The sequence below is a fragment of the Rhodococcus olei genome, assembly GCF_039540555.1.
GTDB lineage: Bacteria > Actinomycetota > Actinomycetes > Mycobacteriales > Mycobacteriaceae > Rhodococcus_G > Rhodococcus_G olei.
Genome location: NZ_BAABFB010000010.1, coordinates 1 through 55,840, shown reverse-complemented (window position 1 = coordinate 55,840; position 55,840 = coordinate 1). Strand labels below are relative to the sequence as shown.

Below are 55,840 nucleotides of genomic sequence, written 5' to 3'. Positions count from 1 at the left end.
GGGGGCGCAGCCGGCCGTGTCAGCGGCGACGAGCCACGAGATGGACGTCGGGGAACCGGTGCTGGGCGTCGGTGCGGCTGACCGTCCGCCACATCTCGTCGAAGCCGGCGTCCGAGAGCGCTGCGGAGAGACGGTCGGGGTGCCAGCGCCATGCCGGTGCCACGAGGTGATCGAACTCGGCGATCTCGCCCACGGTGTCGGTGGTCTGGCCGGCCACCGCGACGAACGTGCCCGGGTCCATCCGCGAGGCCCAGCCGGCGAGCACGTCCGGGACCTCCGACGGCGGTACGTGGATCAGGCTGTACCTCGCCAGGACCGCCGCAACCCGCCGGCCGCCTAGATCCGTGGCGTCGAGTCGGGCGTCGTCCTGGACGAAACGCAACTCGGGGTGGTGGCGCTTGGCGATCGCCAGCATTTCCCGGCTGGGATCGACGCCGATCACGTCCAATCCCTGTCCCGCGAGATCCGCGGTGACCTGTCCGAGCCCGCACCCCACGTCCAGCACGACGCCCTCGACCGGACTCTCGCGGACGAGGTCGGCGAAGGCAGCGACGACATAGCGCTCGAGTGAGGTCAGGTACGGAGTCGGAAATGTCTCGAAATACAGGCCTGCGAGAGCGTCATACCCGGGTTGAGTCACCACCGGAGTATTCCAACGCGGGGACTCCCGTGGCGCGTCCGGTCCTACCGGGCGAGTGGCGTGTTCGTGCCTGAGTTGGGCCGAGTACACCAGCGCATTGACCCACTACTGGCGTGAGGCGAAGAGTGACCGCCTGATCAGCAGCGCCCGAGAGATCGAGGACCCGACCGAGCGCCTCGCCTTTGTCGACATCGCTCTGCAACCACCCCACGCGTCGGCCATCCGCGTGTGGGCAGCGCACGACGAGGCCGTTCAGGCGATCCAGATCGAAGCGGACGAGGAACGTCGCGCATTAACCGCCGACGCCTTCTTCGCGGCCGGGTCCGCGACGGTGGGAATGTACCTGCTCGTGGGTTAGGAGAGCGGCACCCATCGATCGCCCGAGACGTTGGCCCGGGCCCTCCAGGCATTTGCCGACCGGGGCCTGTCCGAGTGTGCGGGCTCCGAAGCCCGATCACGTCTCCAGCAGCGGGTTGCCCCCACCGGCCAGGTACTCCTGCGCGGCCTCGGAGAAGGCCCGGATCCGGTTCGTGGTGCCGGCGGTTCGCCAGATCAACCGCCATTCGAAGGGAAGGCCGTCCCGGATGGGCACGTAGACCACGTCCGGTCGCGAGTCGTACCGGCCGGCGTGGGTGGGCACCGGGAACACACCCTGGCCCGCACCGACGAGGGCCAGCATCTCCTGCACCGTGCCGAAGTCGGGGCCACGCTCGATCGCCGTGCCGCCCGCCGTCGTCCGCGGTAGTGCGGCCTCGTCCACCTCCTCCGGGAAGCCCCGGGGGCGCAACACCTTTGCCCGAGCAAGGTCGTCGAGGGTGACCGATTCGCGACGCGCGAGCGGATGCCGAGCGGAGACCGCCAGGACGGACGGCTCGCGCAACAGCACCGGGCTCTGGTCCAGCTCACGGACGTTCGCGATGTCGGCTGCGGCGACGAGGATGTCGACCTCGTCCGCCGCCAGCAGCCCGACGCCGTCGCTGTAGCGGCTCTCCCGGATCTGCACGCGGCATCCGGGGTGGCGCGCGTGGAAGACGTTCGCGATATCGAGCACGAGCTGGCCGATCGCGGTGCCGACGAAGCCCACCCGCAGCACGCCGTCGAGCCCTCGACCGGCCGCGATCGCCCGGGCGATTCCGTCGCGGATCTGCTGATCCGCCGGCCGCAGATCCTGCTCGAGCTGTCGGCCGATCGGGGTCAGGACCACCCGTCGGCTGGTCCGCTCGAACAGCGAGGTTCCGATGCGGCGCTCGAGCGCCTTGACGGTCTGACTGACCCGCGCGGTGGACACGTGCAAGCGCTCGGCGGTGCGGCCGAAATGCAGCTCCTCGGCCAGCGTCAGGAAGATCTCGATGTCACGCCGCTCCATGCAGAGCCTCCGTTCGTCCACCCACAGGTTAACGATCCTTGCGTGAACAGCCGTTGTTCGCACCGCGGCCCCGGCCGATTGTGGAGGAGACACACCATTCGAGCTACAGGGAGAACGACATGACCGAGCCCGGCCCGACCTCATCGACACTCGTCCTCGGCGGCACCGGAAAGACGGGTCGCCGCGTCGCACAACGACTGACCGCGCTGGACCTGCCCGTGCGCATCGGGACTCGTGCGGGTGGGGTCCCGTTCGATTGGGAGGACCCGCAGACCTGGGGGCCCGCGCTCGAGGGCATGAAAGCCGTCTACGTCTCCTACTACCCCGACCTCGCAGCACCCGGCGCGGCCGAGGCGATCGCCTCCTTCGCCCAACTGGCGGTGGACCGGGGCGCGCGGCGCCTGGTGCTGCTCTCCGGCCGAGGCGAGATCGAGGCCCACGCGTGTGAGAAGGCGCTGACGGACTCGGGTGCCGATGCGACGATTCTGCGCTCGAGTTGGTTCAGCCAGAACTTCAGCGAGAGCTACCTTCTGGGCCCGGTCCGTGGCGGCCGGGTGTTCCTGCCGGCCGGCGACGTACCCGAACCGTTCGTCGACGCCGACGACATCGCCGACGTCGCGGTCGCGGCACTCACCCAGCGGGGACACGTCGGCAAGGTCTACGAAGTGACCGGTCCCCGGGCGCTCACCTTCGCCGAGGCCGTCGCCGCCATCGGCGCCGCCGCGGGCCGCGAGGTCGACTACATCGAGGTGCCCGCCGCGGACTACGCGGCCGCACTCGCCGCCGATCAGGTTCCGGACGACGTGATCGAGCTGCTGACGTACCTGTTCACCACCGTCCTCGACGGGCGCAACGCGACGCCGGGGGACGGCATCCGCAGTGCGCTGGGCCGACCTCCGGTCGACTTCACCGACTTCGCGGCCCGCACCGCCGCGACCGGCATCTGGAACGTGGGGTGACCGACATGAACGTCAAACTTCTCCAGGCGATGTCGCTGTTCGGCGCGTGTCTGACCAGCGGGCTCGTGGCCGGACTGTTCGCGGGCTTCGCCTACGCGGTCATGCCGGGTCTCGGCCGGTCCGACGACCACACCTTCGTCGAGGCGATGCAGAAGATCAACGTGGCGATCCTCAACGGCTGGTTCATGTTCTGCTTCGTCGGTGGGTTGCTGCTCACCGTGGCCGCACTGCTGCTGCACCTGCGATCGGGGAACGGTGTGCTGCCCTGGATCGTCGCCGCACTGGTGCTGTATCTGGCGATGTTCGTGATCACCGGCGCCGTCAACGTGCCCCTCAACGACGAGCTCGCCCGGGCCGGCGACCATGTCGCAGATCCCGCCGTCGTGCGTGCGCATTTCGAATCCCGGTGGGTCACCTGGAACATCGTGCGCGCGCTCGTCACCACTGTGGCATTCGCCGCCCTCGCCTACGCGCTCGTGCTGCACGGACGCGCAACCGCGACGCCGACACCCCCGTCCGGCGGCGAGCACTCCGCCGGCGCCCACGTCGTGCAGGACGCTGTGGCGCAGTCGGACTGGGGTCGGGTCCGGTCCCAGGACCCGAGCTGGGGCACCCCTCGCCAGCAGGCGTGAGCTCGCACAACGAATCTCGACAGCAGGGTCGCGCCGGCTGTCGAGATTCGTTGCACTCCGTGGTCTGGGCGCCGAGCGGCGTCCTCACCTGCCGCGCTCCGGCGTGCAGAAGGTCCCTTCGGAGGGCCGGGCTGACGGATCCGGAGTCAGGTCGGCACAGGCGGTGACCTGATTTGGTGGTGTGGTGAGGTCCGCGAGCTGTGGACAAACGTTGGTGATCGCAGAGTGGGCAAGGTATTCGAAGGCAGCAGCCTTCGATCGATCGGCGTCCTGGGCCTGCACTGATTCCCACAGATCGCGGGTCCCGCGTTCGGCGATCGATGCACAGGTCTGTCGACCGAACCCGGCGGCGTGACCACGAAGGTGACGTAGGGGAGTGCCGGAGTAGAGGGTGCCGTCCAGCGTGGGCAGACCGCAGACCTCCCGGGTGAAGGCGGCGTCGCCGCCGGGCGGCACCGCGTCGTTCACGACCGGGGACCACTCGGCCCGCTTCTGGTCCGCCAACTCCTGATTCGAAGGGAACGACTGATCGGGGTGGTGGCCGCGTTGGTCGGTGAAGACCGTCTGCCAGTATGCGACGTAGTCGTCGACCGTCATGTTCGCCAGATCCGCATCGACACAGCGTGCGGACCGATCTCGGGGCGCATCGACCGGCGGGTCGGCGAAGTGGCGCTGATCCGTGGCCGGGATGGCGGCGGACACGTCCTCGAGGCCGTTGCCGCAACCGCACGCGGCCGTGAACAGGGCCGAGGTGGCGACGGCGGCCGCGAACAGCGCCGGGACCGCACGAAACGTCATCGAGCACCTCCACGTCCGGACTCCGATTGTTGCTTCTGCAGACCGTGTCGGTGCTGCCTGCGACTTTCGACCCGAGTCGGGCCGGGTTCTCCGATCGCACTGTGTGCCAACACTGCCGATCCGGATTCGGGTCCGTCGCGGACGTGATGGCCGCTGATCGGCGCCAGGACGGTCAGGCCGCGCGGCGATCGGCTACCGGTCGGCGGCCATGCCGTCGAGGAACACCGAGATGCAGTCCTCCGAGAGGTCGCCGAGCGTGTAGGGATCCTCGGGCTGGTGCCAGTACACGGTGAGCCACACGGCATCTCGGATGAAGCGGTGGAACACCTTGGACGGGACATCACGTCGGAGGACGCCGGCATCCTTGCCGGCTTCGATCGCTTCGAGCCAGACCTGCTGCACCGAGTCCGCAAGGCTGCGCGCCCTTTCGTAGTCGCGCAGGTCACGCAGGTTCGCGAACTCGCTCTGGTAGATCTTCGTGGCGTTGGGACGGGCGGCGCCGGTGGTGAGTGAGACGTCGACGATCGCCTTCAGTCGTGCACGTGGCTCGAGCAGTTCGAGGTTCATCGCGCGATAGTTCGCCAGCAGATCCGACAGGTACGCGGTGACCAGCTCGTTGACGATCGCGTCCTTGGACCGGAAGTGGTGATACAACGCACCGGCGTTGATCCCGATCTCATCGCCGATTTCGCGCATCGACGTGCCGTCGATGCCGCGGGCCGCGAACAGGCGCGCCGCGGCGGCGAGGATAGCGGATCTCCGGCTGTCGGACCTCCGCTCGACATCGGCCGATTGAACCTTCATTTCACGAACCGTATCCGCCTGCTCCGTGGCGGTCAAGGTCGAACTGCATTCCCTGATCGGTCTTGATTATTCATTCGTGTTGAACGATCATTACATCGCGTCGCGTCGGTGCTCTTCGCCGACACGGTCCGCCGACGTATCCGTAAGGTTGCTGTGACGAATCCGTTTCGTGTGCCCGCTCGTGAAATCGACTTCGGTCGGCTGTATCACGTGGGCACTGTCGTCGGCGCAGTCTGTCCGAACGCCTCCCCGGTGCCGGGCGCGCCCCGGGGTGCAGGTTGCGAACTCGGGGGCTCGACGCAATCCGGAAACGGGACCCAGCGATTGAGTGAACGTTCAATACGTGCGTCGACGACTGGTATCGACTTCGCGCGCGTGACCTATTACGAAATTGGAGTGGTGCGGTGAGATTGGAAGGCAAGGTGGCTTTGGTGACCGGCGGTGCCCAGAGTCAGGGGCGAAACCACGCGGTCAGGATGGCGGCCGAGGGCGCCGATGTCATCGTCGTGGACATCTGTCGCCAGCTGGACGTCGTCCCCTATCCGATGGGCACGGACGAGGGTCTGGCCGAGACCGCTCGTCTGGTGGAGGCGCAAGGCCGTCGAGTCCACGCTGCCCGCGTGGACGTGCGGGACCGACACGAGCTCGATCGGGTGGTCGCCGAAGGCGTCGACAGACTGGGAGGACTGGACATCGTCGCCGCCAACGCGTCGGTGTGCACCGTCCAGCCTCACGAGGAAGTCACCGACGAAGTCTGGCAAACCACGATCGACGTCAACCTGACGGGCGTCTGGCATACGTGCGCCGTGGCCATCCCCCATCTGGATGCAGCAGGCGGTGGGAGCATTGTGGTCACCGGATCGACCGGGAGCACCATCGGGCTCCCCTTCTATCTCCCTTACGTGGCATCCAAGCACGCACTCACCGGGTTGTGCCGGTCGTTGGCGCTCGAGCTCGCGAATCGCAACATTCGTGTGAACATGATCAACCCGACCGGCGTCGACACGCCGCAAGGGCATTCGCGTGTGCTGCCCGGTCTTCTCGAGACCCGTCCCGATCTCGCCCCGATATTCCTCAACTCGTTGCCGGTCGAGCGCATCGACGTCTCCGACGTGACCAGCGCGCTGCTGTACCTGGCGTCGGACGACGCCCGGTACGTCACCGGCATCGCCCTGCCGGTGGACGCCGGTTCCACCATCCGCTGATTCCGGCTGCGGGACTGCGTTTTCCGACGGCACGGAGATTCGGATGACGAGGCGGGCCTGCCGAACATGGACGAGGTGTTCGGGCGCGGCGTGTCGCTCGGCATGACCGTCGAGGAACTCGCGCAGGTGGTCGCGAGCACTTGCACGTTCGCGACCTCGAAGGTGGAGCGAACCACCGCACGATCGTGCGGCGCCGGCCTCGAATGCGAACGCCGCCGACGGCGTTGTCAACCAACGTAATTGCCTGGGAAGGGGAATGACCGTGACCACACTTCCGGTGCGCCGGCTCGGAGACCGGTACGTCTCGGCGATCGGCTTCGGGGCCATGACCCTGACCCAGGTCGCGGGCTTCGACCGCGCGCGGGGGCGTCGGGCCGTGCATGCGGCCCTCGATGCGGGAGTGCGACTGTTCGACACCGCTGATGTGTACGGGCCGGCGGGGGGAGGAGACGGCGTCAACGAACTCGCGCTGATCGATGCGCTGCGGACCTGGTCGGGCTCCCTCGACGACATCGTCGTCGGAACCAAGGGTGGGCATCTGCGCTTCCCCGAAACCGACACCTGGTGGATCGACGGGAGCCGGGAACAGCTGCGGAGGGCCTGCCTCGCATCAATCCGGCGTCTCGGACTCGATCCGTTGCCGTTGTACCAACACCATCGGCCCGATCCCCAACGGCCATACGAGGAATCGATGCTCGCGCTCCGTGAACTCCACGACGAAGGCCTCGTTCGGCGGGTGGGGATATCGAACGTCGACGTGGCGCAGATCGATCTGGCCCAGACGATCCTGGGTGACGCGTTGGTGTCCGTGCAGAACGAGTACTCGCCGTCGGCACGGTCGGCGGATGCCGAGATCGGCGCGTGCGAGGCGCGCGGTCTCACTTTCCTGTCGTGGGGACCGTTCGGCGGGATGCGGCAGGCAAAGTCCCTCGGTGGGGAGTCGTCGGCGTTCGCAACCGTCGCGAAGCAGCGAGGCGTGAGCATTCACCGGGTTGCCCTGGCATGGCAGCTCCACAGGTCCCCGGCGATCATTCCGATCCCGGGTGCTTCCCGGCCCGAGTCGGTCCTCGACTCGGCGGCTGCCGCGTCGCTGCACCTGAGCGCAGAAGAGATCGCGACCCTCGACGGGGCGGCGCCGGCCGACCCGAACGAGGGAGGGCTTCGCTGAACTGACCTCGATTGCGTCCCTATGACGGATCACTCGTTCCGCTGTCTTGACACGGCGTCAGTCACGGCGTTTGACTTGCACGCAAGCTCGTGTTGACTGGCCGGATTGTGTTCTGGGAGGTTGACGTATGCGCGGCACAGGGTTGGCGGGTCCGGGGCATCGACGCGGAGCAACACGCCACCGCAGGACGATCTCGGTACTGGCAGTGGTCGGTGTGTGCCTCCTCGTCCCGGCGGCCACGCAGACGGCCGGCGCCGAACCAGCGGCAGACACCGGGTTCGCGATTCCCTTCGCCGGGGCGCCCGGCTACGAGCACCTGGCACCCACGCAGGTCACCGGACCGGGTCAGCTCAACGCGCCACTCGGTCAGCAAGCGGCGGACGAGATTGCCGGCCAGATCGGCCTCACCAGGGACGACGCACTGTCCGACCATCAGTATCGCGACCTCGTCACCGGCGGCGGAGTCGGCGGCAGCCGCGAAGCCGCCGAGGTGATCGATGCGTGCGCGCGGATCCTCACCAATACGAACGGCCGTCCCCTCTATTCCAACGTCGACGGCCGGCTCACCCCGTCGGTTCTGGCCAGCTACGGGCTCTACGTGAACACCAGCGGGCTGTTGGAGAGTCCGGCCAACGCGGACGCGCCGACGAGGCAGGTGAACTCGCTGATCGCGCCCGGTGGTTTCGTGGGCACCTGGTTGAGGGACAACGGTGCGACGCGTTCCCTGATCGCCCTCTACCGTTCGGCGTACACGGCGCAAGCGGTCTATGGCTTCGCAGCGCAACAGATTTCGGGCGCCGCTCAACTGGTGACCAACACCAAGGGGGGTGTGAGTTCGGAGGTGGGCATGTCGATGGCGCCGCCGCTCTGGACAGTGAACTTCGCGCTGCTCTACATATTGAAGCCGTCGCTCGCGGCCGCGATGCCTGCCCACTGGGCGCCCATCCCTGCGGCGGTTGCCGCCGCCGTGAAGTCGAGCCCCACCGGCCAGGTTCCGTTCAGCGACTACGCGCCCTACTTCCGGTGATTCGATTCACCAACCCTTGACCGCAGTCCCGTCCCACCGTGGATCGGCCAACAGCTCCGGTGCCGGACCGACGAAGGCGCGCGCGGCGTCGGGGTCGCCGGTGAGGGTGAAGCGCAGCCACGCGATGAGGTATCCGCGGAATCCGCCTCCGTCGGTGGGCCAGTTGTGCCCCACCCCCAGCAGTCGGCCGCGGGCCGCGGGCCCCGGGCTCACCGCGTGATAGGCGGCCTGCGGTACGGCCGTCGAGACCGGATCCTCGGCCCCGGTCAGGTAGAAGACCGGACCGGTCAGTCGAGTCACGTCGATGACGTCGACGGGCCGAGAGGCCCACCAGGGATCGGGCAGGTCGAGCACCGCGGTGGAGGTGATGAGTCCGTCGGAGTTGGTGCTGGCGTTGATCGATCCCCCGGCGCCCTGTGAATGTCCGACGGCGGCGACGTGAGCGACGTCGACGCGGTCGTGGAAGACGCTCTCCGGGTTGTCGTTCTGCGCCAGGATGTAGCGCGCCGCCGCCAGGATCTCGGTCCCGTCGCCGGTGACGCTGCTGTCGGCGACCACGACCACGAAGCCCCAGGAGGCCAGGTGGCGCAGCAACTCCTCGTACTGCTCGTACGTCGCGTAGCTTCCGTTGCCGAAGGTGACCACCGGATGGCGGTCGGGGCCGGTGGCGATGTCGGCGGGGTGGAACACCTGGTATCCGGGCACCGCAACCGATGTGACGGGGTGGATGCCGGTGGCCGCGTAGCGCTCGCTGACGGACTGCCGTTCCAGGGCGGCGGGAGCAGCCGGCGCCGCGGGACCTGCGTCGGGAGCCGATGCGAGGGCTGGAACCGAGAATCCGGACGCCATCGGCATCGCGATGATCGCCGCGAGGAGCAGTGTCCGGGTGCGTCGGGTGGTGGGCGCAAGAGGTCGTCGCAACGTCACGAACGCACCCTATCCAGTGTCGGGGCTCCTCCGAGGCCCGCTACACCCGGAGGGCCCGGAACATCCACGACGCAGAACGTCGGTGGCCGACCAGCGACCCTGCCGACCCGATCCTTGCCGACCGGCAACGCCGCTGAACGGGACTTCCGCACCGCGTCATGAGGTTCGGCGGTGGCGGCTCGGCGTGGGCGGTGCACGTCGACTGATTCGGGGGTGACAACCAGGACGGCGCCAGATCCGAGTCAACGGGTCTGGCGCCTCCCTGGCGACCGGGTCCTCGAGCGATCCGGATCGGTCTTCGCTGCTGCGGTGACGATGCTCAGGGACGAAGGATCTGCGGGAAGTCGGGAACTCGGACGGTGGTCACCGGGTACCTCGGGTCACGACCGTGGACACCACGGTCGTGAACGATCCACCGATGTTCACGGTGAGGGCGCGTCGGGCGTTGTCGACCTGATGGTCTCCCGCTCGGCCGGTGACCTGTCGAGCGGAGTCCAGCACCATCCGGACACCGGTGGCACCGACCGGGTGCCCGTGCGACATCAACCCGCCGCTGGGGTTCACCGGCAGCCGCCCGCCGCGTTCGATGGAGCCGTCCATCACCACCTCGCCGCCCTTGCCCGGCTCTGCCAGTCCGATGTGCTCGAGCGTGACCAGTCCGTTGATGGTGAAGCAGTCGTGGATCTCGGCGACGTCCAGGTCGTCCACCCCCGCAATCCCCGCGCGACGGTAGGCGTCCTCGACGGCTCCGCGGAGGTGTGGGAAGAGGTGGTCCCGGTCGGCGCTCTGGGCGAGCTTGTCCGCGAGCAGCAGGGTCGCGGTGCGGTGGCCGAACCCGGCAATGGTCGCCTCCTGGTCGAGGTCGGCTCCCGTCCGCCGCGCCCACGCTTGCGCAAACTTCGGCCCCGCCAGTAGGACGGCGGCACCGCCGTCGGTGATCCGTCCGCAGTCGGTCTTGCGGAGCATCCCCTCCACGATGGGGTTCACCTCGTCGTTCTCGTCGAAGGATCCGGCCGGGAATTCCCAGTCCCTGGTCTGCGCAAGACCATTGCGGGATCCGTTGTCGAACGCGATCTCGGCGAAACGTCCGAGATGCGCGTGATCGAGGCCGTAGCGCCGGTCGTACTCCTGCGCGATGTCGGCGAAGAGCGCGGGCCACGGATACTTCACATCCAGTGCCTCCCGCCCCGCCCACGCCGCGGTGCCCAGGTACTCCGCGGCCGTCTGGGCGGACACATTGCGCATCAACTCGACCCCGACCACCAGCGCCACGTCGTATCGGCCGGACTCGATGTCGGCACATGCGGCGAGCACCGCCGTGCTGCCGGAGGCGCACGCCGCCTCGTGCCGGGTGCTGGGTACGCCGTCGAGCCCCGGCACGGCTGCAACCACCATGCCCCCGAGCTGAGCCTGGCCCGCGAAGAGCTCCCCGGCGAGGTTGCTCACGTGAACGACACCGACCTCGTGGTCGTCGACCCGCGCGTCGGCGAGGGCGGCAGGCACGGTCTCGGCAATCATGTCGACCAGGCCGAGCCCCTCCTTCGACCAGTTCCGCGCGAAGTCCGTCTGGGCTCCGCCGAGCACGTGGACGGGGTTCGTCATCTGTTCCTCCTTGTAGTCGTCGGGTTCGGGAAAGGCGACGGGCCCCGCCGCGCGACGCGCGAATGTGGTGGGCGCCGGCCGGTTCCCGGCAAGGCCGGTGGTCCGCGGCGTGAAGCGGTTCGCGAACGGCCTCGCGCAGGAGACCTTCGAACCGCCCCTCGGCGAGCACCGTAAGCCGAGGGGCGGTGTGCCTATGCGCGCGCCTCGGCCAGCTGATCGGCGCGCACCCAGGTGGCATGGAAGCCGGAGGGCACCCGACGCGGCAGCAGCACCCGGGCGATCGGTCCGGCCGCGACATCCTCGGCATCGAAGATGTTGATCTCGCCCCGATCCTCGGCCTCGTCGTTGACGAAGCACACCAGGTAGCCGTCGGTCTCGCCCGTCGATCCGTCGCGCGGTGCGAAGGGTGCCTCCGAACCCCAACGCCCCGAACCGAACTTGTGCTCTTCCTTCGTGCCGGTCTGCGAGTCGAATCGCACGAGCCCGTCGAAGAGCAGCGTCGGCTCGTTCGCGAGGCTCATGCTGTACGAGTACCGGTGCGAGCGACCCATGACGCGCGAATCCACGCTCGGGAACTCGATGTTGGCGTTGTCGAGTTCGGTCTCGATGGTGGCGCCGGTGCGGAGGTTGAAGCGATACCGGTAGAGCTGCGCATCGAGCCGCATGTACGCGAGCATGTTCGACAGGGGCGACGCGAAAGTCGTCTGGTGCTGGGGGTTCTTCACCCGGCACACGTCCATGACGATTTCGTCGCCGGCCTCCCACGAATTGACGACGTGGTAGATGTAGCAGGGCTTGACCTCGAACCACCGCACGTCGCTGCCGCTTCCGTGGCGGGGAATGACCGCGAAACGAGCCGGGAGTTCCTGATCGTAGAAGATCCGGTACTTGCCGGCCCGGCGCGCGTCGTGGTCCTGCACCAGCGGCAGATCCATCAGGATCGAGTAGTTGGCGGTGATCGCGATGTCGTGCGGAAGTCGCGGGCCCGGCAGATCGATCTGCGTCAGATGTGTCTGACGGCCGTCGGCGCCGATGATGCCGTAGCGCAGGAAGTCCTGGTCCGGCCCGTAGTCGAACCAGATCAGTTCGCCGGTGGCCTCGTCGACCTTCGGATGGGCCATCATGTCACCGGCGAAGGTACCCAGGAAGTCCTGCGCACCGAGCGTATCCAGGGACAACGGGTCCACGCCGTAGGGCGTTCCACAGAGGTACCAGGTCGCCAGAACCTGGCCTCGGTGGTAGATGACGTCGGTGTTCGCGGAATCCTTGATCCCGAGGCCGTGTCCGTTGCCCCACGGATTGTCCTTCGGGTTCTCCATGAGACCGGTCCACAGGGCGCGGCCCGCCTCGGACTCCTCGTGAAACGCCCTGGTCAGGACGTACCGATTGCGGTAGCGCACCTTCCCGTTCTCGAAGTGTGCGGCATGGATCATGCCGTCGCCGTCGAACATGTGGTAGCGGCCCGGAGCCTCGAACTGCCGGTTCGGGCCGTTGCGGAGGTACACACCGTTGAGGTCCTTGGGGATCTCGCCGATGACTGTGAGATCGTCCAGGGTGAGTTCGTCGCGGACGGGTGCGAACACCCCGAGGGTGTACGGATTCTCGTCGGCGCTGTCGACCGGGCGTGCGACGGCGATCGGGTCGCCGTTCGCGCCGGGCTGGGTGGTGGTCATGGCTACTCCGCTTCGGTGGTGTCGAGGTTGAGTTGAGTGGATGAATGCTGGTGCGGTGCCTGGGGGTAGAGCACCATCTGGGTGCAGCGGAAGAGTGCGATCGGACTTCCGGCGCCGTCGTGGACGGTGGCGTCCCACACCTGGGTGCGTCGCCCGCCGTGGACGAGTGTCGCGGCCACCGTCACCGATCCCGACCGCGCCGTGCCGAGATAGTTGGTCTTGAGCTCGAGGGTGGTGAATCCGGACGCCGTGGTGGGCAGCGCCAGCCGTGCGCCGACGCCGCACACCGTGTCGGCCAATGCCACGACGGTGGCCGCGTGCAGGTATCCGTTCGGCGCCAACAGTTCCTCGCGAACGGTCAGTTCACCGGTGACCGCCGCCGCCGACGCCTCGAGGATGCGCATTCCGACCAGGCCCGGAAGCCGTCCCGCGAGCATCGCGGTCATCTCCTCGGCCATGGACCCGCCGGACCCGGTCGGCGTCGCACGCGGCGTGCCCACCGGCACGCCGTCGACCTCTGGTGATCCCATGGTCAGCCGACCTTCGCGACCGCGCCACGGATGTCTCGCCGCTGCAGCTTTCCGACCGGGTTGCGGGGGAGCTGGTCGACCGTGACGAGCCGCTCCGGCAGCTTGAACGAGGCGACGTCCTTGGCGCGCAGGAACTCGACCAGATCCTCGAGCACGACTCCGTCCCCGGCCTTGGGAACGACCACCGCACAGCACTTCTCACCCAGGACGTCGTCGTGGTATCCGACGATGGCCACGTCGGCGACGGCGGGGTGGTCGATGAGGATCCCCTCGATCTCGGCCGGAGCGATGTTCATGCCGCCCCGGATGATGATCTCCTTGCTCCGATCGACGAACCTGAGGTACTCGCCGTTGTCGCCGCACAGTTCGAAGATGTCTCCGCTGCAGAGGTATCCGTCTTCGTCGAACGGGCTCGTCGCCGCGGTGCCCTCGAGGTAGCCGGCGAAGATCGTCGGTCCTTTCAGCCGGAGCTCGCCGCGCCCGCCGACCGCTGTGACCTGCTCGCCGGTCGCGAGATCCACCAGGCGCGCCGAGGTGCGCTCGGCCACGCCGGTGGCCCACGACCGGCCCGGTGCGCCGTAGTTCGGCAGGTACTCGGCACGGGTCATCGGGTCCGGGGTGTCCGACGGGGCGCCGAGCAGGCACACCCCCTCGTTCGACCCGAAGAAGTTGAGCACCTCGACACCGAGCGAGTACTGCCAGTCACGCACGACGCCGGGGGGCAGCGGGGCGCCGCCCGAGCCCACCCGGCGGAGCGCGGACAGATCGTGCGCGGCCCGAATGTCCTCGCGCTGCAACAGCATGGTGAGGATCGCGGGCGGCATGCTGGTGTGGGTGACCTGATGGCGCTGGAGCTGATCGAGATAGACGGCCAGGTCCAGTGGGTGATGGTGGACCAGGTGGCCGCCGCCGAGCAGCCACGGCAGCAGCGATGTCGCGAACCCGGCCATGTTGACCATCGGGAACGGGTTGAGCATGACGGACGTCTCGTCCGTTTCCAGACCGTCCTGAACCGCCTGCCCGACCGCGATCCAGTCACCGTGGCAGCGGGGCACGCCCTTGGGTGCGGCCTCGGTGCCGCTGGTCCAGCAGATCGTGATGCAGTCGTTCACCGACCGGGGCAGGGCCGCGTAGGCGCGACGCGCGGCATCGAGCGCTTCGCCGGTGGCCGGGGCCGCGTCCAGTGGCAGGCCCCCGCGCGACGCGGGCGGGCCGAACGTGAACACGGTGCGCAGCGAGGGCAGCGCTCCGATCAGGCCGAGTGCCTCCTCTGACGGCGCGCGGTCGCCGAGGCTGTTGACGGTGACGACCGCGACGGCCGAGGCGGATTCGACGATCCGGGTCAGTTCGTGTCGTCGATACGAGGCCGGCATCGGGGACGCGATCGCCCCGAGGCGCCACAGCGCGAAGTAGGTCGCGGTCAGGGCGACGGAGTTGGGCATGAGCACCGCGACGACATCGCCGGGACCGATTCCCGATGCGTGCAGCTTGGCGGCGAGGTCGTCGACCCGTGCGTCGAGCTCCCGCCACGTCAGTGCCTCGGGCTCGAGCCCGCACAACGCGGGCAGATTCGTCGGATCGGTCACCGCAGGGGCATCGCCGCGGCTCCGGACCTGGCCGTCGAGGAGGTCCAGCACGGTCAGCGGAGACCACCAGTGGTGTTCGAGATGGTCCTGGACACGGCGATCGGGATGACACGGGCGTAAACGGTTGGCGGCGTGGCCGTCCGAGATGGCATTCATGGCGTCCTTTCGTGCAGTGGTCTGGGCGGGAGATCAGCGGAGTCGGCGGACGACGACGGCGGCGCCGAGCCCGAGAGCTGCCGGGATGGTCACGAGGGCGTACTCGCCGTCGACTCGGGAGAGCTGGTCCAGGGCGTTGACGAGCAGGGCCCCGCCGCCCGCGCCCAGCGGGTGGCCGGTGGCGAGGGATCCGCCGAGCGGATTGACCTTGTCGGGATCGACGCCCAGCTCTCGGGTCATCACCAGGACGGAGGCGGCGAAGGACTCGTTCGCCTCGATCACGTCGAGTCGTCCGGCGGTGATCCCCGCGTTCGCGAGGGCACGCCGGGATGCGGCGACGGATGCCGTGAGCAGCGGTGAGCGCACGGCGGCCTGGGCGACGCCCACCACCTCCGCGATCGGCTCGTGACCGATCCGATCGCGTGCGGCGGAGGACCCGAACACCGCCAGCGCCGCACCGTCCGCCATCTGCGGGGCGGTGGCGGCGGTGTGCAGCCCGCCGTCCGGGAGCCCGACGTCGGCGAGGCGCGTCGCCACGCGGCTCCATGACGGGTCCTCGCCGAAGAGCGGGGCGAGCTCGGCGAGCGATTCGAGGCTGACGTCGGGTCGGGGTCCCTCGTCCGACTCGAGAATCGTGGCGTCGCCCGATCGGACCGGGATCACAGACGGGGACGGCGGGGCCGCGGCGGCGCGGCGGTGCGAGGTCACCGCGTAGGCGTCGAGATCCGGTCGTGTCAAACCGTATTGGGCCGCCAGGAGATCCGCGGAGACCCCGATCGTCACATAGCCGGTGCGGTCCCCGAGCTCCTCGTCGGCGACGAAGGCGGGCCGGTCCGACAGCATCGGCACCCGCGACATCGACTCGACTCCACCGGCGACGACGACATCGGCGATGCCGGAGGCCACCTTGGCCGAGGCGGACTCGATGGCGTCCAGTCCCGAGCAGCACAGCCGCGAGACCACCCCGGCGCCCACCTGATCCGGCCAGCCGGCCCAGAGCACACCGGCGCGGGCGACGTTGCCGCCCTGGTCGCCGACGGCCGTGCTGGTGCCGACGATGACGTCGTCGACCGTGTCAGCGGGGAGCCCGCGTTCTTGCAGGGCGGACAGCAACTGCGCGAGGAGCTCGTGCGCGGGTACGTCGGCGAAGGTGCCGCCCTGACGCCGGACCCGCGCCTTCGGCGTGCGGATCGCGTCGTAGATGTAGACACCGGATGCGAACTGGGACATGGTCACACCCCCTCGATCTGGCGGCGATCCTGGACGATCCGGAATCGCCCGGCGACGAAGGACTCGTCGGTGAGGGTCGCGTTGCCGGCCGGGTTGAGGCCGGTGACGTGGTAGTCGCTGTAGGCGGCCGCGAACTGCATCGGCATCGAGGACACCAGATTCGCCGACAGGGAGGCCCCGGCATCGGCGTACGCGTCGGCCACCTCGTCGACGACGGCGTCGTCGGTGCAGTAGAGGTACGAGCTGATCGCACCGTGGCTGCGGACCGCCGCGGTCGCGTGCTCCACCGCGGACCCGGTGTCGGCGCAGTCGACGAGGAACGCGACCGGACCGAACTGTTCGCCGTCGGGCAGCGCCTCGCCTCGACGGGGGTCGACCCGGATGATCAGCGGGGTCACCGCCCGGGCCTGGGGGTAGTCGGGATGGGCGTACGGTGCCGGCCTGCGGAGCAGGGTTCCGCTCGCCTCGGCCGCGTCGGCGAGCGCGGTGATCGAGTGCAGCGTCGCGTCGGATTGCAGTGCGCCGCAGACCGCCCCGGCGCGGCGAGGTGCACCGGCGAGGTCGTCGACCGCCGACATGAGGGCCGCGATGACGTCGTCTCGCGCGATCACGCCGTCGTCCGTGCGCACGCCCGCATCGGGGATGTAGATGTTCTGGGGCGTGGTGCACATCTGGCCGCTGAACAGCGCGAGACCGCCGGCGAGCGTGCGCATCGCCGCCGTCAGGTCGGACACGGAATCGAGGACGACGGTGTTGACGCCCGCGGTCTCGGTGAACACCAGCGTGTTCGGGACGTTGTTCTCCAGCCACGATCCGAACGTGGGGCTGCCGGTGAAGTCGACGATCCGCACCTCGGGGCTGGTGGCGAGCCGTCCCGCGACAGGAGCGTCCGCGGTGTCGACGACGAGCTGAACGGCGTCGGCGGGCAGCTGCGCCTCGGCCAGCACCTCGCGCAACACCTCCACGGCGAGCGCGGTCGCGAGCACCGAGCGGGGGTGCGGCTTGACGAGAACCGGATTCCCGGTCGCGAGGTTGGCGAGGATCGCGGGGTAGGCGTTCCAGGCGGGGAACGAGGCGCAGGCGACGACGAGCGCGGTACCGAGCGGGCGGGTGCGGAATCGCTTCTGCAGGGTCACGTCCGACTTGCCGAATCTCTGCTGCCACCTGACGTGTTCGGGGACCCGGGTCATGACCGACCAGGCCATCGCCACCGCTTCCAGGCCGCGGTCGAGCGCGTTGGTGCCACTTCCGCTGCAGGCCATGTTGAGGCTCTGTCCGGTGGTGTGGGAGGTGACGGCCGCGAATTCCGTACCGCGGCGGTGGATCCGGTGCAGTGCCTCGAGGCACACCCCGACCCGGCGCTCGATGCCCGCGTCGCGGAGGGCGGTGGCGGTGGCGGTCGCGCCCGCGAGCGCCTCGTCCACCGACGGCGCGCTGTAGCTGACATTGAGCGACTTCCCGGTGTACGGCGAGACCTCGTCGGCGGTGATCACCGAATTGGTGGGAGACGAAAGCCTCAGGGTGACACCGTCGTAGGCGCCGACGAGGGCGTCGGACTGCGCGGCGTCGGGCGGGGTGACGGGCGCGTACCCGGTCCACGCGGTGCGGGTGCGATTGGCCTCTGCCGCGGCCTGCAGCAGTTCGAGGTGAGTTTCGAAGAACATGGGCGCTCGTTCCTGTGTCAACAGATGTGTGGCGAGATCAGTCAGTCATCGGGGTGGGGCGTGCGGATGAGGGGCGGGTGTCCGCTTCGGCCGAATTAACTACTGTTATTGAAGTGAACCAGGACACAGAGTTGGTTGTCAACGGTCGACCACGTCGGACCGTGTGGTGAGGGCGCTTCGCCTAGAGGGGGAGCCGGTTGCCGAACGGGAAGGGCTCGAAGCGCACGGACGTGCGTTCCAGCCTGGCGTCGCATCCGCGGCAGCGCAGCGCCGGGAGCAGCCGGGAACCACAGTCGGGGTGGTGGAGTTTCGGACCGAGCGGGAGAGCATCGGGATGCGCGACCTGCGTCCACGACAGCAGGAACGCGAAGATCGGGAACAGTCCCCGGCCGCGTGGCGTCAACAGGTACTCGCGACCGCCGCCGTGTTCGCTCCGGGCGAGTATCTGCACCTCGGACAGTCGTCCCAGACGCTCGGTGAGCGTGGTCGGCGAGATCTTCAGGATCGACTGGAACTCGCCGAACCGGCGAACGCCCGACAACGCCAGGCCCGTGACGAAGGCGCTCCAGCGGTCGCCGATCGCCTCCATGACCTCGGTGAACTGGAGATCGACCCGGCTCACCGACGGGGCGTTGCGGGTCGATCGCCGTCGCCCGCTCCGGGTCGCGAGCACCAGCGATTCGGGATCGAGTTCGAGTTGCGCATCCCGCGTGCCGACGGTGCGGCCGCAGTGCCGGCACATCAGCGCCGGTGGCCCCCGGTGGCCACAGTCGGTGTGCACCAACTCGGGTTGCAGAACCCCCTCCGGGGACCACTCGCGCTGCCACGCCCAGAGGCTGACCAGGATCTCCCACGTCGCCACGCCGAGTTCGGTCATGAGGTAGTCGTGGCGGTCGCCGCCGTGCGGCTGGGGTCGGCGTTCCATCAGGCCCGCCTCGACCAGCGCGTTCAGTCGTGCCGTCAGCATGGCCGGTGGAGCGCCGGTCCGGTCGATCCACTGGCTGAAGCGGCGGACGTGGTCGACGAAGGCCTCCCGCAGGATGGCGAGGGTCAACCGGTCGCCGAGCAGGTCGATCGTCTGGGCAACCGGGCTCGGGGGTGTGGCGGCCACCGATTCGGCCACGTCACCCACCTCCCGGTCCTGCCCGCGGCGATCGCGTCCCGCGGATCGCTTGTTCAGGCCTCCAACACAATAGCGATGCCCTGTCCCACGCCGATGCACGCGGCCGCGACGCCGATGCCCCCGCCGAGCCGGCGGAGATGGCGCAGGCAGTCGACCACCATCCGGGCCGCCGATGCGCCGAGCGGATGGCCGAGTGCGATGGCGCCGCCGAAGGGGTTGACCCGGTCGACCGGGATGGGGAGTTCACGCAGGCAGGACAGGACCATCGCGGCGAACGCCTCGTTGAGTTCGAGCACCCGGACGTCGGCGAGCCCGAGACCCGCGCGGTCCAGGGCCTTCGTGATGGCGGCGACGGGTGCCAGCGCGAACTTGTCGGGCTCGGCGCCGACGACCGCCGAGGCCAGCACCCGGCCGAGCGGCTCGACACCGAGTTCGTCGGCGACGGATCCGGTGCCCACCAGCGCGGCGACCGCGCCGTCGCTGATCGGCGACGAGTTGCCCGCGGTGACGCTGCCGCCGCTGGAGAAGGCCGGCCGCAGGGCGGCCAGGGTCGCGGCGTCGGTCTCGCGGATCGATTCGTCGCGGCCGAGGTCCGGGTGCGGCGCGACGAAGCCGTCGTGCACGCCGTCCGTCCAGGCCCGGGCCGCCAGCCCATGGGACCGAAGGGCCCATTCGTCCTGCTCGGTCCGGCCGACGCCCAGTTGCTGCGCCACCAACTCGGCCGATCTACCGAGCGTCTCGACCCAGGCCGCGGGGAATCGAGGGTTCGGCATGCGCCACCCGACGGTGGTGGGGACCAGCTCCATCGACCGGGGGAACGCGGAGTCCACCGGGGGCAGCACGTACGGCGCGCGGCTCATGCTCTCCGAGCCGCCGGCGATCGTGATCTCCGCGTCACCGACCGCGACCCGTCTGACCGCGGACAGCACCGCTTCGGCACCGGAGCCGCACAGTCGGTTGACCGACACGCCAGGAATCGTGTGCGGGAGTCCCGCGAGCAGCACCGCCATCCGAGCCACGTTGCGGTTGTCCTCGCCCGCGCCGTTGGCGTTGCCCCAGACGACGTCGTCGATGCGGCCGGGATCGAGGGTGGGATGCCTGCGGACCAGGTCCGTGATCGGAAGCGCGGCCAGGTCGTCCGCTCGGACGTGGGAGAGCGCCCCGCGCGCAGCACCGAACGGGGTCCGGACCGCATCGATCACCCACGCGGAGTGTCGGTCGGACGGGGAAAGGCGTTGGGGCATGGGGGACTCCTCCTGTGCGGTCCGGGTGCGGCCTTGCGGAAACGCGCCCGCCGATGTCTACTTCAATAACTGTAGCGAATGGAAGGAGTCTCATGTCCATAGCCGACGTGCTGAGCGCCGCGGCCGACCGGTACGGGCCCGCGATCGCGATCGAGGACGGCTGCGGGACCCGAACGTTCACCGAACTGTCCGACCGGGCACACGCGCTGGCCGGGGGCCTGCGTCGCCTCGGCATCGCGGCGGGGAGCCGGGTCGTGGTCCTGCTCGGCAACTCGATCGCCGCGGTCGAGGTCGATCTCGCGCTGGCGATCGGCGGTTTCGTCCGGGTCTCGCTCAACCCGCGCGTGGGCCCGATGGACTGGGAACGCGTCGTCCACGACTGCGAACCGGATGTGCTGGTCGTCGATCCCCGGATCGACGGTGCGACCGAGTTCGCCGCGCGGATGACCACGTCGACCGTGATCACCGTCGGCGGGACGACGTCGACCGGGCCTTCGCTCGACGAGGTGGCGGCCGGTGGCGCGGGCCGCCTCGCGATGCCCACGCCCGAGCCGGATTCACTGTGCGCGCTGCACTATTCGTCCGGGACCACCGGGGTCCCGAAGGGCGCCCAGCGGACCCACGCGAACCGGCTGGCGTCGCTGGGCGCCATGCGCGACCAGGTGCTCGCCGGCACCCTCGGCGGTGCCGAGCCGGCGGTGTTCCTGCACGCGGGGCCCGTCATCCACACCAGTGGGCTGTTCGTGCTGCCGTTCGTCGAGGCCGGCGGGCGCCAGGTGCTCCTCGATCACGTCGGCCCGGCGGGTCTGATCGATGCCGTCGAGGCCCACTCCGCGACCCACACGGCGTTGGTGCCCACGGTCATTGCCCGACTGCTCGACTTCGACGATGCCCGGCTGTCGGTGATGCGGCGCATGCGCATGCTGGCGTACGCGGGTGCGCCGATGCCGGTCGAGCACATCCGCCAGGCCTACCAGCGCATCACGCCCAATCTCGTTCAGTACTACGGCATGGTCGAGGCGATCCCTCCGCTGACCGTGCTGACCGCGGCGGACCACCGTCGCGGTGTGTGCGAGAACGCCGACGTGCTCGGCTCGGTGGGGCGAGCCTGCCCGGAGTCGGCGATCGAGTTCCGCGGGCACGGTGTCACGGTTGCCGACGGAGAGATCGGCGAGCTCGTCGTCGCAGGCCCCGCCGTCAGTCCCGGCTATCACAATGCGGGTACCCGAACGGATCTGGGCAAGAGCCACGTCGACGGCTGCCTGTACTCGGGCGACCTCGGCTACCGCGACCCGGACGGCTACATCCACCTGACCGGTCGCAGCAAGGACATGATCATCACCGGCGGGTACAACGTCTATCCACGCGAGGTGGAGGAGGCGATCTCCGCGATCCCCGGGGTCGACGATGTCGTCGTCGTCGGACTGCCCGACGAGATGTGGGGGCAACGCATCGTCGCCGCGTACACCTCGGCGGCAGAGGCGGGTGTCGACGACGCCGTCGTGCTGGCGGAGAGCCGCACGCGCCTGCCCGACTACAAACGCCCCAAGGCCGCCCACCGCGTCGACCGTCTCCCGTTGACCGCGCTGGGAAAGGTCGACCGGGCTGCCGCCGCCGAGCTGCTCGTCGCCCTCGTCCGAGCCGCATCATGAACTCCCGCAATCACTTACACCGACAGATCCCGAAAGAGGACACCATGACCGACTCGTTGCTGGCCACCCTGAGGCTGCCCGTCGTCGCGGCGCCGATGTTCCTGGTGTCCGGCCCGGAGCTCGTCACCGCCGCCTGCACCGCCGGCATCGTCGGGTCCTTCCCGACACAGAACTGCCGCACCGCGGCGGACCTCGACACCTGGATGGGATCGATCACCGACCAACTCCGCGCGGCCGAGGCCACCGCAGGCCCGGTCGCCCCGTGGGCGGCAAACGTGATCACGCACAGCAGCAACGCCCGCCTCGAGGACGACCTGCGCCTGATCGCCGAATACAAGCCGCAGATCGTCATCACGGCCCTCGGGTCCCCGAAACCCGTGATGGACATCGTCAAGGGTTACGGCGGCACGGTGATCGCCGACGTCGTCAACCTGCGCCTCGCGCGCAAGGCCGCGGACGCGGGCGTGGACGGCATGGCCTGCGTGTCGGCCGGAGCCGGCGGACACACCGGCCATCTGTCGCCGTTCGCCTTCACATCCGCCGTGCGCGAGTACTTCGACGGGATGATCATCGTCGGAGGCGGCATCAGCGACGGTCACGGTGTCGCGGGTGCGATCACCGCAGGCGCCGACCTGGTCTACATGGGCACCCGGTTCCTGGCGGCCTCGGAGAGCATGGCCGTGGACGGGTACAAGCAGATGGTCGTCGACCACGGACCCGACGACCTCGTGATCAGTTCCGCGATCACCGGAACCCCGGCCTCCTGGCTCAAGCCCAGCCTCGTCGCCTGCGGCCTCGATCCCGACAACCTGACGCCGCCGACCGGGGAGAAGAACTACACCGCCGGCGCGGAATCGATGAAGCGGTGGAAGGACGTCTGGGCCGCCGGTCAGGGGCTCGCGCCGATCCGTGCGATCGAACCGGTGAGCACGATCGTCGAGAGGATCGAGGGGGAGTACGTCGCGGCACTGCAGCGGGCGAGTCGGTTGACCACGACTGCCGTGATGTGAGTCCGCGAGCGGGGTGTGCCGCAGGATCCCGAGTCGGTGCGGATTGCTGCCCCGGATCCTGTTGCCGTCGGCATCGCTCGAGCACTCCACGCGTCGGATCTTCTTCTGCGACACGCGCGGTCCGACGATCCGTGGGGACGAGACATCGGCGATGCGCCGAGGGCTGGCGGAGAGCCGAAGGTGCTTCTGCGCAAACAGTTCTGGAATCAGGATCCCGCGTACTCACCCGACGGCTCCGTCCTGGTCTTCTCGAGCAACCGTGGCGGCAACAACGGTTCCGAGATCTACTCGATGCCCGCCGGTGGCGGAGCGATCACGCCGCTGACCGAGTCCTACGCGGTGCACCCGCAGTTCACCCCCGACGGCTCACGCATTCTCTACACCCGGGCGACGACGCAGTCGGGGGAGCTGGTTACCGACATCTCCACCTCGAATCGTGCGGAGCTCGCGTCGATGAATCCCGACGGATCCGACCGGAAGCGGTCCACGCCTCGTTCGATCACGGCCCAGGCGCCGAGTATCGGTGGGGGACAGTGACTCACGGAGGTTTCGCCAATCGATGATCGCAGTGACGTTACATGCCAGGGTGGTCGATCCCCACCCGCCCAGCGGTGAGAAGCCTTGCGAGATTCGCAGTTCGACGGAATGGACAGCCCCGGGAGCGGAGGAGTGCTCCTGCGGGGTCCGTCGAACGCATTCCCGGAGGCGCTGAGCCTGCCCGCGCAGATGCCGATCGACGCGACATCTTCATGCCGCGAGTATCGCGTGGATTCGGCTGCCCAGGTCCGGATCTGGATCTTGTTGCCGGCGCTCGACGGCATGACGCTGCCTGTGGTGCTCGGGATCGAACGCCGTCGGGACGACCGAACGGAGCGGTCTACGCCTCGATCGGGTCGTACCAGTCGGCGTTCTTGAGCAGCACCCGCGTGCCCAGGTCGCGGTTCCATTCCGGCTCGATGCCGTGCCGCCGGAAGACGGGAAACATCACATCGTCGAGCAGGCGCCTGACGTCGGCCGTGTAGAGGTCTTCCTTCGCGTCATCGCTGAGTGCGTCGTAGGTGGCCTCGTCGAAGTCCTCGGGCGGGAAGGCGCCGTAGCCGATGTACGTCTCGCCGGCCTCGACGAGACGGTCGGTGTCCTGCTGGTGGAAGTAGGCGTAACCCTTCCAGTGGCGGCTGTCGTCACGCTCGCCCCAGATCTCGCCGGACGCGCAGCTGCCGCAGCAGGAGAAGTCCGCGCGGGCGACCACGCCGCCGGCGTTGAGCTCCTCGAACGCGGCGATCGTGCGGGAGGTGTACGCGCCGATCTCCGCCTGCTGGCGCAGCCGCGCGGTGCGCAGCGCGCCGAACGCCGCCTCGAGCTGTTCGTCGGTGAGGTCGTGGTCCTCGCCGTAGATGTCGATGAAGTCGTCGACGTCTCCCCGGCCGGTGATCAGCTGATTCCAGATCTGCTGGGTCAGCTCGGCGCGATCGTCGTCGTCGAGGGGCAGGTCGGGCAGAGTGGCGTAGGGCGGGATCGTGTTCGGGTTCGACAACGCGCTCACGTCGCCACCTCCAGTCAACGAGCGGAATCGGGCGAATCGCCCCGGCGGTGGCGATCGTAGCGCCCGTCGATCCACAGGCCGGTACACAGGCCACGACATGATCGGCCCCTGCACCGATCCGTGTGGAGGAGCGCCGCCAGATCGGCGAGCGCACCCATGAGGGCCGGCTCGTGCGCCGCGCAGGCGGGCGACGTGGCCGACCCGTAACATCCGGTGTGGCTTCAAGGGCATCCTGCCGCGCCGTGGGAACCCGGAACCGTGGGTTCGGCCTGCGTCCTGGGCTGACCGCCCCGCGGAGGGATGTGCACGATCCGACACGCTGTTCCGTTCCATCCGCACGCCATCCAGAGGAAGAGTTCATGAGCGTCCACAACTTCACCGTCGCGACCGCTGACGGCACCACCGAGGACCTGAGCGGCTACGCCGGCAAGTACCTGCTCATCGTCAACGTCGCCAGCAAGTGCGGCTTGACACCCCAGTACGAGGGCCTCGAGGAACTGAACCGCAAGTCCGACGATCTCGGTCTGCAGGTCATCGGGTTCCCGTGCAACCAGTTCGCGGGCCAGGAACCCGGCACCGACGCCGAGATCCAGGAGTTCTGCCGCGTCAACTACGACGTCACCTTCCCGGTCTACGGCAAGATCGACGTCAACGGCGACGACGCGCACCCGCTGTACCAGCACCTGCGCGCCGAGGCGCCCGGCGACTTCGGCCCGGACCACGGGTTCCTGTTCGAGCACGTCAGCAAGACGATGCCCGAGTCGATCGGTACCGACGCGGTCAAGTGGAACTTCACCAAGTTCCTCGTCGACCCGGAGGGCAACGTCGTGCGGCGCTTCGAGCCGACCGTCCTGCCCTCGGAGATCGAGACGGCGCTCGCCGACCTGGCCTAGCAGCGTCCAATCCAGCTCAACCGCCCCCGGGGAGCTTCCCCGGGGGCGGTTCCGTTGAGCGCGTCGCGCGGTCAGTGACCGGTCAGCGGCGCTGAGTCGTACACCTCTCGTTCCTCTGGCGAGCTGGACCGGACCCCGATACCCCCGAAGGCCCCGGGAGCATTCCGCTCCCGGGGCCTTCGTCGTTCCGCGTGGGGGCTTCCCGCCGCCGTCAGGCGGTGCGCTGCGCGGCGTCGTGTGCCGCGATGTACCCGTAGACGAGGCCCTGCCCGATGGTCGCTCCCGCGCCCGGGTAGGTGTTGCCGAACGCGTTCGCCGCAGTGTTGCCGATCGCGTAGAGCCCCGTGACGACGCTCCCGTCCTCGCGGAGCACCCGCGCGCGCTCGTCCGCCGTGACGCCACCGCAGGTGCCGAGGTCACTGAGCGTCATCTTGACCGCGTAGAAGGGCCCGCGGTTCAACGGCCGCAGGTTCGGGTTCGGCGTGACCGTCGGGTCGCCGTAGTAGCGGTCGTAGGCACTGGCACCGCGCTGGAAGTCCGAGTCGACGCCGGCGGCCGCGGCTTCGTTGAAGCGGCGGAACGTGTCCGCGAACGCGTCCTCGGGCAGACCGGCCGAGCGCGCGAGTGCGACGGGATCGGACGACTGGTGTGCGATACCGGCGTCGTACCAGGACTGAGGCAGCGGCTGCCGGGGGAACAGACCCGCCGCGAAGATGTAGCTGTTGCGGTACGCCTGGTCGAAGACGATCCACATGGACTCGACCGGGTCGCTGGCCCGCTCCCGCTCGAGGATGCGCTGGCCGAACGACATGTAGTCGGTGGACTCGTTGACGAAGCGTCGGCCGGTGTGGTCGACGATGAACGACCCGGGCAGCGACCGTTCCGCCAGCATGACGAGGGGGTCGTGACCGGGAAGGGCGGCGACGGCCGGGAACCACCAGGCCTGGTCCATGAGGCCGATGTCGGCACCCGCCTGCTGCGCGATCCGGATTCCGTCGCCGGTGTTCCCCTCCGCGCCGAGGCTCTCGTGATCGGCGAGCCTCTCCGACTGGAACTTGTGACGCATGTCCATGTCGTGGTCGAAGCCGCCGGTCGCGAGAACGACACCGCGCCGTGCCGTCACGGTGACCTCACGGCCGTTCTGCTCGACGACCGCGCCGGTCACGGCGTCCCCGTCGGTGATCAGGCTGACGAGCGACGTCTCGGTCCAGACCGGGATCTTGGCGTCGAGCACGCCCGCGAACAACCCGGCGGCGAGGGCCTGCCCACCGGCCATGTACTCGCGACGCAACGCGAGTCCACCGATGCCCTGCGCGACCCGCTTGACGATGCGCGGCAGGCCCTTCGACGGCACGCGCGCGACGAGGTTCATCCACTTGTAGTCCGCGCCGGTGGTCGGCATCGGGACCGGGGCCTCCATCACGCCGGGACGCAGCCGGGGCCGCTCGGCACCGAGGACGGAGGCGTCGAACGGCAGGCACTCACAGGTCCGGCCCGCCGCGGATCCACCGGGCAGTTCGGGGTGGTAGTCGGAGTACTCCTTGGCCCAGAAGAATCGCATCGGGGTGGTCCGACGCAGCATCTCGACGGTGGCGGCGCCGTGGTCGAGAAACGCCGTGCCGCGCTCGGCCGGCGCGGAGCCCTCGACCACGGAGCGGACGTACGTCCGGGCCCGATCGAGCGTGTCCCCGGAGTGGGATTCCTGCAGGACCGGGTTCGCGGGAATCCAGAACGCACCGCCGGATCGTGCAGTGGATCCGCCCACGTACTTCGTCTTCTCGATGACCAGGGTCGACAGACCCAACTCGTTCGCGGTCAGGGCGGCAGCCATGCCCGTCCCTGATCCGACGACGAGCAGGTCAACCGTTACGTCACGCGCAAGGGTGGGGGGCAACTCGCTGCGCTTGCTCACAGTTGGACTCCTGTTCATGTTGCTGCTCATGGCGATTCGCGCCAACGCTAGGAGTGAGGTGGGTGGTCGTCCACGACGCGTCCCGTGGAGTGGGAGCTTTGGTCTGGGCCGATCCGACTCGCAGCCGGGCCCGCCGGTGCCGGTGCCAGTTGTAATGAGTTGCACAACAAAGCATGCAGAACGAACGCCGTAATGCGCCTTTTCCGACCGGGCGCGAAATACCGGGCCGTGTGGATTCGAAAGCTGTTCAATTGGCCTGGTTTTCAGAGATGAAACTCGAGATCACGGTATATCCCATTCCCCGACCACCGGTAGGCTTTACGCCGTAAAGGGTTCGGGACGCGATGGGAACCGCTGTTCTGCCGTTCATGGCCGGGTGGGCGTCGGAATCGGTCAGCAGGGCACTCGACGAGCTCGGGCCTCACAAGTCCGACGTCTGCCGGGGTGAGGGCGCCGAGCGTATCCGGTCCGACCGCGACGGATGTGTGCGCGAAATCCTCGACGAACTCGAGGCCCCGGCCGGGTCGTCACCCAAACCTCTGTTGACACGCCGCGAGCGCCAGGTCGCCGAACTTGTTCCACGGGGTCGGACGAACCGCCAGATCGCGCGCGCGTTGGGAATCGCGGAGAAGACTGTCGAAGTCCACGTACACCGCATCATGGGAAAACTCGGCGCAAGCAGTCGGGCCGAAGTTGCGGCGTGGTGTATCGCACAACGCGCCCACTGCGGCGCCGGGAAGTAAGTGATTTCCCCAGTAGCGAGCCAGTGTTTCCCGGCCTGATCCTGATCTCGAGAGTTGAGCATGCCCGGTGCTCACGACAGCATCGACGATCATCGAGGTGAGAACAATGTCCTGGGCCGGCACGCATCAATGGTGGCGGGCACTGCGGAGGTTGCGGCAGAAATCGAACGCCGGGGGGCGGCGTGCTGCCCTGGCGTCCGGAGTTGGTCGGAGTGTTCGGCGACCCGGACGGACTGATCGCGGCGCTTCGCTACCGGTGGAACCTGACGATGCAGGCACAGGCGGACGAACTGGCCGGCGCGGACGGCGACGCCTACGAACGTGCGCTGATCAACGCCAATCGAGGTGTGTTGCGCCTCTTGCAATCGGTTGACCGCGGCGTGACGGTCGCCGCGTCGGCGGTGGCCGCGTCGTGAGACCCGTTTGTCGGACTTGATGCGGGAGGGGTTTGAGGGGTTCACCAATGGCGGGCTCTACCGGGCCACATGCCGATTGGACAGTTTGACGGTCGGTAATTCGGATGCGGTTGACGTTCGAGCGTCGTCGAGGGGGAATCACTGCTCGGGTTCGCCGCAGGCCGCTCGCGTCCCCATTCCAATGATTGGGGATATGTCTCCCCGCTGTCGGTGAAAGTCCCGGCGGAACACACCGCATTCGACCGGTACCAGCCGGGCTTCGTGATCAGCGCGTGAGGCGACGTCGCTGGTCATGAAGGGTCTCCGGGGCCGATGAGTTCCAGCCGCGGAAGTGGTCTCTTCTTGCGAGATGCAACCGTGGAGGAGTCGACATGCCGCTTCATGTCCACCAATCGCCCGAGCACCGGGTCACCGTAGGTGACGTCGATCTGTGTGTGACGACATTCGGGGACCGGCGGTGGCCGCCGATGCTCCTGCCGTGCACATCGAGACTGTTCTGGGAAGACGGGTTCTGCGACCGGCTCGCCGGCGGCGGCCGGTTCGTCCTGCGCTACGACATCCGCGACACCGGCCGGTCGACTGCGTATGCGACCGGCTCTCCCGGCTACAGCCTCCGTGACTTGGTCGTGGACATCATCGGACTGATGGATGCGTTCGAATTTCCGCGAGCTCACCTGGTGGGCTTCTCCGTGGCCGGATGGATCTGTCAGCTTGCCGCCCTCGACCACCCCGACCGTGTGTCGGCACTGACCCTGATCAACACCCGTCCGACGTCCCCGGGTCCGGCGGACTCGGATCTGCCCGGACACGCGGACCGCGTCATCGAGTTCCTCGCCAAGGCACCCGACCCGGACTGGTCCGACCGGGCGGCCGTGATCGACTACGGCGTCGAACAGGCCCGGGTACGCGCGGGCGCACACGGATTCGACGAACGGGAGTCGCGGCAACAGACGACCCGAATGGTCGACCGCACCACCAACATGGCCTCGAGCATGCGCAACCTGGCGTTTGTCGAGGCGGGCGACCGCTGGCGGGAGCGTCTCGGCGACATCGCCGTGCCGACCCTCGTCGTCCACGGTACCGATGACCCGTTCTTTCCGTACGGCAACGGACAGGCCATGGCTCGAGAGATCCCCGGCGCCGACCTGCTCCCCCTGAACGGCATCGGCCACGAACTTCCGCCCGCCACCTGGGATCGACTGCTCGCCGCCATGCTGGCACTCCAGCCGGAATCCTGATCGACGAAGGGGGTCGGACGGCAGGCCGGACGCGGGGCGGGCGACCGCGTGATCATTGTCGTGTTTGTGTGTAACACAACCGAATTGGCAGTGGGGTGGAGGAGGCCGCCTCCGGACGGGCGCCCGACCGGTCGGGCGCCGCTCCGCCCTGGCCGCCTGCACGCCGACAATGACGACACCCCGCCGCTGGGTCCGGATGTGTGAACCGGGAGCGACGGGGTGTCGGGGCATTCTCCTACCAAATGGCAAGCACGCCTGCTGTATCCGAACGAGGGAGGGCGAGTGGCGGGCCGCTTGGGGGAGGGGTGTTCACCAGCGCCAGGGGGGGTGACTCGGCGCGGAGTCGGTTTTTGTGCGGACGGTGCGCGAACTCGCGGTATGCCATCGTGCTTCACGACCGTCCACGGGGTCACAAATCGTTCGGGATACAGGCCAGTAGCGGCTGGCCGGTGAGCAGCCTGCACAGCAAGTCAAACGGAGCCAGCGCCACACTGTTGGCGAGGTCGGTCGATCCGGAGTTCTGGCCAGGGGCCGCGTGGAAGAAGCTGCTGCTGCCGGAATCGGCGACATCGGCCGGATTTCCGAGGGTGAGGGGCGCGGCCGATGCCGTATCCGCGGTGCCCAGGGCGATGGTCGCGCCGGCCAACGCAACGATGATTGAACGCTTCACGGTGATCCTCTGCGCTAGTGCTGTTTCGACGCCGAGCGACGCCGTTGAGAACCATATATATCGCTCGCCCGGTCGGTGGCTGATTCGACCGCATCGGTTGCATCAGAATCCCGTTGTGCCGGTGTCGATTTCTCTGCGCAGAGTTATCACATTCGCGAGCCCTCGGTTCTCGTGGTTCCGCAGTGAGATCGGTCGACGACCCTTTCGAGGGGCATCGATGCCGTGGCCGCTCAGGGACGGCGGTCTGGTCGGAGCACCCGTCGGGCGATCTGGACGGGGAACGACTTCGGGGGCCGCCAGACGTCGCGGTCCTCGACCGGCCATGCGTAGGTCAGGGCTCCGTCGCAGATGCAGTCCAGCAGGCCCGGCGCTGCGAGCTCGTGAGATGACCACTCGTAGAGCTGTTGAACCCTGGGGATGATCACCCCGTAGTCCAGGAGTCGGCCGAATCCGAGCTCGGCATCGAGGTACGACCGTACCCCCTCGGCGAGTGGGTACTCGTCCGGAAGCACGCGCGACAACTGGAGGAAGATCCCGGTCATGCCCAGCCTCGGGTCACCCAGGAACGGGGCGAGAGGGCGTAGCCATCCGAGCGAGATCCGGGGGGCCGCGACGAGGGCGTGGCTGTACAGCACACGGCAGAGCACGACGTTCATGAAGAAGCGCTCGGCCTCGTTCTCGGCCTCCGCCTGCTCGCGGTGCTCGAGGTAGGCGGCGACCACGCTCCCGTTGTGCGCCCGATACCAGGCCCGAGCGGTCGGGTAGTCGGCGAAGGACATCCAGAAGTCGACCGCCTGCGAGGAGGTCGGCCCGGTGAAGTCCCCGCTCAGGGCCACCGCCTCGCACCCGTCGCGCAGGATGCGCTCGTTCACGGCACGCCACCATGGACTACCGGGGCGATCGCTGGACAGCGGTCGGAGCAAACCTCGCCGGAGTTGCCATCGCATGAACGACATCGCCGCCCGTCGGAACGGGAGATGCCGCGGGGCCTCGCCGTAGGGGCCGTAGTAGCAGCGCTGCATGAGCGCGATCCGACCCGCCGGGTCGTCGCGAACAGACGCGATCTGCTGCTCGGCCCAGGCCGCGGCAGTACCCCCGGCAACCACATCAACATGATCGCACGCGCGACCAAGGCCGGATCCCGTCGCGACCCTGACGACCGGCACGCGATCCGTGCACGGCGCTTGGATTCGCCGCGCGGCACTGGACCCGATCGTCTCGCGCGAGGGATCGACAGGGCGAGGAAAGGGGAGAGAGAAGGGCGTCGGGCCTCACAACTTCCCGGTAGAGCTGTTCGGAATGGGAAGGACACCGCGCAGGTAGGTAGTGAGGATGGATTCCAGCGAGGTGGTCCCGTGGATGACCGTTCGGGTGAACACCAGGGAGTCCGTCAGCGAGATCAGCTCCTCGATCTGCTCGCCGGCACTGGGAAGACCCGCGCTGGTGAGGAGCGACGAGGTTGTCTCTCGGCTGATCGCGTGTACCTCGGATTGTGTGGTGAGCTTCGCCTGAAGCAGGGGAAGCTCATCGAGTTCGAGGATCAGTGCGTAGCGGGCTCTCATGTCGTCGCGGCGGTCCGAGAGTCTCTCGACCAGCGCGGCGATCACGCGGGCAAGCTCCTCGATGCTCAGCCGGCGTTCGCCCCGAGGCGCAGCACTCAGGGCATCTGCGGCGCGCTTGGCGTCAGCTGTCGCGCGTTCGGCGAGCGTGTCGACCACGAGTTCGAGCAGCGCGAGCCGGGTTCGTGCCTGGTGGGAGGTCGACCCCTGCGGGATACCGGCTTCTCGGTCGACGGCGCGGTGGGTGAGCGCGCGAAGGCCGTCGCGGGAAATGATGCGGATGGCGCTGTCTGCGACCAGCTCTCGGCGTTCGTCGCCGCCGGTTGCTCGGGTGGGCACAATCCCATGCTACAGGTGTAGCGTAGTGACGAGGGGAGCGCTACAGATGTAGCGCAATCTCAGGTGCAGGTCGCCGCGGAGGGGCCTGGGTTCGGTGGACCTGCCGTCCCCGGGCCCAACGCGCGGCGCGACGGGACGGTCGAGATGAGGAGGGCGTCCAGATGATGATCGATTTCGTTCCCGACGAGGCCTTGTATCCGTTCGAGTCGAGATGGTTCGACTCGTCCGTCGGTCGGGTTCACTACATCGACGAGGGGGCCGGACCGCCGATTCTGTTCTGCCACGGATCGCCGACGTGGAGCTTCCTCTACCGCCACATCGTGGAGGGTTTGCGTGGTCGGTATCGGTGCATCGCTGTCGATCATCTGGGCTTCGGACTGTCCGAACGGCCGGAGAATTTCGACTACCGGATCGCCGAGCACTCGACGGTCCTGGGTGAACTGATCGACCACCTGCACCTGGACGGCTTCGTCGTGATGGGGCACGACTGGGGCGGACCCATCGGGTTGAGCGCGGCGACGGTGCGGGCGGATCGAGTCAGGGGGATCGTGCTGGGCAACACGGTGTTCTGGCCGATCGAGCCGCTGGCCAACCGGGCGTTCGGCGTGATCATGAGCAGCCGCCCCATGCAGCGACGCATACTCGGCCGGAACCTGCTTGTGGAGCGGTTCCTGCTCGGGGAGCTGGGTCACACGCTCACCGAGCAGGAGGCCGAGCATTATCGCCTGGTGCAACCGACCGAGGCGGCGCGACGCGGACTCACGTTCATGCCCAAGGAAATTCGTGCCGCACGTCCGCTGTTGGACCGTCTCGCCCGGGACGTGCCCGCCCGACTGGGACGCAAGCCGACGCTGGCAGTGTGGGGGATGCGGGACATGGTCTTCCGTCCGAAAGCGTGTATCCCGCGGATACACGCCGCATTCGCCGATCTCGACGTCGTCGAGCTGCCCCACGCTCGGCACTTCATCCCGGAACACGCACCAGGCGAGATCATCTCGGCCATCGCCAACCGGTTCCCGTGAAGGTCAAGGGAAGAGAGTTCGCCGTCACGGTCGATGGCGGCCAGATCGTCGGGATTCCAGTCGCACGTTCAGCTCGTCGACATCGACGGATCGGTCACCGTCCGGGTGGTCGGTGGAGGCGGGCAACGCCACCTGTGGGTCGCAGCCGCCGAGTGTGACAGCACCGCCAGGGGCAACAGTCCGCGGGTGGGGATCTTGATTCCGCGGATCGGGCCGCTGACATCGGCTTCCTCCGTAGGATTCGGGCTCACGGGGTGGAGGGTCGCTGCCTCTTCTCCGCCCCGGGCGCTCGGTCACGGCCGGACGAGCACCTTGAGGGCCTCGCGGGAGTCCATGAGCCGGTAGGCCTCGGCGACGTCGTCGAGTGAGGTCTCCGCGTCGAAGACCTGGCCGGGGGCGATTTCTCCGCTCAGGACCTGGGGGATGGCGGCCTCGATGTAGGCGCGGACCGGGGCCGGACCGCCGTTGAGAGTGATGTTCTTGCCGAACAGTGATCCGAATCCGACTGGGGCGTTTTCGTACTGGGGGACGCCGACGCGGGAGATGACGCCGCCGGGCCGGACGACGCCGTAGGCCTGTTCATAGGCGGGCATGTGTCCGACGGCCTCGAGCACGACGTGCGAACCCTCACCGCCGGTGAGGGCGCGGACCCTGTTCACGCCCTCTTCGCCTCGTTCGGCGACGACATCGGTGGCACCGAAGCGACGTCCGAGATCGGTGCGGGTGGCATGCCGCCCCATCAGGATGATCTTCTCGGCGCCCAGCCGTTTCGCGGCGAGGACGGCCGACAGTCCCACGGCGCCGTCGCCGATCACGGTGACGGTCCTGCCGGGGCCGGCGTTGCCCATGTGCGCGGCGTGGTATCCGGTGAGGTAGACGTCGGAGAGGGTGAGCAGCGACGGCAGCAGCTTCTCCTCGACGTCCGCCGGGATCGGGACGAGGGTGCCGGACGCCTGCGGGACTCGGATCTTCTCGGCCTGTGCTCCGCCGACGCCGTTCGCGCCGTACCAGCCGCCGTGCCGGCACGCGGTGTGGAAGCCCTCACGGCAGAACGGGCAGGTGTTGTCGGAGAACGCGAACGGGGAGATGACCAGGTCGCCGGGACCGAGTCCGGTCACCGCGGAGCCGACCTCCTCGATGACGCCGATGAACTCGTGTCCCATCGGGGTGCCCGTGTTGCCGGCGGGCATCGAGTGGTAGGGGTGCAGGTCGGACCCACAGACGCAGGTCAGGGTGACCCGCACGATCGCGTCGGTGGGCTGCTCGATGGTGGGGTCGGGGACCTCCTCGATCCGGACGTCGCCGGCGCCGTACATGAATGTTGCTCGCATGAAGAAGAATTCCTGTTCGTGATCGGTGTTCGGGTCAGGCCTCGGGGATCGCGATGCCGAAGTTCTCGAGGGTGATCGCCTCGGGTTCGGGACCGCCGCGGACACCGGTGTCGAGCGCGTCGATTGCGGCCAGTTCGTCATCGGTCAGTGCGAAGTCGGTGACGGCAAAGTTCTCCGAGATGCGGTGTGGAGTAACCGACTTGGGGATGGCGGACCGGCCTCGCTGCAGGTGCCAGCGCAGCATCACCTGGGCGGCGGTCCTGCCGTGCGCATCGCCGATCGCGCGCAGCGTCGGGTCGTCGAGGGTGCTCGAGCCCCGGCCGTCGCGATAGAAGGTGATGCCACCGATGGGAGACCAGGCCTGTGTCCGGATGCCGTGGGCGGCGTCCGCGGCGAGCACGTCGGCCTGCCGGAAGTAGGGATGGACCTCGACCTGATTCACGGCGGGCACCACTGTGGCGGACGCGAGCAGGCGGTCCAGGTGCCCGGGCATGAAGTTGCTGACACCGATTGCGCGGACCTTGCCGTCGCCGAGCAGGGTTTCGAGTGCCCGGTACGCCTCGAGTGTCAGGTCGAACCGGGTGGGCAACGGCTGGTGCAGGATCAGCAGGTCCAGCTGGTCGAGTCCGAGTTTGCCCGCGCCCTTGTCGAAGGCGTGCAGGGTGGCGTCGTAGCCGTAGTCGCTGATCCAGACCTTGGTCTCGACGAAGACGTCGGAGCGGTCCAGCCCGGAGCGGCGGATGGCCTCACCGACCTCCCGTTCGTTGCCGTACGCCGCGGCGGTGTCGATGTGCCGGTAGCCGGTGCGCAGGGCGGTCAGGGCGGCGGTGATCGTCTCGTCCGGCGGCGTCTGGTAGACGCCGTAGCCGAGAGCGGGCATGGTGACGCCGTTGTTCAGCGTCAGGGTCGGAACGGGTGTCGCGGTCATGTCTCCACGGTAGGAACGTTCGTGCGGGTCAGGGAGGGTCTGCTGTTACCCCGTTCGCGGGGAGGTCGCCGCGCCGCGCACGACGAACCCGACCGCGGCCCCGAGCGCGGTGGTCAGCAGCGCCGCAGCGACGAGCATTGCCGCCGGATACGAGCCGGTCGCAGCGAGGACCAGGCCGATGCCGAGCGCTCCACCGAGTTGGTGGACAGAGTTCAGGACGCCGGACGCGGCTCCAGCGTCGGCGGGGTCGACCCGCGCGATCCCGGACGCGGTCAACGGCCCGAACGCCAGGCCCTGACCCGCACCGATCAGGACCATCGGGAGCGCCACCCCGGCCAGGTAGGAGGTGCCGGGGTCGATCGTCCCGAGCCATCCCATACCGGCGACGGCGAGCACGAGGCCGGCGACGAGCAGCGTCGGTCCGCTGACGTGGCGCCGGAGACGGGGGACGGTGAGTGCAACGACGAAGTTCACCACCGTCATCGGCAGGTACGCCAGTCCCGCGGCGAGCGCGGAGAAGCTGCGCTCGTCCTGCAGGTACTGGCTGGTGAACAGGAAGAAGCTCATCATGGCGCCGAGGAACAGCATGCGAACGAGGTAGGCGCCGGATCGCTCGCGGCTGGCGAACAGCCGCAACGGCACGATCGGCTGTGCCGCCGAGCGTTCGACGGCGACGAGAGCCGCGAGCAACCCGACACCGAGGCCCAGCCCGACGACTCCGCCGGTGTCCGACCACCCCGACTCGCCCGCACGGATCAGGCCGTACACGAGGGCCGTCGGCCCGAGTGTGGCGAGTAGCGCACCCGGGAGGTCGAGCTGCCCACGTACACGCGGCGTCTCCGGAAGTGCCCGCCGGCCTGCGACGAGCATCGCGGCGCCGACCGGCAGATTGACGAGGAACCCGGCGCGCCACGACACGAGATCCGCGAGCAGCCCCCCGACGACCAGCCCGACGCCGGCCCCGATGCCGGCGACTGCCCCGTACAGGGAAGTGGCTCGGGTACGTGCGGGCCCTTCGGGGAAGCCGGCGGTGAGCAGCGCGAGGGTCGACGGCGCGAGCACGGCCGCGCCCACGCCCTGCACGGCGCGGGCCCCGACGAGCCAGGGTCCGCTCGGAGCGAGTCCTACCCCGGCGGACGCGAGCGTGAACACCACCAGCCCCAGCGCGAACATACGGCGACGACCGAGGAGGTCGCCGGCGCGGGCCCCGAGCAGGAGCCCACCGCCGAAGGCGAGCAGGTAGGCGTCCTGGACCCAGGCAAGGGCACCGGTCGACAGCTCGAGATCGGCCCGGATGCGCGGCAGACCGGTGATCACGACCGAGGCGTCGAGTATGACCATGAAGTAGGCGATCAGGATGATCGCGAGGACCGCGGACGATCCCGGATGCATCGGTGAGTGCCGGATGGATGGCGTGCGGGGGAGAAGTCCGGTGCTGGTCATGCCGATCAGGCAACGCCGGATCCGGTCGCGGCGGGAGTGCCGATTGACCCCGGTAATGCCAGTACCTCCCATCGGATGGTGTCCGGACGTACCGTCGAGGGCATGGATCTGAAGGCCGAGACGGGTGAGTTCCTCGCCTCGCGCCGCGCCCGGATCACACCCGACAAGGCCGGACTGCCTGTCTACGGCGGAAACCGGCGGGTGCCGGGGCTGCGGCGCGAGGAGGTGGCGATGCTCGCCGGGGTGAGCGTCGACTACTACACCCGGCTCGAGCGGGGAAACCTCGGCGGTGTGTCCGAGTCGGTGCTCGAGGCGCTTGCCGAGGCACTGCAGCTCGACGAGGCCGAGCGCACCCACCTGTTCGACCTCGCGCGGGCCGCGAACGCCTCCGGGACTGCACGGTCCAGGGCGCGCCGCGCCGTCCCGGCGACCCTGCGTCCGGTGGTACAGCAGATCCTCGACTCGATGGAGGGCGTGCCCGCTTTCGTGCGCAACGGCAGGCTCGACGTGCTGGGGACGAACCCCCTCGGCCGGGCGCTGTACGCACCGATGTACGACTCGCCCGAGCGGGTCGCGAACCAGCCGGTCAACACCGCCCGCTTCCATTTCCTCGACCCCACTGCGGCCCGACAGTTCTGGGGCGAGCGTTGGGAGAAGGTGGCGCACGACGCGGTCGCGATCCTCCGCGCCGAGGCGGGGAAGAACCCGTACGACAAGGCGCTCATCGCACTGGTCGGGGAACTGTCCACGCGCAGCGACGATTTCCGCCGGATGTGGGCATCGCACGATGTGCGTCTCCACCACAGCGGGACGAAGGTCTTCCACCACCCGGCGGTGGGCCGGCTCGAACTCGCCTACGAAGCACTGGTGCTGCCCGCGGACACCGGGTTGCAGATGAACGTGTACACCGCAGTCCCCGGGTCGCCGTCCGACGACGGACTCAAGCTGCTCACCTCGTGGGCCGCCACGACGCTGGCGCCGGCCGTCGACGAGCGAGACGATTCTCGAAAGGTCAACTGATGCAGAAGCTGTCGAAGCCCGCCACGACGAAGAACCCGCCGGAGCAGTTCACCGGCGACGTGTGGCTCGATCCGATCGCGGTGCCGCAGGGCTGGGACCAACGCATGGTCGTCGCCCGAGTGCGGTTCGCGCCCGGGGCCCGGACCGCATGGCACTCACACGCACGCGGCCAGACCCTGCACGTGACATCCGGTGTCGCGCTGGTGCAGTCCCGGGGCGGTGACATCGTCGAGGTGCATCCCGGCGAGACGGTGTACTGCCCGCCCGGCGAGGAGCACTGGCACGGCGCCACCCCCGACGACTTCATGGAACACCTCGCCATGCTCGAGAACGCCGACGACCCGAGCACCACCACGACGTGGCTCGACCACGTCACCGACGACGAATACCGGCGCCGCTGACCGGCGGGGGATCTGCAGACCGGCGGACATCCCATCGCTTTCATCTCTTCGTTCGGCTGGACGGTTGAGCGCTCTCGTCCAGGTGCTGCATCCAGTCGATGCATCAAGAATCGGCGCATTGCGGGCACTACGTGGATTCCCGGATACGGAGCGCTTTGTCGGTGGCAAACCACGCGGCGACCTCGGCGCGGCCGCTCGCCCCGAGCTTGCCCGCAATGTTGTGCAGGTGAACCTCGGCCGTCTTCTCGGCGATCCCGAGGGCGCGCGCTATTTGCCGGTTCGTTCGGCCGCGCGCGACCAGCGCCGCCACCTCGCGCTCGCGCCTGGTGAGCAACTGTTTCTTCCCGGCACCGTGCGGACTCGAGACGTCGAGATCATCGAGGACCTCGGCGATGAATCCGGCGACGTCGGACCGCACACGATCAGCCCCGATCCGGCTGTGTTCCTCGAATACGGCCGGGCCGAGCGAAACGATTGCCTTGCCGAGCGGTTGTGCCAGCCACCGCGTCCCGAACGGAATCGTGGCGGTGCCCATCGCCCCGGCGAGTGCCTGGGCAGCGCCGAGCAATTCGGCCATGCGGGTCAGTTCGGAACGGCTCAACGCGATGGCGGAGGCCACCAGCAGGCCGACACTGGCCCCATACAGCCCACCGGCGTCCAGAAAGGCAACCAGGCAGGCCCGTGCGTTGGTCGTAGCCTCGTCGACACGATCGGTTCGCCACGCGGCAACGGCCCGGATCAGCGCCGCCCAGCCCAATGCCTCACGATCCCCGATCACCTGCAGGACCCGTTCACCTCCCGCGACGTCGCGGCCGGCGGCGAGGTACTCCTCTTTCCCGAGTTCGACGCCCGCCAACAGGACCAAGCCCCAACCATGGGCCAGGCCCCCCGTCTCTCCGGTCACCGAAATGCGCGCAAGGGACTCTCGGATCAGCTTCTCCGCGAGTGCCAGGTCGTCGCCGAAGGCGGCCGTCACCCCTCGATACTGCAGCGCGCGAGCGAGACCGCGATCATCACCGAGCCTCCGGAATATCGCCACCGAGTGGTCGAGCGCTGCCGCCGCGATCGCGGGATCACCATGGAGCATCGCCAGGTCGCCGACCCCGGCATGGGCCCAGGCGGTGAACCGATCGTCCACCTCACCCGACATCGCGAGGGTTGTCGAGAGCCACCGCAGTCCCTCCCGGAAATGACCATGAAGCTGCCAAAAGTGTGGCAGCGCGCCGGCCAGGCGGACCGCGGTGTCGGCATCACCGGACTCGATACCGAAGGACAGCGCCGCGCGCAGGTCCGGGTGCAGGGCCTCCAGCCGGTTCGCCCACGCCTTTTCTGCAGAGGTGCGGAACGCGGCCCCGGCTCGTTCGGCGAGCGCGCGGAAGTAGGACGCATGCACACGCTGCAGTTCACCGAGATCCCCTGATTCGCGCAGGTGCGCGCGGCCGTAGCTTTTCACCGTCTCCAGCAGGCTGTAGGGGGCCGGTCCTGCGTTGGGGTCGAACGACACCAGCGACTTGGCGACGAGACCGCCGAGGAGCCCCGCGCAGTCCCCGTCCGGCTGCGCACCGCAGACTCCGTCGACCTCCTCGATTCCGAAGCTGCCCGCAAAGATCGCAAGGCGGTCGAACAGGTGCTGCTCCGCCGGACGTAGCAGTCGGTAGCTCCAGTCCATCGCGGCCTCGAGCGTGCGGTGATGCCGCATTGCGGCCCGGTTACCGCTGGTCAGCAGTCCGAACTGATCATCCATGTGCGCCGCGATCTCCTCGACACCGAGCGATGCGGCTCTCGAGGCCGCCAGCTCGATCGCAAGCGGGAGTCCGTCGAGATGGCGACAGATCCGCGCGGCTCCGAGAGCGGTTGCCGAAGTCATCGACAGGTTCGGCTGCACCGCTCGGGCGCGCTCGAAGAACAGTGCAACGCTCTCCGCGCGGGCCACGTCGGCGGGATCCTGATCAGCGGTCGCTGACGGCAGATCGAGACCCGCGAGTCGCAGCACGCCCTCGCCGGGTATCCCGACGAGTTCCCGGCTGGTGGCCAGAATCCGCAGCCGGCCGCAGCGAGTGAGCAACTCCGTCACCACGTTCGCGACGGACTCGACGAGGTGTTCGCAATTGTCGAGCACGATCAGCGCGGCCGACGCTTCGAGACGGACGGCCAGGGAGTTGGTGAAGGAACTCCGGCGATGCTCCGGCACGCCAACGGCCGCGGCGATCAAGCGTGGCACGAGTGTGGGGTCGGTGACCGACGCGAGTTCGACCAGCCAGCAGCCGTCCACGAATTCATCGCTGCGCGCCAGCGCCACCTCGAGCGCCAACCGGCTCTTGCCTGCACCTCCCGTCCCCGTGATGGTGACGAACCGATATGTCTCGAAGAGTTCCTGGAGACTCGCGAGATCGGCGTGACGTCCGACAAAGCTCGACAACGGCATCGGAAGATTGTTCAGCGGAGGAGCAAGCTCCCAGTCGCCAGGCGTCGCTGTCGGCAGCTGAACAACATCGCGCATCTGCGAACGCCAGGGCACATCGCGGGTGGCCTTGGCCATGCGTTCATGCTCACCGGACCGAAGGTGCACGTCAAGGGCAGGTCGACGAGGGGTCGTCACGCACCTACCGGGTCGGTGGGGGACGGGTGCCGCGGGCTCGGAGAATCTCGGAGAAGGCGTCGAAGTCCACGCCTACCGCATCCATGGCAAACCCGGCGCAGTCGTCTGGGTCGACGTCGCGGCGGGCGTGTCGCGGAACGCGGTGCCACCGGTGCCCGGAGCTAAGTGATTTCCCCAATAGCGCGCCGGTGTGTCCCTGGCTGATCCTGATCTCGAGAGTTGGTCATGCCCCAGCATTCACGACAGCATCGACGATCATCGAGGTGAGAACAATGTCCTGGGCCAGCACGCATCAATGGTGGCAGGCGGTGCGGGAGGCGGAGGCAGAAATCGAACGCCGCGGGGACGGTGTGCTGCCCTGGCGTCCGGAGTTGGTCGGAGTGTTCGGCGACCCGGACGGACTGATCGCGGCGCTTCGCTACCGGTGGAACCTGACAATGCAGGCACAGGCCGACGAACTGGCCGGCGCGGACGGCGACGCCTACGAACGCGCACTGATCAACGCCAACCGAGGTGTGTTGCGCATCTTGCAGGCGGTCGACCACGGCGACATGGTCGCCGCATCGGCCGCGACGGCGGTGGCCGCCGCGTGAGCCCGACGCGGGCGGCATGGAAGACGGCAACAACGGCGATGGCGCCCGAGACGGCAACAGAGATCCCCCGGGATCTTCCCTCCCGAGCGTCGCTCGATGTGACCAGCTGTAGCGCCTCGCTACGCCCTTGTCAGGCGGGCGCGCCGTGACGGTGTCGAATCACGTGGGCCGGCACGTGGGCGGATACCGGATCCGGACGAACATCGCGCACGACGCGCGGTGATGGTTCACGAGACCTTGATCGAGCGGGCGTTGCTCCGCGCCGGGACGACGAGGTTGTGACCTTGCCCGGCGATTGAACTCGGAGAATGCGCAATCGAATCGGCGTACTCTCGGTCGCCGGACGGTGACCGGGGTGTTCTGGCCGAAGGCGGGGTTGCGTTGACTCGATATCCGAGGCGTACGGCGATGCATAGGACGACGGTGGTCGGTGCGCTGTTGGCCCTCGCCATTGCGATGGGAGGTGGGGCAGGGCAGGCCGAGCCGACGTACTCCGTTCCGCATGGCTATCCCGACGGTGTGGCAGCGCAGCTCACCCACCCGGGTGAGGCGCCGCCGGGCGCGAACGACATGTCGTGCAAGCCGAGTCGTCGGCACCCGAATCCTGTTGTCCTGCTGAATGGTTTCGCCTCCACCGACGCGCTGGCCTGGCAGACGCTGTCACCGCTGCTGGCCAACGACGGGTACTGCGTCTTCAGCGTCACCATCGGCAAGACCTCGTTCGGTGACTACGGCGGATTCGCCAGCGTGCAGGACAGCGCCCGCGAAGTGGACGCGTTCGTCACTCGGGTACGGGAAGCGAACGGTGCCGCCAAGGTCGACATCGTCGCGCACTCGGTCGGCGGGGCTGTTGCCTTCTGGTACCTCACCGAACGCGGTGGGGCGCAGTCGGTTCGCAACCTCGTGAGCCTCGGAACTCCATTTCACGGATCCGATCTCGACGGGATGGCCGGTCTGTTGACGATTCCGGGTGCGGCGGACGGGCTTTCGCGGGTGTGTGCACAGTGTCGCCAGCTGGCGGCCGCGTCGCCGTTCCTCGCCGAGCTGCACCCCGACCCGGCTCGGATACCGGATGTGCATTTCACCGACGTCGTGTCCCGATACGACGAGGTCGCGACGCCGTACCTCACCGGACTGCTGTCGGACGGTCCGAATGTGCGAAACGAGGTCCTGCAGGATCGATGCGCCACCGACTACGCAGATCATCTGCAGCTGCCGTACGACCCGGTGGCGATCGAGGTGGTGCGGGAGGCGTTGGATCCGGAGCGGGTTGGGAGGGCGGTTTGTGCGGTGGTGTTGCCGGCGCCCGTGGGAACTGTGAACTGACAAGGCCAACTCGGACGGCGGTGTGCCCGGGACATCAGCGCGGCTGCATTCTGTCGCCCGTAAGGCAGCCGAGCGCGGATCCAGCGGTGACCTGGCCCGGCAATTGGTCAACGGTCCGGATTGGGCTGGTCGGCGTTGTGGCCGTCGCGATGTGTGCGGTTCTTGGCGAACTCCTCGGCGTGCTTCTCTGCTTGTCGTGCAGTTTTCGCGACCACCTGTCCGGCGTGGCGCGTTGCCTCACCAATCGGGGATTCGGCGACTCGGGAGGCGGTCTTCTTGATGTGCTGCGGCAGCTTCTCTCGAACGTCGGCGGCGAGCTCGGCCGGGTGTATGTCCGGTGTGTGTCCCTCGACCGGGTGCTCCATCGAGGGTCGGGCTAGTGCCGCGGCACTTCGACGGCGCACGATCGCGAAGGCGCCGAACATTGCTGCGCCGACAGCGGCGCCGATCATCAGTCTCGGCCATTGGTTGCGCATGCCATCCGCATACCCCGGCTTCTGCGCGAGGAAACCTCGGTTGTCGCGCGTTGATGAGGGGAATCAGGGTAGGTGCATCAGCTGCCCGGAGAGGACGAAGACGCGGTTCGCGAGCTTGATGACGGGGATCCCCAATGGAATCAGGATCAACGTCACGCACAGCAGTACACCGACAAGCCACACCACGGCTGCGAGGATCCCGAGCACCGAGCCGAGCAGTGCCGTGAGGACCCCGAGGACCGCGTTGAGCAGGTTCCGTAGCGCTCGCATGTTGGCCTCCTGGTATCCGCCTACGCACGGAGTACCCCCACACCTCTCGGCTCAATCTCCTCCGCGCGGGATCGTGTGGTTCGGTGAGTGCGGGCGACCGCGTCCGAACCCGTCCCACCGTTCACCGTCGAGGTGGACGCGAAAGCCCGCGACCCCTTCTTCCGGCAGGCCAGTTGCTGCACTCGCGCATCGCTTCGACGAGGCCGGCCGCACGGGACGCCGCCGGGGCAGCCCCATGTGCCACGTCCGCCGCCGGTTCCGGAAGTAACACGAACAGAGAAATTCGTTAGCCTTGCAATCCACGTCGACCGGGCCGAGTGTAGGGTTAAACACCAAGCGGCCCAGTCGAATCAAGAAGGATCGGGGTAGCGAGGCCGAAGTACACATCAGATCTTCGGCCAGTTATATTCCCCCGATGTTGAAAGTGCGCCTCGGCATCCGAGCCCGGATCCTGGCCATCGCATTGGTTCCCAGCCTGGCGTTGCTCGGAATCGGTGTAGGCACAGCTGGCTACCTGATACGTGAGGGTCGACAGTCCGAACAATGGGCGGCAGCGAACGGGGAAGCCGTGGGCCACGCTCGCGACGTGGTTGCCGGGGTGCAACAGGAGCGAATGCTGTCGCTGTGGCAGCTGTCAGGTGAACAGAGCGATCCGGCTGCGCTCGGCGCAGCACGGAACAGACTCGACACCGCGTTCGCGGAGCTGGCCCCCTACTCGGCAAGGCTGCAGAGCGTCTCGCAGGGCACCATGGGTGCCGACACGGGTGGGTTCGACACCTTGGCCGCCGCCCTGCCTCAGATTCGCGGTCAGATCGACGCAGGACGAATGTCTGTCGTCGACACATACGCCATCTACAACCGCATTCTCGATGCGGTTGCGCTCGGCACCAACCTCATCACCACCAACGCGCCCAACGCCGAGGTCGGCGTCGCGCTCATCAATGGCGTGCGCGTCCTGCACGCGATGGAGGGATTGTCGCGTTCCGCCGCGCTCACCGCTGCCGAACTGCAGGGACAGCTCAGTAGCGGTCCGCTGCGCAACGACTATCGAGATCTGGTCGGGTCCTACCGGGTCGCACTTCCACAGCTCGCAGCCGATCTGGGTGGTGATCCTGCTGCCGAGAAGATCCAGGCAGCACTGGCATCTCCCGGTTGGCAGCAGGTGGCCGCGATGGAGGACTACCTCATCAATCCGCCGAAGCCGGACAAGTACGGTGACGTCCCGCCACCGCCGATGACCTTCGCCGCGTGGAACTCCGCGCAGGAACAGTTGTCCGAACCCGTGATCGACGCGTGGAACGGCCTGAACGACCAGGCGAACCGGATCGCTGCCGCCGAGGGCAAACGCACCGCGACGAACTCACTGTGGGCGGGTGCCGCCGTGCTCGCGCTTGCGCTCGTGGCGTTCCTGCTGTCGCTGTGGCTGGCCAACCGACTCATCGGGCGGCTCAAGCGCCTGCGCAAGGAAACACTGGACCTGGCAGAGGTCGAACTGCCCGAAACCATGCGCAAGCTGGGTGCGGGCGAGCAGATCGATCCCAGAGCTGCGCACCTGGACTTCGGTGACGACGAGATCGGCTCGGTGGCGCAGGCCTTCAACCGCGCACACGCAGCGGCCGTGTCCGCCGCGGTCGCCGAGGCCCGCACCCGCGAGGGGGTACGTGCGGTGTTCCTCAACATCGCCCACCGAAGCCAGATGGTGGTGCACCGGCAACTCGAGGTCCTGGACGAGGCCGAGCAACGCCAGGAAGATCCCGCCATGCTGCAGACATTCTTCCGACTCGACCACTTGGCGACCCGCGAACGGCGTAACGCCGAGAACCTCATCATCCTCGGCGGCGGCGAGCCCGGCCGTCAGTGGCGGAGTCCGGTGCCACTCGTCGACGTGGTGCGGAGCGCGATCGGTGAGAGCCTCGACTACACGAGGGTGCACAACCACCGCATGCCTCAGGTGTTCATCGTCGGCAACGTGGTCGCCGACCTCATCCACCTGCTCGCCGAACTGGTGGACAATGCGACGGCGTTCTCCCCGCCGCAGTCGCGCGTCGAAGTCAGCGGCACCGTGGTCGGCAAGGGGGTCGCGATCGAGATCACCGATCAGGGCATGGGAATGTCCGGGGAAGAGCTCGACCGGGTCAACGAGATCCTGAGCAATCCACCGGATTTCGGTGTCGACAGCCTCTCGGCAACGTCACGCCTGGGCTTGTTCATCGTTTCGCAGCTGGGTGTGCGGCACGGAATCTCTGTTCAGCTGACCGAATCCGTGTACGGCGGCATTCGCGCCATCGTGCTGGTGCCGAACTCGGTGGTCGTCGCCGACGCGCCACCCATGGCTGACCATCAGCCGGATCGATTCGCCGGACGTCGCACCGAGCGGATGGCCAACGCGATGACGGAACTCGAGTCGACCGAATCCATGGCGGCTGCAACGGGTGTCGCAACACTGGCGCCGCCCGATTCGACGCCTCCCGTTGAACAGCCCGTGCCGTCGGTGACGCCGTCGCAGGAGTGGGCGATCGTCGAGCACATCGACAGTGCGCCACACGCCGAGTACACGGAACACGCCGTGACGACGCCGTGGCACGAGCTGCCGACAGCCGCTGTCGAACCGCAGTCCCTCACTCCGCAACCGTTGCCCGACAACGGTGACGACGTCCGCCCAGACCTTCCTCGCCGTCGCAGGCAGGCCAGTCTGGCGCCGGAACTGGCGTACGATCCTCAGCTCGAGATGGAAGCACAGCAGCCGTCACGATCGGCGGAACAAGCGCGAGATCTGATGTCCGCCATCGCGTACGGTACCCAGCAGGCTCGGCATTCGGAACCTCCGACCGGGTATACAACCACCGACGAAATGGAAGGTGAGGGAAGGTGAAGGCGACGACTTCCAACTCAGGTGATCTGAACTGGCTCCTCGACGATCTGGTCAATCGTCTTGCCGGAGTACGCTACGCAGTCGTGCTGTCCACCGATGGGCTGCTGCTGAGTCGATCCACGTCCATCAGCCGTGAGGACGCCGAGCACTTCGCCGCCATGTCGGCCACTCTGTACGGGCTGGCACGCAGCGCGGGAGTTCGCTTTCAGGGCGGCGGCGTTCGCCAGGCCGTCATCGAACTCGAGAATGCGGTGCTGTTCGTGACGGCGGCCGGCAGCAACGCATGTATCGCATTGCAGGCCACCGACACCGCGAACCTGGGTATGGTCGCGTACGAAATGAACCTGACTGTGCAACGTGTCGGTAGCCATCTGTCCACCGATCCTCGTAACGGTGCGGCCGAGCATGGAGCGTAGGTCGGCGTGACACGCATAGGCCAACCGTGGTTCGACGATGCAGCCGGTCCACTGGTCCGCCCGTACGCCGTCACGCGGGGCCGCACGATGGGCGCGGGACACGACCTCGACATGCTCACGCTTGTCGTGACCGTGTCCCCCGCTCCGCGGCTGCGGCACGTCGAAACGGAGTACTCCGAGATCGTTCAGATGTGCCGTACTGCGCAGTCGGTGGCCGAGGTCTCGGCGCGCCTGAATCTGCCTCTGGCGGTGACCAAGATCCTGGTCGGTGATCTCATCGCGGAGGGAGTGCTGAACTTCCGGGCTCCCGCCAGCGGCGACTCCGACACCGACATCGCCGGGATCGGCGACCTGAACATTCTGCAAGCAGTACTCAATGGAATCCGAAAGCTGTAGACAACCATGCATGACAACGCGCCCTCGGGCGACCTGGCTGCTTCGGTCAAGATCCTCGTAGCCGGAGGCTTCGGAGTCGGTAAGACCACGATGGTGTCCTCCGTCAGCGAGATCGCACCGTTGCGTACCGAGGAAATGATCACCGAATTGTCCACCGGCATCGACGATCTGTCGGGTGTGGAGCGTAAGTCCACGACCACGGTGGCCTTGGACTTCGGTCGTATCACCCTCGATGAAAGCTTGGTTCTGTACCTGTTCGGCACGCCTGGACAGGACCGATTCTGGTTCCTCTGGGACGAACTGGTGCGCGGGGCCCTCGGCGCCGTCGTTCTCGCAGACACCCGTCGGCTGGAGAACTCGTTCGCCGCCATCGACTTCTTCGAACGGCGCGGAGTCTCGTTCACGATCGCGGTGAACTGTTTTGACAGCGCGCACGCCTACACGACTGACGAGGTTCGCGAGGCACTCGACGTGGACGCCGGAACCCCCGTCGTGCTGTGCGACGCGCGTGATCGCGATTCGTGCAAATCCGTACTGATAACGCTCGTCGAACACCTCATCGCCAAGGCCAGTGCCTCAGTGGCCTGAGCAAACGTGATGGCCGTCGTCGCGGCCGGAGCAGCCTCCGGACTCACCGGGGCGGCTCACACACCTCAGCGCGTCCACCGACCCACCGGCTGCGGCCCGCTGGTGGTTCACGACGCAAGTCGACGAACTCGACGGGAGATCGCCGGCAGATCTCGTGATCGAGGGCTGTTGCGACGACACCGTCCGCCGGGATGCCCCACGCCCGACACCAGCATGCTCGAGGTCGCGTTTGAGCCGCGCGGCAACATGCTGCACGGCTCGCTGGCGCGTATTGAACAGCACCTGCCGCGATGCGTTGTGGTGGACCGGATTCCCCACCAGGTCGCGCCGGCTGTCCCAACCTTGCCCGCGACGTGTCACATGGCGTTTGACCCGAAAGGGACTGCTGCACGATCGGGTGGCAGGTTCGGTCACCCAGCCTGAGTGGCTGGTGTGGTCATGATGGTCTCGCATTCGACGGGGTCAATTTGCCGAGCCGGCTATGGCGCCGGCGGCGGTGGTAGGTCCGCTCGATCCAGCTCACGATCGCGATCCGGAGCTCGTCACGAGTGGCCGGCTCGCCCGGCCTTTGCCTTCGTCGCGCAGGGTCCTGCCGTCCAGAGGGGTTCACGCGGAGGTCGGCGCGTGGGGACGTCAGGCGACGGCGATGGTGAGGGCGCCGTACGAGCGGGGACCACGATGCCGTTCTGTCCGTTGACGGACTCCACCACGTAGGTCGGTGCGACCGGGAGCTTCCAGGACGACTCCTGGTGACCTCGTCGCGGGCCCCGGGCATCGGACCCGTGTCAGGCGGGGCGTTTCGTTGCATCCGGGGCCGACCCGGGAAGTGCCGCACCGGGATCCGCTGATAACTTTCATTGTTGTAATTAATCTTCAATACCCGGCCTTCAGCCTGCGGTGACAAGGGAACCATGCCATCACATCCCGACCCAGCCCCTCCGACGACACAGCAGCTCGCGCCACGCGACGCCGCATTCGTGTACATGGAGCAACCGAACACACCCGTGTTCATCGCCAGCATCTACGTATTCGACACAGCCGCAGACGATCTAGGCCCAATGGGTGCGGACGAGGTCCTCGAGTGGATGGACGCCCGACTCGACACCGCACCGCTCTTCCGCCGCAGACTCGTTCGTGTCCCGTTCGACCTCGACCGGCCCTACTGGGTGGCCGATCCCGACCTCGATCTACGCCGGCACGTCTTCACCGAAACGCTCACCGAACCCGGATGGGACTCGCTGCGTCGCCGGATCCTCGACATCACGGAAGGGGCCGTCGACCTCTCCTGCCCACCGTGGGAACTGCACGTCATCACCGGCGTGCGATCCGTCCCCGACTTCCCCGAGGACGCGACGGTCGCCGTCCTCAAGGTCCACCACGCCGCATGCGACGGCATGGCGAGCACGGAGATCGCGCGGGCGCTGTTCACCGGCGCGCCAGTGCCTGTCCGGTCGGCTGCGGCGGGCCGACTGCCCGCACGCTCCGCACTGCTGGGTGGGGCACTCGTCCGGCTGCCGGCGCAGGTCGTCGACCTTGCCCGAGGAATCGCGCGAACCGTCAGCGCATCGCGTGAAGTGGCGAAGGCCGCCGAACAGGGAACGCTCGTGCAACCGAAACAGTTGCGGCCGAAAACCCGGTTCAACACGAAGATCCGCGGCCCGCGCGTGTTCGACGTCGTGACTCTGCGACTCGCCGACATTCGCGAGGTGAAATCGCGGGTGCCCGGCACGACGGTGAACGACGTCGTCCTGACCACCGTGTCGATCGCGTTGTCGGAGTACCTGAACGGGCGGGGTGAGGCGCCGGCGGAATCGCTTGCTGCACTGGTCCCGATGTCGACGCGGAGGTTCCGTGACGTCGACTCCGCCAACAAGTTCGTGCCCGCCTTCGTCGACCTGCACTCCGACGAGGAGCCCCGCGATCGTCTCGCCGCGATCAGCAGGTCCGCCCGCCTGGAGCGTGAGCGGAACGAGCACGATGCGGTCGCGCGCGCGAACGGCATGGTGCAGGTGGTTCCCGGTCCGCTGGTCAAACTCATGTCGCGGGTCGGCGCGTGGATCGTCGGACGGGGCCCGTCGGTCGCCTATGTGAACACGATGGTGTCGAACGTGCCTCGGGGGCCTGCTGATCTGGTTCTGCGTGGGGCGCGGGTGGTCACCTCGTGTGAGGTTCTGGCGCTCGAGGATGATGACGGGCTGTGCCACTACGTCACCTCCGTGGGGGACACGCTGACGGTGTCGTTCGTCTCGACCCTGAAGATGCTCCCGGACCCGGAGCACTACGGTGAGCTGCTCCGTAAGGCGTTCGATCGTTTGAAGGATGCGACCGCCTCGTAACCTGGCTGACAGCCCCTGCCCTCCCGATGGAGGGCGGGGGCCTGTTTGTTGTGTGATGCGGGCCTCAGGCTTCCGACTTGCATGTCGGAGCAGCGTCGTGGCCGAACCGACGGGTCGTAGCGTGCCGTAGGAGACCGGGGGGACAGCTCGGGGAGCTTCCTGTCACCCCAGCGGCCGTGGGGCTCCAAGAGGGTTCTGCCTCCCCTCGGTCTTCGTTCGCTGCCTGGCTCAACACCTCGGGTATGCCTGACAGATGTTGGCTGCTACTTCCACCTCCGCGCCCGTCCTACCTGACCGCAATCGAACCTACGAGCCGATCGAGAGACAGCGCAGGTCGTGGACCGGTTCGTCACCAATACCCACATCGCCGAGATCTGATGCGTATCGCAAGCGTCGGAAGGAACGGCCGGAAGTCAGGGGTGGCCAAGTGGCCCGCTACGATTGCTTGCGATGAACTGGCCGTCGCTCGGTCACACCACTGCCGGCCGGAGGGGGCAATGCTGTGCTGCATCTGCGCGTCATTTCGCCGAGTGACCGGTCCGCAGAAGTGCTGCACACGCTGGCTGCCGAACCCGGCGCCACCCATGTGACGCTCGCACTCGGTGCCGCCATCGATCCGCCCGGCGATGTGATCGAGGCGGATGTGGCGCGTGCCTGCGCGAATGATGTGCTTGCGGCGTTGACCGCGCTGGATCTCGTGCGGACGGGCGGTATTTTGGTAGAGCCGTCGGGGACCATGCTTTCCCGCGCCGGGGAGCGGGCGGAAGCTGCGGCTCCCATACGGCCGGAAGAAGCTGTGGTGTGGGCCCAGTTGCTCGGTCACGTGCGCGAGGGGGCCCGACTGACGCCCACATTCCTGGTGTTTCTGACGATCGCGTTCCTGTTGTCAGCGGTAGGAGTGGCGACGGCCTCTCCGCTTACCCTGGTGGGGGCGATGGTGGTTGGGCCCGAATTCCGACCACTGGCGGCGCTTTCGGTTGGTCTGGTTCGCCGAGACATCGGGCTCGTGCGGAATTCGGCACGTACCCTGGCCATCTCGTTTCCGGCCGCGATGGTGGTCACCGCGCTGGCCACACTGCTGTGGATTCGTCTGGGCTGGATTGGGACCGGTGATGTCGAGAACGCTCGCGCCTTCGACTTCATCTACGAGGTGGGGCCATTTTCACTGGTGGTGGCGCTGCTGGCGGGGGCGGCAGGCATGCTGGCACTGGTCACCTACTCCTCCACTGTCCTGGTGGGCGTGTTCATCTCGGTAACGACAGTGCCGGCTGCCGGATTGGCCGTCGTCGCGGTGTTTGCGGGCAAGTGGAATGTTGTGCTGAGCTCGCTCGCGCAACTCGGCGTCAATCTGATCGGCATCGTGCTCGCTGGGGTGGTTGTGCTGCTGTTGTTGCAACGAGATGGTCGCCACCGCTCCGTGTCACCTCGAAGACACGACACTGCCACAACCACAACCGAGCCGCGCCACCCAACCCTGCGGCCAGATCATCCCATCCCCAGCGAGGACGAGCACGAGGGCCAGAAGTAGCACGTGCTCGACAATTTGCGGGTCCAGGTGACAACCGCAGTCAGGACGGCGGATGCTCGGTAGACGATCGCGAGCTTGTCATAGCGAGTAGCCAGGCCGCGCCACTTCAGGTGGGAGACCGGCGTTCGACGACGTTGCGGGGAAACGCACAGGTGGCCGAGCAAGTGCGGGATGCCGGGCTGTCGCCGGATCGACCGGGCGGGACGAGCACCACGAAAGGTAGGCCGTGACCGTCGACGAGATGATGAATCTTCGTCGACGGGCCACCACTGCACCGACCGATCGCGTGGTCGGGCGGCTCGGTCTGCGGATTCGTGTAATCGACCCGTACCGAGATCATGTGGCAGGTGTTCGAATGCCGCCGGGCTGACAGCACACACAGGAACCCTCTCCGGCCCGCGCTGCTGACGGTGTCTCGCCGGCGGTGTCCGGCCTGGACGATGCCGGCCGGCGCGAGGTTGACGTCACGCCGGCCGGCTGCCTATGCGTGGGATGTGACGGTGCCGCCGTCGGCGGCGGGGGATGGGGCGGGTTCGATGTGGCGCCGTTTGACGAGCAGGATGATCGCGAGGACGGGGTAGGCCAGGAGGGGCGCGAAGGTACCCGGGTACGCCTGCTGGTCCAACAGGATGACGCTACCGCTGAGCAGTGAGAAGTCGAAGAGTCCGTGCGTGACCGAGTTGAGCGCGTTGCTGCCCGAGACACGGCGGGTGAGGTAGAAGAAGTACCCCGCGAGGCTGACGATGATCGCCTGCGCGATCGCGGAGGCGCCGCCGCCGGTGAAGGCGTTCGACAGGTGCACCACGCCGAAGACGAGGCTGGACCACAGGGCGACCTGGCCCTCACGCAGGCCGTGCCGGCGCAGCACCGTCACCCCGATGCCGCGGAACATTCCCTCCTCACCCCAACCGACGAACTGCGTCGCGATGAGGAGGCAGACAACGAACAGCCAGCCCTTTTCCGCCAGCGCGCTGTAGTTGATTCCCAGCAGGATCGCGCCGAGGAGGATCGCGGGCACGACCCAGACCCATCGGTTGACCGGGCGGTCGTCCTTCATCACCGGTCGCCACCACCCGAGCGCGGCGACGACACCGTAGGTGAAGATCACCGAGAGCCCGAGCGGGATCAGCATGGTGAAGACCACCCCTCGGGTGGTCAGGGTGTCGTCCTCGTCGGCCCAGCCGCCGATCAGCGCCCCGCTGATCTTGATGATCGCGAGGTATGCGATGACGATCACGGCGAAGGCCAGGTAGGAGAGGCGGCGGCCGGTGACTGCCGGCGGCGGAGCCTCGTGCCTCGGTGCCACGTACTCTGCCATGACCGTTCTCCCTGTTCGCCGCCGACATTCCGGGCCCACACGGGCGGATGCATCGACCATCCTGTGTGCCGCGCCCCACGGCCGGCCTCGCCCGATCCGGGTGAAATGAGTGGGCGCGTCGTCGAAACCGGTGCGGGTCGATGCTTCCCTCGTCGACCCGCACCGAGACCGTGGCGCCGGCGTTCGAGTGATCCGGGGGTCGACAGCGCACACAGGAACGCTCTCCGGCCCGCGCGGACAGCTGCCAAACGTGCGAAATGCCGATGAGTGCATGGTGATTGGCGCATCAAGCGCCGCAGCGTGCGATTCTTCCTTGCGACCGCTTCTGCTCGACGGACCGGGTGCGGCTCGTTTGTCGGCCCTGTTGGCACTGCGGATGTACGTCCCCGTCGATAGGATCTGCCGCATGCCGATCGGGGTGGGAGCAGTTCGTCGGATTCACAGGTTGCTGTCGAGTGCATGTGCGGCGGCCGCCGTCGCGGGACTGATGGCGACCGCACCGGTCGCGCACGCGGAAACCGCTGGCTCCTCGCACGCGCAGACCGATGGCGCTTCGTGCGCGGAGGGCTGGCAGGCCGACATTCTCGCGTCGGGTCTGGGTGGTCTGGAGAATCTCGAGCCCGACGGCGTCGGCGGCTTCTACCTCTCCGGCATCGTGAAAGGCGTCCTGTACCACGTCGATTCCACCGGCGAGGTCACCACGCTGCTGTCGGGCCTGGACAACCCGGCTGGGTTGCGGCTGGTCGGTGACGATCTGTACTTCCTCACCGGCGACGGCACCGCGTTCACCGGCACCGGCACCCTACGGCGCTACAACGTGACCACCGGCGCGGTGACCACGCTGTTGCCCGGGCTGGTTCAACCCAACGGGTTGCTGTTGCTTCCCGACGGGGACCTGCTCATCTCCCATCTGTCGATTCCATTTCCGGTGGGCATGAGCCGGTATCGGCCGTCCACCGGCGAATTCACCCCGCACTGGTCGAATACGCCCTACCCCAACGGTATTGCGCTGACAGCGGACCAGACAGCCATCTACACCGAGAACGACTTCACCTCGCAGGTGCTGAGGATTCCGCTGGATGCGCCGATGGACGCGACTGTGGTCGCCGGCGTTCACGACGGCCTCTTCCCGGGCCTCGACGACATGGTGGCCACCCACGCCGGGCAGCTCTACCTCGCCGGCGACACCTCCGGCCGCGTCTACAGCATGGATCCGGCGACGGGCGCCACCTGCGCCATCGCCACCGGCTGGCAGATGTCGAGCCCGATGCTGCCCAACGGCCCGACCTCGGTCCGGATCGCCCGCGACGGACAGGGTTGGGCGCTGTATGTCACCAGTATCGACGGCAACCTACGCCGCCTCCGTCCCCCGCCCGGCGTCGACCTCACGCCCGTACTCGCCGACGCCGACGTCCAAGGCTGAGCCTGAACCCTGATCAACCGTCGTTGATTCAGATCTCACCCGCGGTTGTTTTCGGAGGGGTCCTGGATTCACGGCACGGGTGAGCCGCCGGTCTGCCCGGCGTTTCCACCGGTGTCCTCGGTCGGGTCGCTCCGAGCGGATGATCAGGTGGCCGTGGATCGGTCGGCTCCACCCGTGTGGGGATTGTGGTGTCGGTGAAGCATCCACGGCCGCTTGCATCAGTCCTCGATTTCGCACCGGTTCCTGCTCTTCATGCTGGTCCACCAGCAGTGGTATGAAGTCGCGGACGGGGCGTCCCGAGAAGTGTTCGGATGCCGGGAGAGTCGGTGGCCCATGATGCGTTGATGACACGCAACAGGGATCCGAGACGAAGCGGAATGTGCGGGGTTGGCGGGCAACTCCTCGAGGCCATCGCCGAGGGTGACCGCTGGTCGATGGCACGGCGCACAACCGGCAGATTCCTCGCACAACTTCTGGCAGCTGGGGAAGCCGGAGATTCGCATCCGTGCCCACGACTGCGCGACGCACCCCGACTGAGCATGTCCGAACACCCTCTTGCGGTCGTCGACGACGACGTTGCCGTGGTGATCGGCACCGTCACCGCGCCGACCGAACGCGACCCGATCCCCTTCGTCGCCGTCCTGATCGCCTCGGATGCCGACCCCCGATGGTGGCGCGTCGCAGCCCTCGACACCACCGCCGAGATCGACTGGGACATCCGGGTAGCGGTTGTCCGCGGCGAATACACGGAGGCGGCTGACACGGCGATCATCGCCCAATATGGCCCCCTCGACCCGAAGGCGGCCGCGATCGATTGGAACGACCCCACCGCAGTGCTCCGCAGCCATGCGAACGGCGCGTACACCGTCGCGGACGCACTCGCCGAGCTCGCCATGGTCGATCGGTCCGCATGGCCGTGGCTCGCCGACGAAGGCGTGACGTTGTGCGGCTGGCATCTTCGCGCCCGCCATCCCGAACTTGTCCGCGAGCGCTGAACTCAGGAACAAGCACGCGACCCCGACGGCAAACGAAACCAATTCAGATCTGTGTGATCAGGAGCCTCGTGAAGTGTGATCACCGACCGGTCAACCTCTCCGGTCCACAGGCGGCCCAGTACGACCCGCTACAGGTGAACACCTCTGCCTGCGAGGAGAGGAGCGGGTCGACACTTCCCTTAGAGCGCATCTGAATACTCCGGTCGGGTCAGGCGGTGCGGGCGAGACGGCGCGACATGGTGGCGATCAT

Annotated in this window: 52 protein-coding genes and 1 pseudogene; 27 read left to right on the top strand and 26 right to left on the bottom strand. The window is 67.9% G+C overall.

Features of this window, described 5'->3' with window-relative positions; all coding sequences use genetic code 11:
• Nucleotides 1-19: 19 nt before the first annotated feature.
• Nucleotides 20-640 (bottom strand): class I SAM-dependent methyltransferase, encoded by a 621-nt coding sequence (locus tag ABD951_RS01780; protein WP_345341458.1) that lies wholly within the window; start codon nucleotides 638-640, stop codon nucleotides 20-22.
• 97 nt (nucleotides 641-737) lie between these two features.
• Here ABD951_RS01780 and ABD951_RS01775 point away from each other — a divergent pair, with 97 nt between their 5' ends.
• Nucleotides 738-998 (top strand): hypothetical protein, encoded by a 261-nt coding sequence (locus ABD951_RS01775; RefSeq protein WP_345341456.1) that lies wholly within the window; start codon nucleotides 738-740, stop codon nucleotides 996-998.
• Between the two features lie 96 nt (nucleotides 999-1,094).
• Here ABD951_RS01775 and ABD951_RS01770 read toward each other — a convergent pair whose 3' ends face one another.
• Nucleotides 1,095-2,006 carry a LysR family transcriptional regulator gene (locus tag ABD951_RS01770; protein ID WP_345341454.1) on the bottom strand — a complete coding sequence of 304 codons (912 nt, stop codon included), beginning with the start codon at nucleotides 2,004-2,006 and terminating at the stop codon, nucleotides 1,095-1,097.
• A gap of 119 nt (nucleotides 2,007-2,125) precedes the next feature.
• On the opposite strand from ABD951_RS01770, the gene ABD951_RS01765 reads away from it, so the two are divergent.
• A complete protein-coding gene (locus ABD951_RS01765) occupies nucleotides 2,126-2,965 on the top strand; it encodes an NmrA family NAD(P)-binding protein (protein WP_345341452.1) in 840 nt (279 codons plus the stop codon).
• Nucleotides 2,966-2,970: 5 nt separating this feature from the next.
• The gene (locus ABD951_RS01760; protein ID WP_345341450.1) at nucleotides 2,971-3,597 is read left to right on the top strand and encodes an anthrone oxygenase family protein; all 627 of its coding nucleotides are present in this window, start codon (nucleotides 2,971-2,973) and stop codon (nucleotides 3,595-3,597) included.
• 84 nt (nucleotides 3,598-3,681) lie between these two features.
• Here the strand turns inward: ABD951_RS01760 and ABD951_RS01755 are convergent, their stop codons facing one another.
• Nucleotides 3,682-4,299 (bottom strand): hypothetical protein, encoded by a 618-nt coding sequence (locus ABD951_RS01755; RefSeq protein ID WP_345341448.1) that lies wholly within the window; start codon nucleotides 4,297-4,299, stop codon nucleotides 3,682-3,684.
• Between the two features lie 288 nt (nucleotides 4,300-4,587).
• The gene (locus ABD951_RS01750; protein ID WP_345341446.1) at nucleotides 4,588-5,199 is read right to left on the bottom strand and encodes a TetR/AcrR family transcriptional regulator; all 612 of its coding nucleotides are present in this window, start codon (nucleotides 5,197-5,199) and stop codon (nucleotides 4,588-4,590) included.
• A 410-nt stretch (nucleotides 5,200-5,609) separates the two neighbouring features.
• Here ABD951_RS01750 and ABD951_RS01745 point away from each other — a divergent pair, with 410 nt between their 5' ends.
• The 3 genes from ABD951_RS01745 to ABD951_RS01735 all read left to right on the top strand — a co-directional run bounded on the left by ABD951_RS01745 (nucleotide 5,610) and on the right by ABD951_RS01735 (nucleotide 8,599).
• Nucleotides 5,610-6,404, top strand: coding sequence for a mycofactocin-coupled SDR family oxidoreductase (locus ABD951_RS01745; protein ID WP_345341444.1), 795 nt, complete (start codon nucleotides 5,610-5,612; stop codon nucleotides 6,402-6,404).
• 256 nt (nucleotides 6,405-6,660) lie between these two features.
• Nucleotides 6,661-7,572, top strand: a complete 912-nt coding sequence (locus tag ABD951_RS01740) for an aldo/keto reductase (RefSeq protein ID WP_345341442.1) — start codon at nucleotides 6,661-6,663, stop codon at nucleotides 7,570-7,572.
• A gap of 127 nt (nucleotides 7,573-7,699) precedes the next feature.
• Nucleotides 7,700-8,599, top strand: a complete 900-nt coding sequence (locus ABD951_RS01735) for a hypothetical protein (RefSeq protein ID WP_345341441.1) — start codon at nucleotides 7,700-7,702, stop codon at nucleotides 8,597-8,599.
• A 6-nt stretch (nucleotides 8,600-8,605) separates the two neighbouring features.
• Here ABD951_RS01735 and ABD951_RS01730 read toward each other — a convergent pair whose 3' ends face one another.
• From ABD951_RS01730 to ABD951_RS01690, 9 genes are all read right to left on the bottom strand, one after another.
• Complete coding sequence (locus ABD951_RS01730; RefSeq protein WP_345341439.1) at nucleotides 8,606-9,526, bottom strand: poly(ethylene terephthalate) hydrolase family protein; 921 nt, start codon at nucleotides 9,524-9,526, stop codon at nucleotides 8,606-8,608.
• Between the two features lie 363 nt (nucleotides 9,527-9,889).
• Nucleotides 9,890-11,128: an acetyl-CoA acetyltransferase gene (locus tag ABD951_RS01725; protein ID WP_345341437.1), complete on the bottom strand. Its 1,239-nt coding sequence runs from the start codon at nucleotides 11,126-11,128 to the stop codon at nucleotides 9,890-9,892.
• Nucleotides 11,129-11,319: 191 nt separating this feature from the next.
• On the bottom strand, nucleotides 11,320-12,801 hold the full coding sequence (locus ABD951_RS01720; RefSeq protein WP_345341436.1) for a carotenoid oxygenase family protein: 1,482 nt from the start codon (nucleotides 12,799-12,801) through the stop codon (nucleotides 11,320-11,322).
• Nucleotides 12,802-12,803: 2 nt separating this feature from the next.
• Complete coding sequence (locus ABD951_RS01715) at nucleotides 12,804-13,331, bottom strand: PaaI family thioesterase (RefSeq protein WP_345341434.1); 528 nt, start codon at nucleotides 13,329-13,331, stop codon at nucleotides 12,804-12,806.
• A 2-nt stretch (nucleotides 13,332-13,333) separates the two neighbouring features.
• The gene (locus ABD951_RS01710) at nucleotides 13,334-15,073 is read right to left on the bottom strand and encodes a class I adenylate-forming enzyme family protein (RefSeq protein WP_345341432.1); all 1,740 of its coding nucleotides are present in this window, start codon (nucleotides 15,071-15,073) and stop codon (nucleotides 13,334-13,336) included.
• 33 nt (nucleotides 15,074-15,106) lie between these two features.
• Nucleotides 15,107-16,303: a thiolase family protein gene (locus ABD951_RS01705; RefSeq protein ID WP_345341430.1), complete on the bottom strand. Its 1,197-nt coding sequence runs from the start codon at nucleotides 16,301-16,303 to the stop codon at nucleotides 15,107-15,109.
• Between the two features lie 2 nt (nucleotides 16,304-16,305).
• Nucleotides 16,306-17,967, bottom strand: coding sequence for an aldehyde dehydrogenase family protein (locus tag ABD951_RS01700; protein WP_345341428.1), 1,662 nt, complete (start codon nucleotides 17,965-17,967; stop codon nucleotides 16,306-16,308).
• A 181-nt stretch (nucleotides 17,968-18,148) separates the two neighbouring features.
• Nucleotides 18,149-19,090, bottom strand: a complete 942-nt coding sequence (locus ABD951_RS01695; protein WP_345341426.1) for a winged helix-turn-helix transcriptional regulator — start codon at nucleotides 19,088-19,090, stop codon at nucleotides 18,149-18,151.
• A gap of 53 nt (nucleotides 19,091-19,143) precedes the next feature.
• Nucleotides 19,144-20,334: a thiolase family protein gene (locus ABD951_RS01690; RefSeq protein ID WP_345341425.1), complete on the bottom strand. Its 1,191-nt coding sequence runs from the start codon at nucleotides 20,332-20,334 to the stop codon at nucleotides 19,144-19,146.
• A gap of 92 nt (nucleotides 20,335-20,426) precedes the next feature.
• On the opposite strand from ABD951_RS01690, the gene ABD951_RS01685 reads away from it, so the two are divergent.
• The 3 genes from ABD951_RS01685 to ABD951_RS01675 all read left to right on the top strand — a co-directional run bounded on the left by ABD951_RS01685 (nucleotide 20,427) and on the right by ABD951_RS01675 (nucleotide 23,533).
• Complete coding sequence (locus ABD951_RS01685; RefSeq protein ID WP_345341424.1) at nucleotides 20,427-21,986, top strand: class I adenylate-forming enzyme family protein; 1,560 nt, start codon at nucleotides 20,427-20,429, stop codon at nucleotides 21,984-21,986.
• A gap of 44 nt (nucleotides 21,987-22,030) precedes the next feature.
• Nucleotides 22,031-22,996 (top strand): NAD(P)H-dependent flavin oxidoreductase, encoded by a 966-nt coding sequence (locus tag ABD951_RS01680; protein WP_345341423.1) that lies wholly within the window; start codon nucleotides 22,031-22,033, stop codon nucleotides 22,994-22,996.
• A 180-nt stretch (nucleotides 22,997-23,176) separates the two neighbouring features.
• Nucleotides 23,177-23,533 (top strand): TolB family protein, encoded by a 357-nt coding sequence (locus tag ABD951_RS01675; RefSeq protein ID WP_345341421.1) that lies wholly within the window; start codon nucleotides 23,177-23,179, stop codon nucleotides 23,531-23,533.
• A 340-nt stretch (nucleotides 23,534-23,873) separates the two neighbouring features.
• Here the strand turns inward: ABD951_RS01675 and ABD951_RS01670 are convergent, their stop codons facing one another.
• A complete protein-coding gene (locus tag ABD951_RS01670) occupies nucleotides 23,874-24,539 on the bottom strand; it encodes a DUF6891 domain-containing protein (RefSeq protein WP_345341419.1) in 666 nt (221 codons plus the stop codon).
• A 359-nt stretch (nucleotides 24,540-24,898) separates the two neighbouring features.
• Between ABD951_RS01670 and ABD951_RS01665 the strand changes: the two genes are divergently transcribed.
• Nucleotides 24,899-25,432 (top strand): glutathione peroxidase, encoded by a 534-nt coding sequence (locus ABD951_RS01665; RefSeq protein ID WP_345341417.1) that lies wholly within the window; start codon nucleotides 24,899-24,901, stop codon nucleotides 25,430-25,432.
• Nucleotides 25,433-25,643: 211 nt separating this feature from the next.
• Here ABD951_RS01665 and ABD951_RS01660 read toward each other — a convergent pair whose 3' ends face one another.
• Complete coding sequence (locus ABD951_RS01660) at nucleotides 25,644-27,362, bottom strand: 3-ketosteroid-delta-1-dehydrogenase (RefSeq protein ID WP_345341461.1); 1,719 nt, start codon at nucleotides 27,360-27,362, stop codon at nucleotides 25,644-25,646.
• Nucleotides 27,363-27,688: 326 nt separating this feature from the next.
• On the opposite strand from ABD951_RS01660, the gene ABD951_RS01655 reads away from it, so the two are divergent.
• The 3 genes from ABD951_RS01655 (at nucleotide 27,689) to ABD951_RS01645 (ending at nucleotide 29,741) form a co-directional block, all read left to right on the top strand.
• Complete coding sequence (locus ABD951_RS01655) at nucleotides 27,689-28,087, top strand: helix-turn-helix domain-containing protein (protein WP_345341415.1); 399 nt, start codon at nucleotides 27,689-27,691, stop codon at nucleotides 28,085-28,087.
• Nucleotides 28,088-28,299: 212 nt separating this feature from the next.
• On the top strand, nucleotides 28,300-28,503 hold the full coding sequence (locus ABD951_RS01650) for a hypothetical protein (protein WP_345341413.1): 204 nt from the start codon (nucleotides 28,300-28,302) through the stop codon (nucleotides 28,501-28,503).
• A gap of 467 nt (nucleotides 28,504-28,970) precedes the next feature.
• Entirely contained in the window at nucleotides 28,971-29,741 is a 771-nt protein-coding gene (locus ABD951_RS01645; RefSeq protein ID WP_345341411.1) for an alpha/beta fold hydrolase, read from the top strand.
• A gap of 409 nt (nucleotides 29,742-30,150) precedes the next feature.
• Here the strand turns inward: ABD951_RS01645 and ABD951_RS01640 are convergent, their stop codons facing one another.
• From ABD951_RS01640 to ABD951_RS01630, 3 genes are all read right to left on the bottom strand, one after another.
• Entirely contained in the window at nucleotides 30,151-30,411 is a 261-nt protein-coding gene (locus tag ABD951_RS01640) for a hypothetical protein (RefSeq protein ID WP_345341410.1), read from the bottom strand.
• Nucleotides 30,412-30,641: 230 nt separating this feature from the next.
• Nucleotides 30,642-31,283 carry a hypothetical protein gene (locus ABD951_RS01635; protein WP_345341409.1) on the bottom strand — a complete coding sequence of 214 codons (642 nt, stop codon included), beginning with the start codon at nucleotides 31,281-31,283 and terminating at the stop codon, nucleotides 30,642-30,644.
• Between the two features lie 399 nt (nucleotides 31,284-31,682).
• A complete protein-coding gene (locus tag ABD951_RS01630) occupies nucleotides 31,683-32,309 on the bottom strand; it encodes a TetR/AcrR family transcriptional regulator (protein ID WP_345341408.1) in 627 nt (208 codons plus the stop codon).
• Between the two features lie 161 nt (nucleotides 32,310-32,470).
• On the opposite strand from ABD951_RS01630, the gene ABD951_RS01625 reads away from it, so the two are divergent.
• Entirely contained in the window at nucleotides 32,471-33,331 is an 861-nt protein-coding gene (locus ABD951_RS01625; protein WP_345341407.1) for a haloalkane dehalogenase, read from the top strand.
• A 293-nt stretch (nucleotides 33,332-33,624) separates the two neighbouring features.
• On the opposite strand, the gene ABD951_RS01620 is transcribed toward ABD951_RS01625, so the two are convergent.
• Genes ABD951_RS01620 through ABD951_RS01610 form a run of 3 tightly spaced genes read right to left on the bottom strand, consistent with a single transcriptional unit; the run spans nucleotide 33,625 to nucleotide 37,033 of the window.
• Nucleotides 33,625-34,662 carry a zinc-binding dehydrogenase gene (locus ABD951_RS01620; protein WP_345341406.1) on the bottom strand — a complete coding sequence of 346 codons (1,038 nt, stop codon included), beginning with the start codon at nucleotides 34,660-34,662 and terminating at the stop codon, nucleotides 33,625-33,627.
• A gap of 34 nt (nucleotides 34,663-34,696) precedes the next feature.
• The gene (locus tag ABD951_RS01615) at nucleotides 34,697-35,590 is read right to left on the bottom strand and encodes an aldo/keto reductase (RefSeq protein WP_345341405.1); all 894 of its coding nucleotides are present in this window, start codon (nucleotides 35,588-35,590) and stop codon (nucleotides 34,697-34,699) included.
• 45 nt (nucleotides 35,591-35,635) lie between these two features.
• Nucleotides 35,636-37,033, bottom strand: a complete 1,398-nt coding sequence (locus ABD951_RS01610) for an MFS transporter (RefSeq protein ID WP_345341403.1) — start codon at nucleotides 37,031-37,033, stop codon at nucleotides 35,636-35,638.
• A 102-nt stretch (nucleotides 37,034-37,135) separates the two neighbouring features.
• Here ABD951_RS01610 and ABD951_RS01605 point away from each other — a divergent pair, with 102 nt between their 5' ends.
• Nucleotides 37,136-38,053, top strand: a complete 918-nt coding sequence (locus tag ABD951_RS01605; protein ID WP_345341400.1) for a helix-turn-helix transcriptional regulator — start codon at nucleotides 37,136-37,138, stop codon at nucleotides 38,051-38,053.
• Nucleotides 38,053-38,454 (top strand): (R)-mandelonitrile lyase, encoded by a 402-nt coding sequence (locus ABD951_RS01600; protein ID WP_345341398.1) that lies wholly within the window; start codon nucleotides 38,053-38,055, stop codon nucleotides 38,452-38,454. Before ABD951_RS01605 ends, ABD951_RS01600 begins: the two co-directional genes overlap by 1 nt.
• A gap of 127 nt (nucleotides 38,455-38,581) precedes the next feature.
• On the opposite strand, the gene ABD951_RS01595 is transcribed toward ABD951_RS01600, so the two are convergent.
• The gene (locus tag ABD951_RS01595) at nucleotides 38,582-40,993 is read right to left on the bottom strand and encodes an ATP-binding protein (RefSeq protein WP_345341396.1); all 2,412 of its coding nucleotides are present in this window, start codon (nucleotides 40,991-40,993) and stop codon (nucleotides 38,582-38,584) included.
• Between the two features lie 332 nt (nucleotides 40,994-41,325).
• Here ABD951_RS01595 and ABD951_RS01590 point away from each other — a divergent pair, with 332 nt between their 5' ends.
• The gene (locus ABD951_RS01590; RefSeq protein WP_345341394.1) at nucleotides 41,326-41,646 is read left to right on the top strand and encodes a hypothetical protein; all 321 of its coding nucleotides are present in this window, start codon (nucleotides 41,326-41,328) and stop codon (nucleotides 41,644-41,646) included.
• A 408-nt stretch (nucleotides 41,647-42,054) separates the two neighbouring features.
• Nucleotides 42,055-42,972, top strand: coding sequence for an esterase/lipase family protein (locus tag ABD951_RS01585; protein WP_345341392.1), 918 nt, complete (start codon nucleotides 42,055-42,057; stop codon nucleotides 42,970-42,972).
• Between the two features lie 107 nt (nucleotides 42,973-43,079).
• Here the strand turns inward: ABD951_RS01585 and ABD951_RS01580 are convergent, their stop codons facing one another.
• Together ABD951_RS01580 and ABD951_RS01575 are read right to left on the bottom strand one after the other, a co-directional pair.
• Nucleotides 43,080-43,448 (bottom strand): hypothetical protein, encoded by a 369-nt coding sequence (locus ABD951_RS01580; RefSeq protein WP_345341390.1) that lies wholly within the window; start codon nucleotides 43,446-43,448, stop codon nucleotides 43,080-43,082.
• Between the two features lie 63 nt (nucleotides 43,449-43,511).
• Complete coding sequence (locus tag ABD951_RS01575) at nucleotides 43,512-43,718, bottom strand: hypothetical protein (protein WP_345341388.1); 207 nt, start codon at nucleotides 43,716-43,718, stop codon at nucleotides 43,512-43,514.
• 415 nt (nucleotides 43,719-44,133) lie between these two features.
• On the opposite strand from ABD951_RS01575, the gene ABD951_RS01570 reads away from it, so the two are divergent.
• From ABD951_RS01570 to ABD951_RS01555, 4 genes are read left to right on the top strand one after another with little or no spacing between them, the layout of a single operon-like run.
• On the top strand, nucleotides 44,134-46,590 hold the full coding sequence (locus ABD951_RS01570) for a sensor histidine kinase (protein ID WP_345341386.1): 2,457 nt from the start codon (nucleotides 44,134-44,136) through the stop codon (nucleotides 46,588-46,590).
• Complete coding sequence (locus ABD951_RS01565) at nucleotides 46,587-47,006, top strand: roadblock/LC7 domain-containing protein (RefSeq protein WP_345341384.1); 420 nt, start codon at nucleotides 46,587-46,589, stop codon at nucleotides 47,004-47,006. Before ABD951_RS01570 ends, ABD951_RS01565 begins: the two co-directional genes overlap by 4 nt.
• Before the next feature lie 6 nt (nucleotides 47,007-47,012).
• Nucleotides 47,013-47,402, top strand: coding sequence for a DUF742 domain-containing protein (locus ABD951_RS01560; RefSeq protein ID WP_345341382.1), 390 nt, complete (start codon nucleotides 47,013-47,015; stop codon nucleotides 47,400-47,402).
• A gap of 6 nt (nucleotides 47,403-47,408) precedes the next feature.
• On the top strand, nucleotides 47,409-47,990 hold the full coding sequence (locus ABD951_RS01555; protein WP_345341380.1) for a GTP-binding protein: 582 nt from the start codon (nucleotides 47,409-47,411) through the stop codon (nucleotides 47,988-47,990).
• 410 nt (nucleotides 47,991-48,400) lie between these two features.
• Here ABD951_RS01555 and ABD951_RS01550 read toward each other — a convergent pair.
• Nucleotides 48,401-48,540: pseudogene (locus ABD951_RS01550) on the bottom strand (IS3 family transposase); the annotation flags it as partial.
• A gap of 361 nt (nucleotides 48,541-48,901) precedes the next feature.
• Between ABD951_RS01550 and ABD951_RS01545 the strand changes: the two are divergent.
• The 3 genes from ABD951_RS01545 (at nucleotide 48,902) to ABD951_RS01535 (ending at nucleotide 52,224) form a co-directional block, all read left to right on the top strand.
• Nucleotides 48,902-50,326 (top strand): wax ester/triacylglycerol synthase family O-acyltransferase, encoded by a 1,425-nt coding sequence (locus ABD951_RS01545; RefSeq protein ID WP_345341379.1) that lies wholly within the window; start codon nucleotides 48,902-48,904, stop codon nucleotides 50,324-50,326.
• A 502-nt stretch (nucleotides 50,327-50,828) separates the two neighbouring features.
• The gene (locus ABD951_RS01540; RefSeq protein WP_345341377.1) at nucleotides 50,829-51,854 is read left to right on the top strand and encodes a DUF389 domain-containing protein; all 1,026 of its coding nucleotides are present in this window, start codon (nucleotides 50,829-50,831) and stop codon (nucleotides 51,852-51,854) included.
• A 226-nt stretch (nucleotides 51,855-52,080) separates the two neighbouring features.
• Nucleotides 52,081-52,224: a hypothetical protein gene (locus ABD951_RS01535; protein WP_345341375.1), complete on the top strand. Its 144-nt coding sequence runs from the start codon at nucleotides 52,081-52,083 to the stop codon at nucleotides 52,222-52,224.
• 111 nt (nucleotides 52,225-52,335) lie between these two features.
• Here ABD951_RS01535 and ABD951_RS01530 read toward each other — a convergent pair whose 3' ends face one another.
• Nucleotides 52,336-53,172 carry a CPBP family intramembrane glutamic endopeptidase gene (locus tag ABD951_RS01530; protein WP_345341373.1) on the bottom strand — a complete coding sequence of 279 codons (837 nt, stop codon included), beginning with the start codon at nucleotides 53,170-53,172 and terminating at the stop codon, nucleotides 52,336-52,338.
• A 487-nt stretch (nucleotides 53,173-53,659) separates the two neighbouring features.
• Between ABD951_RS01530 and ABD951_RS01525 the strand changes: the two genes are divergently transcribed.
• Together ABD951_RS01525 and ABD951_RS01520 are read left to right on the top strand one after the other, a co-directional pair.
• Complete coding sequence (locus ABD951_RS01525; protein ID WP_345341371.1) at nucleotides 53,660-54,595, top strand: NHL repeat-containing protein; 936 nt, start codon at nucleotides 53,660-53,662, stop codon at nucleotides 54,593-54,595.
• 581 nt (nucleotides 54,596-55,176) lie between these two features.
• Nucleotides 55,177-55,590 carry a hypothetical protein gene (locus ABD951_RS01520; protein WP_345341369.1) on the top strand — a complete coding sequence of 138 codons (414 nt, stop codon included), beginning with the start codon at nucleotides 55,177-55,179 and terminating at the stop codon, nucleotides 55,588-55,590.
• Nucleotides 55,591-55,840: the final 250 nt, after the last annotated feature.

Coding starts and splice junctions, on each gene's coding strand:
- ABD951_RS01760 (WP_345341450.1), top strand. CDS start 2,971: ATGAACGTCAAACTTCTCCAGGCGATGTCGCTGTTCGGCGCGTGTCTG.
- ABD951_RS01615 (WP_345341405.1), bottom strand. CDS start 35,590: ATGACCGCGACACCCGTTCCGACCCTGACGCTGAACAACGGCGTCACC.
- ABD951_RS01620 (WP_345341406.1), bottom strand. CDS start 34,662: ATGCGAGCAACATTCATGTACGGCGCCGGCGACGTCCGGATCGAGGAG.
- ABD951_RS01735 (WP_345341441.1), top strand. CDS start 7,700: ATGCGCGGCACAGGGTTGGCGGGTCCGGGGCATCGACGCGGAGCAACA.
- ABD951_RS01705 (WP_345341430.1), bottom strand. CDS start 16,303: ATGTCCCAGTTCGCATCCGGTGTCTACATCTACGACGCGATCCGCACG.
- ABD951_RS01725 (WP_345341437.1), bottom strand. CDS start 11,128: ATGACGAACCCCGTCCACGTGCTCGGCGGAGCCCAGACGGACTTCGCG.
- ABD951_RS01690 (WP_345341425.1), bottom strand. CDS start 20,334: ATGCCCCAACGCCTTTCCCCGTCCGACCGACACTCCGCGTGGGTGATC.
- ABD951_RS01645 (WP_345341411.1), top strand. CDS start 28,971: ATGCTCCTGCCGTGCACATCGAGACTGTTCTGGGAAGACGGGTTCTGC.
- ABD951_RS01715 (WP_345341434.1), bottom strand. CDS start 13,331: ATGGGATCACCAGAGGTCGACGGCGTGCCGGTGGGCACGCCGCGTGCG.
- ABD951_RS01660 (WP_345341461.1), bottom strand. CDS start 27,362: ATGAACAGGAGTCCAACTGTGAGCAAGCGCAGCGAGTTGCCCCCCACC.
- ABD951_RS01545 (WP_345341379.1), top strand. CDS start 48,902: ATGCCATCACATCCCGACCCAGCCCCTCCGACGACACAGCAGCTCGCG.
- ABD951_RS01680 (WP_345341423.1), top strand. CDS start 22,031: ATGACCGACTCGTTGCTGGCCACCCTGAGGCTGCCCGTCGTCGCGGCG.
- ABD951_RS01575 (WP_345341388.1), bottom strand. CDS start 43,718: ATGCGAGCGCTACGGAACCTGCTCAACGCGGTCCTCGGGGTCCTCACG.
- ABD951_RS01580 (WP_345341390.1), bottom strand. CDS start 43,448: ATGCGCAACCAATGGCCGAGACTGATGATCGGCGCCGCTGTCGGCGCA.
- ABD951_RS01740 (WP_345341442.1), top strand. CDS start 6,661: ATGACCGTGACCACACTTCCGGTGCGCCGGCTCGGAGACCGGTACGTC.
- ABD951_RS01595 (WP_345341396.1), bottom strand. CDS start 40,993: ATGGCCAAGGCCACCCGCGATGTGCCCTGGCGTTCGCAGATGCGCGAT.
- ABD951_RS01655 (WP_345341415.1), top strand. CDS start 27,689: ATGGGAACCGCTGTTCTGCCGTTCATGGCCGGGTGGGCGTCGGAATCG.
- ABD951_RS01555 (WP_345341380.1), top strand. CDS start 47,409: ATGCATGACAACGCGCCCTCGGGCGACCTGGCTGCTTCGGTCAAGATC.
- ABD951_RS01665 (WP_345341417.1), top strand. CDS start 24,899: ATGAGCGTCCACAACTTCACCGTCGCGACCGCTGACGGCACCACCGAG.
- ABD951_RS01625 (WP_345341407.1), top strand. CDS start 32,471: ATGATGATCGATTTCGTTCCCGACGAGGCCTTGTATCCGTTCGAGTCG.
- ABD951_RS01765 (WP_345341452.1), top strand. CDS start 2,126: ATGACCGAGCCCGGCCCGACCTCATCGACACTCGTCCTCGGCGGCACC.
- ABD951_RS01570 (WP_345341386.1), top strand. CDS start 44,134: ATGTTGAAAGTGCGCCTCGGCATCCGAGCCCGGATCCTGGCCATCGCA.
- ABD951_RS01685 (WP_345341424.1), top strand. CDS start 20,427: ATGTCCATAGCCGACGTGCTGAGCGCCGCGGCCGACCGGTACGGGCCC.
- ABD951_RS01590 (WP_345341394.1), top strand. CDS start 41,326: ATGTCCTGGGCCAGCACGCATCAATGGTGGCAGGCGGTGCGGGAGGCG.
- ABD951_RS01585 (WP_345341392.1), top strand. CDS start 42,055: ATGCATAGGACGACGGTGGTCGGTGCGCTGTTGGCCCTCGCCATTGCG.
- ABD951_RS01770 (WP_345341454.1), bottom strand. CDS start 2,006: ATGGAGCGGCGTGACATCGAGATCTTCCTGACGCTGGCCGAGGAGCTG.
- ABD951_RS01530 (WP_345341373.1), bottom strand. CDS start 53,172: ATGGCAGAGTACGTGGCACCGAGGCACGAGGCTCCGCCGCCGGCAGTC.
- ABD951_RS01605 (WP_345341400.1), top strand. CDS start 37,136: ATGGATCTGAAGGCCGAGACGGGTGAGTTCCTCGCCTCGCGCCGCGCC.
- ABD951_RS01750 (WP_345341446.1), bottom strand. CDS start 5,199: ATGAAGGTTCAATCGGCCGATGTCGAGCGGAGGTCCGACAGCCGGAGA.
- ABD951_RS01720 (WP_345341436.1), bottom strand. CDS start 12,801: ATGACCACCACCCAGCCCGGCGCGAACGGCGACCCGATCGCCGTCGCA.
- ABD951_RS01600 (WP_345341398.1), top strand. CDS start 38,053: ATGCAGAAGCTGTCGAAGCCCGCCACGACGAAGAACCCGCCGGAGCAG.
- ABD951_RS01710 (WP_345341432.1), bottom strand. CDS start 15,073: ATGAATGCCATCTCGGACGGCCACGCCGCCAACCGTTTACGCCCGTGT.
- ABD951_RS01525 (WP_345341371.1), top strand. CDS start 53,660: ATGGCGACCGCACCGGTCGCGCACGCGGAAACCGCTGGCTCCTCGCAC.
- ABD951_RS01610 (WP_345341403.1), bottom strand. CDS start 37,033: ATGACCAGCACCGGACTTCTCCCCCGCACGCCATCCATCCGGCACTCA.
- ABD951_RS01700 (WP_345341428.1), bottom strand. CDS start 17,967: ATGTTCTTCGAAACTCACCTCGAACTGCTGCAGGCCGCGGCAGAGGCC.